Origin of the sequence: Streptomyces sp. NBC_00989 (assembly GCF_045162655.1) — a bacterium.
GTDB lineage: Bacteria > Actinomycetota > Actinomycetes > Streptomycetales > Streptomycetaceae > Streptomyces.
Map to the genome: position 1 here is coordinate 9,323,493 of NZ_CP108728.1, position 46,508 is coordinate 9,370,000.

General features: G+C 71.8%; 37 protein-coding genes and 1 pseudogene (1 of these 38 only partly in view). 18 read left to right on the forward strand and 20 right to left on the reverse strand.

Features of this window, described 5'->3' with window-relative positions; all coding sequences use genetic code 11:
* The 3 genes in view from OG714_RS41940 to OG714_RS41950 are tightly spaced (at most 40 nt apart) and all read right to left on the reverse strand, a layout consistent with a single transcriptional unit that may run on beyond the window.
* On the reverse strand, window positions 1-91 hold the start of the coding sequence (locus OG714_RS41940) for an MFS transporter (protein WP_406128997.1). It extends 1,259 nt beyond the left edge of the window; the window shows 91 of its 1,350 coding nt (coding positions 1-91); its start codon is at window positions 89-91; the stop codon falls past the left edge of the window.
* Window positions 92-131: 40 nt separating this feature from the next.
* Entirely contained in the window at window positions 132-899 is a 768-nt protein-coding gene (locus OG714_RS41945) for a glycerophosphodiester phosphodiesterase (protein WP_019059661.1), read from the reverse strand.
* Complete coding sequence (locus OG714_RS41950) at window positions 896-1,585, reverse strand: YitT family protein (RefSeq protein WP_406128999.1); 690 nt, start codon at window positions 1,583-1,585, stop codon at window positions 896-898. The genes OG714_RS41945 and OG714_RS41950 overlap by 4 nt, the downstream gene beginning before the upstream one ends.
* 64 nt (window positions 1,586-1,649) lie before the next feature.
* Between OG714_RS41950 and OG714_RS41955 the strand changes: the two genes are divergently transcribed.
* Window positions 1,650-3,152, forward strand: coding sequence for a PLP-dependent aminotransferase family protein (locus tag OG714_RS41955; RefSeq protein WP_406129001.1), 1,503 nt, complete (start codon window positions 1,650-1,652; stop codon window positions 3,150-3,152).
* Window positions 3,153-3,221: 69 nt separating this feature from the next.
* Here OG714_RS41955 and OG714_RS41960 read toward each other — a convergent pair whose 3' ends face one another.
* Window positions 3,222-4,799, reverse strand: a complete 1,578-nt coding sequence (locus tag OG714_RS41960; RefSeq protein ID WP_406129003.1) for a hypothetical protein — start codon at window positions 4,797-4,799, stop codon at window positions 3,222-3,224.
* 34 nt (window positions 4,800-4,833) lie between these two features.
* Entirely contained in the window at window positions 4,834-5,028 is a 195-nt protein-coding gene (locus tag OG714_RS41965; RefSeq protein WP_019059657.1) for a hypothetical protein, read from the reverse strand.
* A gap of 256 nt (window positions 5,029-5,284) precedes the next feature.
* Between OG714_RS41965 and OG714_RS41970 the strand changes: the two genes are divergently transcribed.
* The 5 genes from OG714_RS41970 (at window position 5,285) to OG714_RS41990 (ending at window position 10,716) form a co-directional block, all read left to right on the forward strand.
* Complete coding sequence (locus tag OG714_RS41970) at window positions 5,285-5,677, forward strand: ankyrin repeat domain-containing protein (protein ID WP_406129004.1); 393 nt, start codon at window positions 5,285-5,287, stop codon at window positions 5,675-5,677.
* 336 nt (window positions 5,678-6,013) lie between these two features.
* Window positions 6,014-7,432, forward strand: a complete 1,419-nt coding sequence (locus OG714_RS41975; RefSeq protein ID WP_406129006.1) for a HEAT repeat domain-containing protein — start codon at window positions 6,014-6,016, stop codon at window positions 7,430-7,432.
* A gap of 139 nt (window positions 7,433-7,571) precedes the next feature.
* Complete coding sequence (locus tag OG714_RS41980; RefSeq protein WP_406129008.1) at window positions 7,572-8,699, forward strand: glycosyltransferase family 4 protein; 1,128 nt, start codon at window positions 7,572-7,574, stop codon at window positions 8,697-8,699.
* Window positions 8,696-9,859 carry a glycosyltransferase gene (locus OG714_RS41985; protein ID WP_406129010.1) on the forward strand — a complete coding sequence of 388 codons (1,164 nt, stop codon included), beginning with the start codon at window positions 8,696-8,698 and terminating at the stop codon, window positions 9,857-9,859. Before OG714_RS41980 ends, OG714_RS41985 begins: the two co-directional genes overlap by 4 nt.
* Window positions 9,856-10,716 carry an SGNH/GDSL hydrolase family protein gene (locus OG714_RS41990; protein WP_406129011.1) on the forward strand — a complete coding sequence of 287 codons (861 nt, stop codon included), beginning with the start codon at window positions 9,856-9,858 and terminating at the stop codon, window positions 10,714-10,716. Before OG714_RS41985 ends, OG714_RS41990 begins: the two co-directional genes overlap by 4 nt.
* 13 nt (window positions 10,717-10,729) lie before the next feature.
* Here OG714_RS41990 and OG714_RS41995 read toward each other — a convergent pair whose 3' ends face one another.
* Genes OG714_RS41995 through OG714_RS42015 form a run of 5 tightly spaced genes read right to left on the reverse strand, consistent with a single transcriptional unit; the run spans window position 10,730 to window position 15,112 of the window.
* A complete protein-coding gene (locus OG714_RS41995; RefSeq protein WP_406129012.1) occupies window positions 10,730-11,599 on the reverse strand; it encodes a biotin-dependent carboxyltransferase family protein in 870 nt (289 codons plus the stop codon).
* Window positions 11,596-12,213 carry an allophanate hydrolase subunit 1 gene (locus OG714_RS42000; protein WP_406129014.1) on the reverse strand — a complete coding sequence of 206 codons (618 nt, stop codon included), beginning with the start codon at window positions 12,211-12,213 and terminating at the stop codon, window positions 11,596-11,598. Before OG714_RS42000 ends, OG714_RS41995 begins: the two co-directional genes overlap by 4 nt.
* On the reverse strand, window positions 12,210-12,962 hold the full coding sequence (locus OG714_RS42005) for a LamB/YcsF family protein (protein WP_406129015.1): 753 nt from the start codon (window positions 12,960-12,962) through the stop codon (window positions 12,210-12,212). Before OG714_RS42005 ends, OG714_RS42000 begins: the two co-directional genes overlap by 4 nt.
* A 12-nt stretch (window positions 12,963-12,974) precedes the next feature.
* Window positions 12,975-13,796, reverse strand: a complete 822-nt coding sequence (locus OG714_RS42010) for a putative hydro-lyase (RefSeq protein WP_406129017.1) — start codon at window positions 13,794-13,796, stop codon at window positions 12,975-12,977.
* Complete coding sequence (locus OG714_RS42015; RefSeq protein WP_406129019.1) at window positions 13,793-15,112, reverse strand: MFS transporter; 1,320 nt, start codon at window positions 15,110-15,112, stop codon at window positions 13,793-13,795. Before OG714_RS42015 ends, OG714_RS42010 begins: the two co-directional genes overlap by 4 nt.
* Before the next feature lie 169 nt (window positions 15,113-15,281).
* On the opposite strand from OG714_RS42015, the gene OG714_RS42020 reads away from it, so the two are divergent.
* The 4 genes from OG714_RS42020 to OG714_RS42035 all read left to right on the forward strand — a co-directional run bounded on the left by OG714_RS42020 (window position 15,282) and on the right by OG714_RS42035 (window position 23,575).
* Window positions 15,282-15,989 carry a GntR family transcriptional regulator gene (locus OG714_RS42020; protein WP_406129021.1) on the forward strand — a complete coding sequence of 236 codons (708 nt, stop codon included), beginning with the start codon at window positions 15,282-15,284 and terminating at the stop codon, window positions 15,987-15,989.
* A 99-nt stretch (window positions 15,990-16,088) separates the two neighbouring features.
* Complete coding sequence (locus OG714_RS42025; protein WP_406129022.1) at window positions 16,089-17,615, forward strand: hypothetical protein; 1,527 nt, start codon at window positions 16,089-16,091, stop codon at window positions 17,613-17,615.
* A gap of 136 nt (window positions 17,616-17,751) precedes the next feature.
* Entirely contained in the window at window positions 17,752-18,630 is an 879-nt protein-coding gene (locus OG714_RS42030; RefSeq protein WP_406129024.1) for a hypothetical protein, read from the forward strand.
* 49 nt (window positions 18,631-18,679) lie between these two features.
* Entirely contained in the window at window positions 18,680-23,575 is a 4,896-nt protein-coding gene (locus OG714_RS42035; RefSeq protein ID WP_406129025.1) for a hypothetical protein, read from the forward strand.
* A 41-nt stretch (window positions 23,576-23,616) separates the two neighbouring features.
* Here OG714_RS42035 and OG714_RS42040 read toward each other — a convergent pair whose 3' ends face one another.
* A complete protein-coding gene (locus OG714_RS42040; RefSeq protein ID WP_406129027.1) occupies window positions 23,617-24,219 on the reverse strand; it encodes a hypothetical protein in 603 nt (200 codons plus the stop codon).
* A gap of 416 nt (window positions 24,220-24,635) precedes the next feature.
* Between OG714_RS42040 and OG714_RS42045 the strand changes: the two genes are divergently transcribed.
* From OG714_RS42045 to OG714_RS42060, 4 genes are read left to right on the forward strand one after another with little or no spacing between them, the layout of a single operon-like run.
* On the forward strand, window positions 24,636-27,458 hold the full coding sequence (locus tag OG714_RS42045; RefSeq protein WP_406129029.1) for a nitrate- and nitrite sensing domain-containing protein: 2,823 nt from the start codon (window positions 24,636-24,638) through the stop codon (window positions 27,456-27,458).
* Window positions 27,455-27,886 (forward strand): roadblock/LC7 domain-containing protein, encoded by a 432-nt coding sequence (locus OG714_RS42050; protein WP_406129030.1) that lies wholly within the window; start codon window positions 27,455-27,457, stop codon window positions 27,884-27,886. The genes OG714_RS42045 and OG714_RS42050 overlap by 4 nt, the downstream gene beginning before the upstream one ends.
* Window positions 27,887-27,895: 9 nt before the next feature.
* Entirely contained in the window at window positions 27,896-28,291 is a 396-nt protein-coding gene (locus OG714_RS42055; RefSeq protein ID WP_406129032.1) for a DUF742 domain-containing protein, read from the forward strand.
* A 51-nt stretch (window positions 28,292-28,342) separates the two neighbouring features.
* Window positions 28,343-28,948 (forward strand): GTP-binding protein, encoded by a 606-nt coding sequence (locus tag OG714_RS42060; RefSeq protein ID WP_406129034.1) that lies wholly within the window; start codon window positions 28,343-28,345, stop codon window positions 28,946-28,948.
* A 104-nt stretch (window positions 28,949-29,052) separates the two neighbouring features.
* On the opposite strand, the gene glpK is transcribed toward OG714_RS42060, so the two are convergent.
* The 5 genes and pseudogenes from glpK to OG714_RS42085 all read right to left on the reverse strand — a co-directional run bounded on the left by glpK (window position 29,053) and on the right by OG714_RS42085 (window position 35,080).
* The gene (gene glpK / locus OG714_RS42065) at window positions 29,053-30,564 is read right to left on the reverse strand and encodes a glycerol kinase GlpK (RefSeq protein ID WP_406129035.1); all 1,512 of its coding nucleotides are present in this window, start codon (window positions 30,562-30,564) and stop codon (window positions 29,053-29,055) included.
* 91 nt (window positions 30,565-30,655) lie between these two features.
* Window positions 30,656-31,381, reverse strand: a complete 726-nt coding sequence (locus OG714_RS42070) for an MIP/aquaporin family protein (protein ID WP_363096632.1) — start codon at window positions 31,379-31,381, stop codon at window positions 30,656-30,658.
* Window positions 31,382-31,715: 334 nt separating this feature from the next.
* A pseudogene (locus tag OG714_RS42075) lies at window positions 31,716-33,368 on the reverse strand (EAL domain-containing protein).
* Between the two features lie 99 nt (window positions 33,369-33,467).
* A complete protein-coding gene (locus OG714_RS42080; protein ID WP_406129038.1) occupies window positions 33,468-34,658 on the reverse strand; it encodes a lipid-transfer protein in 1,191 nt (396 codons plus the stop codon).
* Window positions 34,655-35,080 carry a Zn-ribbon domain-containing OB-fold protein gene (locus OG714_RS42085; RefSeq protein ID WP_406132133.1) on the reverse strand — a complete coding sequence of 142 codons (426 nt, stop codon included), beginning with the start codon at window positions 35,078-35,080 and terminating at the stop codon, window positions 34,655-34,657. The genes OG714_RS42080 and OG714_RS42085 overlap by 4 nt, the downstream gene beginning before the upstream one ends.
* 235 nt (window positions 35,081-35,315) lie before the next feature.
* On the opposite strand from OG714_RS42085, the gene OG714_RS42090 reads away from it, so the two are divergent.
* Window positions 35,316-35,852 (forward strand): NUDIX domain-containing protein, encoded by a 537-nt coding sequence (locus OG714_RS42090; protein ID WP_266869980.1) that lies wholly within the window; start codon window positions 35,316-35,318, stop codon window positions 35,850-35,852.
* Between the two features lie 2 nt (window positions 35,853-35,854).
* Here the strand turns inward: OG714_RS42090 and OG714_RS42095 are convergent, their stop codons facing one another.
* A complete protein-coding gene (locus OG714_RS42095) occupies window positions 35,855-38,221 on the reverse strand; it encodes a TIM-barrel domain-containing protein (protein ID WP_406129041.1) in 2,367 nt (788 codons plus the stop codon).
* 214 nt (window positions 38,222-38,435) lie between these two features.
* Here OG714_RS42095 and OG714_RS42100 point away from each other — a divergent pair, with 214 nt between their 5' ends.
* The gene (locus tag OG714_RS42100; RefSeq protein ID WP_406129043.1) at window positions 38,436-40,403 is read left to right on the forward strand and encodes an acetoacetate--CoA ligase; all 1,968 of its coding nucleotides are present in this window, start codon (window positions 38,436-38,438) and stop codon (window positions 40,401-40,403) included.
* Between the two features lie 33 nt (window positions 40,404-40,436).
* On the opposite strand, the gene OG714_RS42105 is transcribed toward OG714_RS42100, so the two are convergent.
* Window positions 40,437-41,762 (reverse strand): aminotransferase class I/II-fold pyridoxal phosphate-dependent enzyme, encoded by a 1,326-nt coding sequence (locus tag OG714_RS42105; RefSeq protein ID WP_406129045.1) that lies wholly within the window; start codon window positions 41,760-41,762, stop codon window positions 40,437-40,439.
* 45 nt (window positions 41,763-41,807) lie between these two features.
* Here OG714_RS42105 and OG714_RS42110 point away from each other — a divergent pair, with 45 nt between their 5' ends.
* A complete protein-coding gene (locus OG714_RS42110; RefSeq protein ID WP_406129047.1) occupies window positions 41,808-43,082 on the forward strand; it encodes an MFS transporter in 1,275 nt (424 codons plus the stop codon).
* A 22-nt stretch (window positions 43,083-43,104) separates the two neighbouring features.
* A complete protein-coding gene (locus OG714_RS42115; RefSeq protein WP_406129048.1) occupies window positions 43,105-44,001 on the forward strand; it encodes a hypothetical protein in 897 nt (298 codons plus the stop codon).
* Between the two features lie 96 nt (window positions 44,002-44,097).
* Here OG714_RS42115 and ptsP read toward each other — a convergent pair whose 3' ends face one another.
* The gene (ptsP, locus tag OG714_RS42120; RefSeq protein ID WP_406129050.1) at window positions 44,098-45,768 is read right to left on the reverse strand and encodes a phosphoenolpyruvate--protein phosphotransferase; all 1,671 of its coding nucleotides are present in this window, start codon (window positions 45,766-45,768) and stop codon (window positions 44,098-44,100) included.
* Window positions 45,769-45,846: 78 nt separating this feature from the next.
* Complete coding sequence (locus tag OG714_RS42125) at window positions 45,847-46,296, reverse strand: PTS glucose transporter subunit IIA (protein WP_406129052.1); 450 nt, start codon at window positions 46,294-46,296, stop codon at window positions 45,847-45,849.
* Window positions 46,297-46,508: the final 212 nt, after the last annotated feature.

A 46,508-nucleotide genomic window follows, 5' to 3' on the forward strand; every position in this document is an offset into this window, starting at 1 on the left:
AGGCCCAGTCGTAGAAGTACCAGCCGCGCTGCTCGCGCCGCCGCTCGGCGGCCTCGTCGGCCGGCTGTGACCGCAGGGTGTCGGTACCCACCCGTGCCCTCGCTTCCCCGTGAACGCGTCGCCCCGGGGGCTCAGGCCCAGACGCCCCGCTCCACCATGACCTCGCGCAGTGTGTCGATGTGATCGGTCATGATGCCATCCACTCCCAGGTCAAGGAGCCGGTGCATGCGATCGGCCTCGTTGATGGTCCACACGTGGACCTGCACCCCGCGCGCGTGGGCGGCGCTTACGAATCGCCGGTCAACCACAGGGACGCCCGACTGCTCCTCGGGCACCTGTGCGGCGACCGCCGAGCGGCGTACCGGCAGAGGCGCGCCCCAGGAGCGCAGCCGCAGGTTCAGCACCCCGCGCGTGCCGAACGACGTGGCCAGGCGCGGCCCGGCCAGGTGCTGGGCGCGGACCACACGCTTCTCGGAGAAGGAGCCGACGAGGACGCGGTTCCAGGAGTCGGTGCGCTCCAGGAGGTCCAGGAGGGGGCGGAGTGCCGGCTCCGCCTTGATGTCGACGTTCCAGCGCACCTCGGGGAACGTCTCCAGCAGCTCCTCGAAGAGGGGCACCGGTTCCTTGCCCGCCACGCGCGCGTGGCTCACGTCCGACCAGAAGAGGTCCGCGATCCGGCCGGCGCCGTCGGTCACCCGGTCCAGGGTCTCGTCGTGGAAGGCGACGAGCTTCCCGTCCGCCGTGGCGTGGACGTCGGTCTCGATGTACCGGTAGCCCAGCTCCACCGCGCGGCGGAACTGGAACACGGTGTTCTCCAGGCCGTCCGCCGCCCCGCCCCGGTGGGCGAAGGGGATGGGTCCGGGGTGGTCGAGGTACGGATGACGTATGAGCGTGGTCACCGGGGCAGTATCGCCCGTTCTGGTGACCCGGTGGCTACGACCGTGCTGCCGCCGGATGCCGGCGGGGCGGCGAACACGCGCAGGAACAGCTGGGCGAGCGGGCCGATCGCCAGGGCGTACAGCAGGGTGCCGATGCCGACGGTGCCGCCGAGCGCGAAACCGGCGGCCACGACCGCGACCTCGATCACCGTCCGTATGAGGCGGATCGAGCGGCCCGTGCGCCGGTGCAGCCCGGTCATCAGCCCGTCGCGCGGGCCCGGACCGAAGCTCGCGGAGATGTACAGCCCGGTGGCGACCCCGTTGAGCAGGATGCCCGCCAGGAGGACCGGAATCCGTACGGCCAGGCCGTGCGCCTCGGGCACCAGCGCGAGGGTGCCGTCCATGGCCAGGCCGACCACGAACACGTTGGAGACCGTGCCCAGCCCCGGGCGCTGGCGCAGCGGGATCCACAGGAGCAGCACCGCCGCGCCCACGATGATCGAGACGCCGCCGATCGTCAGGCCGGTGAGTTCGGCGAGGCCCTGGTGCAGCACGTTCCAGGGCTCCAGGCCCAGGCCCGACACCACCAGGAGCGCCGAGCTGGCGCCGTAGAGGGCGAGTCCGACGTACAGCTGGACCAACCGTCGTCCGAGGCGGCTCTGCGTGGACAAAGGGGGCTCCTTGGTGGTGGTAGTGGCCTGACACATGGCACTCTGTGGCTTGAGAACGAATGCCATCCATGGCCAATTCCGGGAAGGTGGACTGGTTTCCATGGCGCAGTGGACCTCGGCGATGGGCGCCGCGCAGCTCGCCCGGCTGCTCAACTCCCAGCAGGACCGGCCGGCCGGACCCGGCACCCGCCGACCGCCCGCCTACCGCGCGCTCGCGGACGGCATCCGGCTGCTCGTGCTGGAGGGGCGCGTCCCGGTGGCCGCCCGGCTGCCCGCCGAGCGGGAGTTGGCGCTCGCGCTGTCCGTCAGCCGCACCACGGTCGCCGCCGCCTACGAGGCGTTGCGCGCCGAGGGGTTCCTGGAGTCCCGGCGCGGGGCGGGCAGCTGGACCTCCGTACCCGCCGGAAACCCGCTCCCCGCGCGCGGGCTGGAGCCGTTGCCCCCGGAGGCCCTCGGTTCGGTGATCGACCTGGGCTGCGCCGCCCTGCCCGCGCCCGAGCCGTGGCTCACCCGGGCCGTGCACGGCGCCCTGGAGGAGCTGCCGCCGTACGCCCACACGCACGGCGACTATCCGGCCGGGCTGCCCGCGCTGCGCGCGATGATCGCCGAGCGGTACACCCTGCGCGGGATTCCGACCATGCCCGAGCAGATCATGGTGACGACCGGCGCGATGGGCGCCATCGACGCCATCTGCCACCTCTTCGCGGGGCGCGGCGAGCGGGTCGCCGTCGAGTCGCCCTCGTACGCCAACATCCTTCAGCTGATGCGGGAGGCGGGCGCCCGGCTGGTGCCCGTGGCGATGGCCGAGGGACTCTCCGGCTGGGACATGGACCGCTGGCGGCAGGTGCTGCGGGACGCGGCGCCCCGGATCGCGTACGTCGTCGCCGACTTCCACAACCCGACCGGCGCCCTCGCCGACGACGACCAGCGGCGTCAACTCGTGGACGCGGCCCGCTCGGCCGGCACCGTGCTCGTCGCCGACGAGACGATGACCGAGCTGTGGCTGGACGACGACGTCGACATGCCGCGTCCCGTCTGCGGCTTCGACCCGGCCGGCTCGACGGTGATCACCGTCGGCTCCGCCAGCAAGGCCTTCTGGGCGGGCATGCGCATCGGCTGGGTCCGCGCGGCCCCCGACGTGATCCGCAGCCTGGTCTCCGCCCGCGCCTACGCCGACCTCGGCACACCGGTGTTGGAGCAACTCGCCGTCAACTGGCTTTTCAGCACGGGCGGTTGGGAACAGGCGGTTGAGATCCGTCGTGGTCAGGCCCGCGAGAACCGGGACGCGCTGGTCGCGGCGGTACGGCGGGAGTTGCCAGACTGGGAGTTCGAGGTGCCCAAGGGCGGGCTCACGCTCTGGGTGCGCACAGGCGGGCTGTCGGGGTCCCGGCTCGCCGAGATGGGGGAGCGCGTGGGGGTCCGGGTGCCGTCCGGGCCGCGCTTCGGCGTCGACGGCGCCTTCGAGGGCTATGTGCGGCTGCCGTTCACCGTGGGCGGCGCGGTGGCCGAGGAGGCGGCGGTACGACTGGCCGCGGCGGCCCGGCTGGTGGAGAACGGGGTCAGCGGGGGCGGGGGCGAATCGCCGCGCACGTTCGTGGCGTAGACGAGTCTCCAGGAGTCTGGTTCGGGTGCGGGCGGGCGGCTCCCGGCCGCCCGCACCCGAACCGGGCCCTTACGAAGTCTCCGCTACGGCGGCCTCCACCACCGCTTCGGTCACTACCGTCTCCTCCGCGTCCGCCGGTGTCGTGCGCGGCGGAAGCAGGGCAAGGACCGCCTGGCGGTGCGCGTCGTTCGTCGCGTCGTCGTACGGGTCCGGGGTCGCCGGGACCTGGAGCCGGTGGACCGGGCCGGTGCCCAGCCGGGCGTAGCCGCGGCCCGGAGGGACCTGGGCGATCGGCGTGGTGTGCGGGGGAGCGCCCAGGACCGCCTCCAACTGGGCGGCGGTGGCGGGGCCGAGGACGACACGCGCGCGTGTGTGCTGTCGTACGGCGTCGCTCAGGGTGTCCGCGCTGTCGAACTGGTCGGCCACCACCACCGTCACATTGGCCGCGCGGCCGTGCCGGAGGGGGACCTGGAGCAGGGACTGGGGGTCCTTGTAGCCGTCGGCCGCCGCCACGTGGGCGAAGGCGCTCGGGCGGTCCAGGATGATCCACAGGGGGCGCCTGGTGTCGTCCGGCGTCGGGTGGCCAGACTGGCGTGCTCGGTTGGCCGCGATCAGCCGGCGTTCCGTCTCGTGGGCGGCCCACTCCAGACTGGCCAGCGCGCCGGACAGGCCACACTCCACAGCGAGGACTCCGTCCCGGCCGGTGAGGCACGCGTACTCGCCGGTACCGCCGCCCTCGACGATCAGGACGTCGCCGTACTGGAGGGCCTGCAGGGCGATGGAGCGCAGCAGGGTGGAGGTGCCGCTGCCCGGCTGGCCCATGACCAGCAGGTTCGGCTCGGTGGAGCGGATGCCGGTGCGCCAGACGACCGGCGGGACGTCACGCTGTTCCTCACCGTGGGTGAGGGGGAGCGTGCGGTGGACCTGGGTCGGGTCGGTGAAGCCCAGGACGGTCTCACCGGGGGCGGTGACGAAGCGTTGGGCGGCGATGTCGGTGGGGAGCGGGGCGAGGACGCCGATCGTGAGCTGGTTGCCCTCCTCGTCCCACGCGAAGTGGTACTCCCGGCCGCGGCCGGACTTCGCGGTGAGCAGCTGCTCGATCCGCGCGCGGGAGTCGGCCTCGCCGTCGGTGAAGTACGCCGGATAGCGGACGACCAGATGGGAGATCCGGCCCGCGCCGTCGAACTCGTAGGCGGGGAAGGCCTTCTCCCAGTCGCCGCCGTGGGCGAACAGGGGCGCCGGGTCCTCGGCGGTCGAGAAGTAGGGCACCAGCGCTTCGTAGAGGGACTGGAGGCGCTGGGTCTGGGACTCGTCGGGCCCTTCGGGCGCCGGCGGGGTGCGGTCCCTGCCGTGCCATGCCGCCGCCGCCATCAGGGTGATGGCGGCGAGCAGCGGGCCGTACGGGACCAGGGCCACGACCAGGATCACCGAGGCCACCAGGAAAAGCAGCGGCCCGCGCTTGTCCTTGGGGGTGTCGGTCCATCTGCGCCGGCCGGCGGATGCCAGCCGACGCAGACCCTTGGTGATCGTGATCAGCGGATGGAGGACATCGGTGGCGCTGTCGGCCGCCGTCCGGGCCAGCTCCCGGCTCCGGGCGATCTGGGCGGTGCCGTTGCTCAGGATGCGGGGGAGGGGGCGCCGGGCCACTGCTGTCTCCTGAAGGTCCGTACGGGTGGGGACGTCAGAACTTGATTCCGCCGAGGAGGCTCGCCAGGCTCTCGCCGCCGGCCTTGATGCTCGGCGCGATGGCCGTGCTGGCCATGTAGAAGCCGAAGAGTGCGGCCACCAGGGCGTGGGAGGCCTTGAGTCCGTCTTTCTTGAAGAAGAGGAAGACGATGATGCCGAGAAGGACGACGCCTGACATGGACAGGATCATTTGAGCTCTCCTGGTTCGTGGGGACAGTCACCATGAGTTGTTCCAGGATCACAGGATGTATCCATACGATAAAAGGTGCAAGTGGGTGAATTTCGGCGAATTTCCCTCGAATGGTGGAGCGCATTCGGGCCCTCTGAGCAGGGGTTTCACCTGTGTCGGGCCCAGTGGTGATCTTTGCCGCGGAGGGGGCCGGTCATGTGTCTGTGGAGCCAGTACGCTGGCGATTCACCCGTACTAGTGAGAGGCGGTCAGGCCGATGAGTGAAGCCCCCGACCCCGAGGTCGTGGAGTTCGCGACCAAGATCTTCGACCTGGCCCGCCAGGGCGGGACCGAGGCGCTGGTCGCGTACGTGGACGCGGGCGTCCCGGCCAATCTCACCAATGACCGCGGTGACTCCCTGGTGATGCTCGCCGCGTACCACGGGCACGCCGACGCCGTACGGGCCCTGCTGGCGCGGGGCGCGGAGGCCGACCGGATCAACGACCGGGGCCAGACGCCGCTCGCCGGAGCCGTCTTCAAGGGCGAGCAACAGGTGATCGAGGTCCTGCTGGAGGCCGGCGCCGATCCGGCCGCGGGCACCCCGTCGGCGGTCGACACGGCCCGGATGTTCGCCAAGGCCGAGCTGCTGGAGCTGTTCGGCGCGCACTGAGGCGCGGCCCGTCGCCAGTCGGGACGAGCCTTCTGACCAGGTACGACAAGGAAAACGGGGGAAAACGGGGGAAGGCAGCACGGCGCCGCCCGAAATTTCGGTCGCGGCATCGAGAACTGCCGGGTCATCATGACGTCGTGATTTACGGACGCGATGGCTGGGCAGGTGTTGCCGCACCGCGCGGGCCGTAGTTGCGGCCCGCATGGGCCACCTACGAGAGGCAGAGGAAAATGGTCTACAGCAAGCAGGAAACGGCGGGCGCCCCGACGTGTTGTCACGCGGCCAGGTAGTGCACGTCCCCCGGTTGCGTCGACGCTTGATGTGAGGCTGTTTCCCATGTTCGATCCGGTCATAGCGCCCAGCGGTACGCTGCTCGGCCTGCTTCAGCGGGGCCGCGGCGACGGCACACTGCACGCGCTCACCGCACCCCGTGCCGAGGCACTCGCGGCACTGAACCACTGTGTGCTGCGCGACCCCCGCCACGACTGGCAGGTGGAGAACCGCTCCCTGTACTACGCCCGCCTGTACCTCGACCTGAACGGCGACCTGGACGCCGTCGAGGCCCACCTCTTCGACACCGAGGACGTCCTCGACACCGAGGAGTCACGTACGGGCCTCGCGCTCGCCGTCCTCGGGCACCTCGCCTCCTACGGCAGGCTGGACGCCCTCGCCCTGCTGCGCAGGTACGCGGCCTCCGGGACCAATTGGGCCTGGGCGCTCGACGAGCTGGCGCTCAGGGACGACGACGCGGGCCTGCGCGCCCTCGCCGCTCCCGTGCTGGCGCGGTTCCCGGCCGACCCCGAGGGCGAGGCCGAACTGGCGACCGCCGTGCGCGACGCCTTCGAACCCCGGCCCTGGCGGCTGTGGGCCGAGGATCCGCGCGAATCGATCGCCACGCGCGTGCGTGCCGCCCAGGAGGCCGGCTGCTTCGACCTCTGGCAACGCCAGATGCGACCAACCGGGCCCCGTCCGGGGTGGAGCGTGCAGGCGGTGTTCGAGTGGGCCCAACAGGGCCTCGAACGCGGAGCCGCGCTGCACGTCCCCGCCGCCCGCTGTCTCACCGCGGTGGCGGGCCCCGAGGACCGGCCCGAGATCGTCGAGGCCGCCAAGGACGGCGGCGAGGGCGCCCGCTGCACCGCCCTGCGCTATCTCGCCGACAGCAACGATCCCGAGGCCCTCCAGCTGATCGAGCGCGCGGTGGCCACCGGCCCGGCGCCCGTCGTGGAAGCCGCCGTGGACGCCTTCGAACGGATGCGGTCCATCGCCGCCGTCGACCGGGCCCGCGGCTGGGCCCGCCGCCCCGACCCGCTCGGCGCCGCCGCAGGACGCATGCTCGCCTGCCGGGGCGGAGCCCAGGACAGCGACCTCGTCCTCGGCGCCCTCAGGGAGGCCGTCATGGGCGAAGGACCCGACGCCCCCACCCTCTGGACCCTCGTCGACGGCGCAGGCCGCCTCGGCATCGTCTGCGCCGCCCCCGTCCTGCGCCATGTGTACCGGGAGACGGCCTCGTCCCATCTGCGCGGCCGGGCCGCCCGGGCCCTGGCCGCCACCGACCCCTCCTACCCCACCGGCTTCGCCGTCGAGTGCCTCTGGGACTGCGAGGAGACCACCCGCGAGATCGCCGCCCGGCACGCCGAGACCGCCGACGCCCGGGTCGTGGAGCAGCTCCGCAGGCTCGCCGCCGACCCGGCCGAGGAAGCGGAAGTCCAGACAGCCGTACGGAGCCGGATCGGGCCCGACGCCCCCGCAGTGTGAACGTGGGATGACCCGCGGGTCAGACGCGCATGGACGCCGTCTGACCTGCTCGGGTGTGCAGCGCAACGCTCATGGGACGTTCATCGTTCGCATAGATCCACGTTGACGCGGCCACGTCCAGTCCGGCGACAACACGGGTATGCGTGTCGTCATCGTGACCGAATCCTTTCCCCCCGATGTGAACGGCGTGGCCCACTGCGCGCTCCAGACCGCCCGGCACCTCGTGGATCGCGGTCATCATCCGCTCGTCGTCGCGCCGGCCACCTCGGCCGGCAGCGGGCCCGACGCCCAGTCGCCGTGCCCCGTCATCCGTGTCCCCTCCCTACCGCTCCCGGGCTACCCCCAGGTCCGCGTCGCCCTCCCCAGCCGACGCGTCGCCGCGGCCATCACCGAACACCGCGCCGACATCGTGCACCTGGCCAGCCCCTTCATCCTCGGCGTCCGCGGCATGGCCGCAGCCGCCCGGCTCGGCATTCCCGCCGTCGCCGTCTACCAGACCGACCTCGCCGGATACGCCCGTACGTACGTCGGTGCCGGCGAGGCCACCGCCTGGCGGCGCATCCGCTCCGTCCACGCCGCCGCCGACCGCACCCTCGCGCCCTCCAGCGCGGCCCTGGGCGACCTGGAGGCGCACGGCGTGCCCCGGGTCAGGCTCTGGCCGCGGGGCGTGGACACCGAGCGTTTCCGCCCCGAGTACCGGGACGACGCGCTGCGCCGCGAACTCGCACCGAACGGCGAACTGATCGTCGGCTACGTCGGCCGGCTCGCCCCCGAGAAGCAGATCGAACTCCTCGCCGGAGCCTGCGGCATCGAGGGCGTCCGTGTCGTGGTCGTCGGCGACGGGCCCAGCAGGCCGCACCTCGACGAGGCGCTGCCGGGCGCGGTCTTCCTCGGTCGGCGTACCGGCGACGAGCTCGCCCGTATCTTCGCCTCGTTGGACATATTCGTGCACACCGGACCTTTTGAGACCTTCTGTCAGACCGTCCAGGAAGCCATGGCCAGCGGCGTCCCCGTCGTCGCGCCCGCCGCCGGCGGCCCGCTCGACCTGGTCGCCCACGGCCGCACCGGGTTCCTCTTCCCGCCCCGCGACGAGGCCGCCGTGACGGACGCTGTACGGACCCTGGCCGCCGATCCCGCACTGCGCGCCGAGTACGGCACCGCCGCGCGGGCCATGGTCGAGGGCCGCACCTGGGCGGCCGTCGGCGACCAGCTGATCGCGCACTACGGGGATGTCCTCGCCGGGCGCAGGACGGTGGTGGCGGCATGAACACCGCATCGCTGCGGATCGTCCGCCTTGCCAACTTCGTGGCCCCCTCCTCCGGGGGCCTGCGCACCGCTCTGCGCGAGCTGGGCAAGGGCTTCAAGGAGGCCGGGCACGAGCCGGTCCTCATCGTGCCCGGCGAACGCCACACCGACCGCGAGACCGAGCAGGGCCGGGTCATCACCCTGCCCGGACCGCTGATCCCCGGCACCGGCGGCTACCGCGTCCTCGCCGACAAGCGGCGCGTGGCCAGCCTCCTGGAACACCTAGCCCCCGACCGCCTGGAGGTCTCCGACCGTACGACCCTGCGCTGGACCGGCAAATGGGCCAGGCGGGCCCGCGTCCCCGCCGTGATGGTGTCCCACGAGACTGCCGACGGCGTCCTGCGTACCTGGGGCCTGTCGGAGAACATGTCCCGGCGCACCGCCGACGCCCTCAACGTCCGTACGGCGCACACCTACGCGCGCGTGGTGTGCACCACCGAGTTCGCCGAGCGGGAGTTCGTCCGCATCGGCGCCCGCAACGTCGTACGGGCACCGCTGGGCGTCGACCTGGTGGGGCGCAGTCCGGAGCTGCGGGACCCGGTGGTGCGCGCGGAGTACGCGCGCGTGGACCAGGTTCTGCTGGTGACCTGCACCAGGCTCTCCGTGGAGAAGAAGCCCGGTACGGCGCTCGACGCCCTGGAGGCGCTGGTACGGCGCGGGCGGCGGGCGGTCCTCGTGGTCGCCGGGGACGGGCCGCTGCGGGCCCGGCTCGAACAGCGGGCGCGGGAGCGGGGGTTGCCGGTCACCTTCCTCGGGCACGTCTCCGACCGGCGGCTGCTCGGCGCGCTCCAGGCCTCCGCCGACGTGTGCCTGGCGCCCGGGCCCGCCGAGACCTTCGGGCTCGCCGCGCTGGAGGCCATGGCCTGCGGCACCCCCGTGGTGGCCAGCGCCTCGTCGGCGCTGCCCGAGGTCATCGGCTCCGCCGGGGCCACGGCCGCGGACAACGGGAGGGCCTTCGCCGACGCCGTGGACATGCTCCTCGAACGCCCCGAGGCGGAGCGCCGGGAGACCGCACGCGCGCGTGCCGAGTGTTTCGGCTGGCACACGGCGGTCGACGCGTTCCTCGCGGCCCACGACGCGGATGTTCCGGTACGGCGTTTCGTGCCCGGAGGCGTGGCATGAGAACGGTCCGTTTCGTCGCCCTCGGTGACTCGCTCACCGAGGGCGTGGGCGATCCCGTCGGCGAGGCGTGGCGCGGTTGGGCCGCGCTGCTCGCCGACGGGCTGGCCGAACAGCCCGACGAATCCGTGGAGTTCACGAACCTGGCGGTCAGCGGGGCGCAGTCCCGGGACGTGCTGGAACGGCAGACCCCGGCCGGGCTCGCCCTGAACCCGGACGTCGTGTCCGTCGTCATAGGCGTCAACGACACCCTCCGCTGCACCTTCGACATCCAGGCCGTGGCCGCCCGCCTCGACGAGGTCTACGCGGCCTTCACGGCACAGGGCGCGGTCCTGCTCACGGCCTGTCTGCCCGACCCGGGCGCGATGCTCGGCCTCCCGGGCGCGCTGGCCCGTCCGCTGGCCCGACGCCAGCGGGCGGTGAACGCCGTGGTGCACGCGCTCTCCGAGCGGTACGGGGCCGTGCATCTGCACGCGGCCGAGGGTGCGTGGATCATGGACCGCGCGATCTGGAGCGCGGACCGGCTGCACCCCGGGGAGCGCGGACACCGCCAACTGGCGCTGCGCTTCCACGCGTTGCTCACCGAGGAGGGTGTGGCCTCGGGGGTCGCGCCGTCGCCCGAGCCCGAGTTCCCGGCGCCCACCAGGTCGGCCAGTCTGCTGTGGCTGGCGACCGCGGGCACGGGGTGGGTGGTCCGCCGCTGCACCGACCTGCTGCCGCAGCTCCTGAGGCTGGCCGCCGACGAGATGCGCCACCGCGCGCGGGGCACGAGCGCGCGCCTCGACCTGAGCGCGTCCCACGCCGTGTCGATGGCGCTTGCGTCCCTGTCCGTGAAACAGGAGCAGCCGGACGCCGCATAGGGCGTCCGGGGCTTCAGCGGCGCCGTACGGCCACGAAACGGACCGGGGTTCCGGGCACCGCCTGCGCGGCCGCCGGGAGGTCCGTGGGGCGGACGACAGCGATCACCGGATAGCCGCCGGTGGTCGGATGGTCGGCGAGGAACACCACCGGGCGGCCGTCCGGCGGGACCTGGACGGCACCGAGGACCATGCCCTCGCTGGGGAGTTCACCGGTAAGGGCCCGCTCCAGGGCGGGCCCCTCGGTGCGCAGCCCGATGCGGTTGCTCGCCGAGGACACCTGGTAGGCGCGTGACGTGAACGTGCGGACCGCCTCCGGTGTGAACCAGTCGTCGCGGGGCCCCAGGGTCACCCGCAGGACGAGTTCGACCGGGGGGCGCGGCTGCGGGGCGACATCCACGCGCGCGTGGAGGCTCATCGGGGAACCCAGCGGCAGTATGGCGCCGTTCGTGAGCGGCGCCGGACCGAGCCCCGACAGCAGGTCCGTGGAACGGCTGCCGAGCACCGGCTCGACGCCGACCCCACCGGCGAAGGCGACGTAGCTCCGTACTCCGGAGACGGCCGTCCCGATGTCCAGGAGCGCCCCGGCTGGCACGTGCACAGGCGCGCCCCAGGCGACCGGCCGTCCGTCCACCGTGACCGGGCAGGGCGCGCCCCCGATCGCCACGAGGATCGTTGAACGAGGCCGTACGGCACAGCCGTTGAGGGTCGTCTCCAGGACGGCCGCTTCGGGCGGGTTGCCGACCAGCCGGTTGACGAGCGCCGCCGCGGGTCCGTCGAGCGCCCCGGAACGCGGCACCCCCAGGTGCGCGTGTCCGGGCCGTCCCAGGTCCTGCACGGTGGTCAGGGCCCCGGCCCGTACGACGGCGAAGGCTCGGTCCGTCATACGTCCGCCACCGGGACGAAGCGCACGCGCGTGCCGGGCGACAGCAGCGCGGCGGGCTCGCGCGTGTGGTCCCACAGGACCGCGGTCGTGGTTCCGATCAGCTGCCAGCCGCCGGGCGAGGCGCGCGGGTACACGCCGGTGTACGGGCCCGCCAGGCCCACGGCACCGGCGTGCACGGCCGTGCGCGGGGTGGCCCGGCGGGGCACGTCGTAGCGGGCCGGGAGGCCGGTGAGGTAGCCGAAGCCGGGAGCGAACCCGCAGAAGGCGACGCGGAACTCGGTGGCCGCGTGGATACGGGCCACCTCACGCTCGGGGACGCCCCACAGCGCGGCGACGTCGGCGAGGTCCGGGCCGTCGTAGCGCACCGGGAGTTCGATCACCTCACGCGCGCGTGGGGGAGCGGGGGGTACGTCGGAGGTGGTGAGTTCGGATGCCAGCCGGGCCGGGTCGGTGAGGCCGTCGAGGAGGACCGTGCGGGCGGCGGGGACGATCTCGCGGACGGTGAGCAGGCCCTCCGCGCGGCGTCGCAGCAGCTCCGCGTGGACGGCCTGGGCCTCCTCCCCGGAGGCGACCTCGACGAGCAGCGCGCTGTCGCCGACGGGCAGCGCCCTCATACGAAGGCCTCCACCTGGACACCGGACTCCAGGAGCCGCTCGCGGACCCTGCGGGCCAGGTCGACCGCGCCGGGCGTGTCCCCGTGCAGGCACAGGGAGCGGGCCCGTACCTCGATGCGCGCCCCGGAGAGCGCGTCGACGGTCCCGGAGCGGGCCAGGCTCAGCGAGCGCTCCACGACGGCCTCGGGGTCGGTGACCACCGCGCCGTCACGGCCGCGCGGCACGAGCGTGCCCTCGTCGGTGTACGCGCGGTCCGCGAACGCCTCCGTGACGGCCGGCAGCCCGGCCTTCTCGGCCAGGTCGAGCACGACCGAGCCGGGCAGCCCGAGCACGGGCAGCGAGGCGTCGGCCAGGAGCACGCCCTCGATCACCGCGGCGGCCTGCTCCGGGTCGTGCACGACCCTGTTGTAGAGCGCCCCGTGCGGCTTGACGTACGACACGCGCGTGCCCGCCGCCCGGGCGAACACCTCCAAGGCGCCGATCTGGTACGCCACTTCGGCCGCCAGCTCGGCGGACGGCACGTCCATCGCGCGCCGCCCGAACCCCGCCAGATCCCGGTAGGACACCTGGGCGCCGACCCGTACCCCGCGCTCGGCCGCCAGCTCGCACACCCGCCGCATGGTGACCGGGTCCCCGGCGTGGAAACCACAGGCCACGTTGGCGCTGGTGACGACGGACAACAGCTCTTCGTCGTCGGTGAGATGCCAGCGGCCGAAGCCCTCGCCGAGGTCGGCGTTCAGATCGATCATCATCTCTCCTGGTCAGGCGACGCGGTACTGCTCGTCGCGGGCGTCGGTGACGAACATCTGGCCCGGCGCGTGGGTGATCGCGAACGGCGGGCGGGACGCCATCACCGCGGCCTGCGGGGTCACTCCGCAGGCCCAGAACACCGGGATGTCGTCCGGCGCGGCGTCCACCGGATCACCGAAGTCCGGACGGGCGAGGTCGGCGATGCCGAGTCCCGAGGGATCGCCGCAGTGTACGGGGCTGCCGTGCACCGCCGGGAGCAGCGCGGTCTCCCGGATCGCCGTCGCCAGATGCTCCGGCGGCACCGGGCGCATCGACACCACCATCGGGCCGTGCAGCCGCCCCGCCGGGCGGCAGGGGCGGCCGGTCACGTACATCGGGACGTTGCGGCCCTGTTCGAGGTGGCGGATCGGGACGCCCGCCTCGCTCAGCGACCACTCGAAGGTGAAGCTGCAGCCGATCAGGAACGACACCAGGTCGTCGCGCCAGTACCCGCGCACGTCCGTCGGCTCGTCCACCAACTCGCCGTCCCGCCACACCCGGTAGCGCGGCAGATCGGTGCGCAGGTCCGCGCCGTCCGCGAGAACCGTCGCCCAGGAGCCGGCGTCCGTGACGTCGAGCACCGGACAGGGCTTCGGGTTGCGCTGGCAGAACAGCAGCATGTCGTAGGCCCAGTCGGCGGGCACCGAGATCAGGTTGACCTGGGTGTGGCCCGCCGCGACGCCGGCCGTGGGACCGGACAGTCCGGCCCGGAAGCGGGCCCGGGCGGAACGCGGGCTCCACGCGTACGCGTGCTCGTCGACGAGCGTCAGGGGACGGTCCTCCGTGCGGTTCACGCCAGTTCCTTTCCGCGGGTCTCGGGCAGTCCGAAGAGCGCCAGCGCCGCGATGCCGTAACCGATGGCCCCGAAGACGAGCGCTCCGCCCACACCCCAACTGTCGGCCAGGAAGCCCACCAGGGTCGGGAAGACGGCGCCCACCGCGCGGCCGGTGTTGTACGTGAAGCCCTGCCCGGTGCCGCGTACCGCCGTCGGGTACAGCTCGCTCAGGTACGAGCCGAAGCCGCTGAAGATCGCCGACATGCAGAACCCGAGCGGGAAACCGAGCACCAGGAGGAGGGTGTTGGCGCCGCTGGGAATGTGCGTGTACGCCAGGATGCAGATCGCCGAGAGCAGCGCGAAGAGCCAGATGTTGCGCTTGCGGCCCAGCACGTCGGTGAGGTAGCCGCCGGTCAGGTACCCCAGGAAGGCGCCGGAGATCAGGAAGGTCAGATAGCCGCCGGTGCCGACGACCGACAGGCCGCGCTCCGTCTTGAGGTATGTCGGTACCCAGGTGGCGAGGGTGTAGTAGCCGCCCTGGACGCCGGTGGAGAGCAGACCCGCGAAGACCGTCGTGCGCAGCAGGCCCGGTGCGTCGGCCGTGCCCGGCTTGAAGATCGCCGCGAACGAACCCTTCTGGACGTTCTGTTCGCGTACGGCCGTCGCCTCCGGGGCGTCGTGCACCCGGCGCCGTACCCAGATCACCAGCAGCGCGGGCAGCGCGCCGGTCCAGAACATCACCCGCCAGGCCAGGTCGTCGCCGAGGAACGAGAAGACCAGCGTGTAGACGACCGCCGCCAGCGCCCAGCCCACCGCCCAGGAGCTCTGGACCGCGCCGAGCGTACGGCCGCGGTGCTTGGGGCTCGCGTACTCGGCGACCAGGATCGCGCCGACCGCCCACTCGCCGCCGAAACCGAGGCCCTGGAGGGCGCGGAACACCAGCAGGGTCTCGTAGTTGGGCGCGAAGCCGCAGGCCACGGTGAAGACGGCGTAGGTGACCACCGTGATCATCAGGGCCTTGACGCGGCCGACCCGGTCGGCGAAGACGCCCGCGATGGCGCCCCCGACCGCGGAGACGACCAGCGTGACCGTGGTGAACAGGCCGGTCTGGCCACTGTTCAGGCCGAAGTACGCGGCAAGCGCGACCATGCTCAGCGGCAGCGTGAAGTAGTCGTAGGAGTCCAGGCCGTAGCCGCCGAACGCGCCGGCGAAGGCGCGGCGGCCGTTCGGACCGAGCGCGCGCAGCCAGGCCAACGCACCGTCGTCGGCGGTCAGTTCATCCCCGTCGGGCTGTGTTCCGGGGGTCAGGGCCTGAGGTGGAGGGGTCGTGCTCATGGGCACCTCGCAGAAGGAGGACGGAGGGTGCTGGGAGTGAGCAGGGCTGTGCGGAAGCCGTCGGCGCCGGGGTGAGCGGTGGCGCCTTGCCGAGAAAGGTAGAGGATCGTTGAACGATCCTTCAATACCCATGTTGTTTCGTTCTTGTATCTGCGGTTGAATTCCGGGCATGGCAGAGCAGATGGCGGGACTGGCCGACGACCGCGCCCTCCTGGGCCGTACGAGCACCGCGGAACGCGTCTCGGACATCCTCAGGAGCCGTATCGCGGAGGGCTATTTCCCGCCGGGCGCGCGGCTCTCGGAGGACAGCATCGGCGGGGCGCTCGGTGTGTCGCGCAACACACTCCGCGAGGCGTTCCGGCTGCTCACCCATGAGCGCCTGCTCGTCCACGAGTTGAACCGGGGCGTCTTCGTCCGGGTCCTGTCCGTCGAGGACGTGGGGGACATCTACCGCACCCGCCGCCTCGTCGAATGCGCCGTCGTACGCGGACTGGGCGAACCGCCGTACGCCCTCGAACAGCTCGCCGGGGCCGTGACGGAGGGGCAGGTGGCATCCGTCGAAGATGACTGGAAAGGAGTGGGTACGGCCAACATCCACTTCCACCGGGAACTCGTCGCCCTCGCCGGCAGCGCCCGCACCGACGAGCTGATGCGCAGCGTCTTCGCCGAACTCCGGCTCGCCTTCCACCTCGTGGACGACCCGAAGGCGCTCCACGAGCCGTACCTCCAGCGCAACCGCCTGATCCTCCAGGCGCTCCAGGCGGGCGACCGCGCCGAGGCCGAGAAACTGCTCGCGGTCTACCTCGACGACTCGCTCGAACGGGTCGTCGACGCGTACCGGCAACGGGTCGGCGAGGACGGCACGGCCGCCGACTGAAGACGGCACGCGCCCGACTGACCCGCACACACGGCTGAGGCGGTAGTCGCTTCTGCGTCGTTTGGGTCGTTGTCAGACCGAGGACCTAGTCTGTGCAGCGTGACTTCGCCTGCATCGACGGACAGCGTTCCGCCCCAGTTCAGCGCGGGGCCGCGCCCCGCCCCGGGCCCGGCCGCCGACGAGGGACTGGCGCGGCGACTGCGCGCGCTCGCCTGCACCGCGCCGCTGCACGACCTCGACGCACGCAAGGCCAACCTCGCGGGCGAGTACTCGGTCTACGGCATGGCGGAAGTGGCCCTCGCCGCCATCGACCTGGTCACCCTCAACATGGACTTCGACACCGGCGCGGACCACGACCAGATAGTGGCCAGGCTCATCCCGCGCATCGCCGCCCAGGCCCCGCAGCGCCCCGTCGTCGAGCACGAGCGCGTGGCCCGCTGGGTCCTGGAGAACCTGATCAACGTCGGCAGCGTCGACCGCGGCTTCCGCACGGTCTACGGCACGTTCGCCCAGGACGGCACGTATGTGCGCCGCGACTACGACTTCAAGCTGATCGAGGAGGTCCCCGGCTACGGCGGCAGCGTCTACCTCCGGACGACCGACGAGGCCGTCAACGTCCTGGTGGGCGCCCTCGACACCGACGTCACCAGTGCGCAGATCGCCGCCGAGGTGAAGCTTGAGGTGCTGATCAGCCGGGGCCGGCTCGCCGACGCGCAGCTCGCCGCGGAGCAGGCCCGGTACCGGACCGTGCAGTACTCGGAGACACTCCGGCGCGCGTTGGACGCCACGCGGCGCAACGTCCGCGCGGTGGACTGGCTCAACGCCGTGCCGGACATGATCGCCGAGGCCCTCGACCACGTCGCCGATCGGTACCGGCACGAGAACGCGATCCTGACCAACATCCGCAAGGCCCGTGACGAGTCCGAGGACGCCGAACAGAAGCGGCGCGCGGCCGAGTTGGTCGACATCGTCAAGGACTGCATCCGGCGGCACACGCAGCTTCAGTCGCGTCTCCTGGAGGCCGGGCCCCTGTTCCGTGCCGAGCAGGACCGGCAGGCCTTCGCCACGCCGATGACGACGTCGGGGATAGACCTCTACGGGCATCTCGTCTCGCCCGTTCTGCCCCTTCCTCTGGAGCAGGCGATCCGGGTCACGGACGCGTTCTTCGCTCGCGGGACCGGGTTGCGTACGCCGGTGTCCGTCCGGGTGGGGGATCTTGTCGACGTACTGCTGACGCCGCCGGCCGAGCGGGAGCATCTCGGTGCGGAGATGCCCGAGCCGGATCTCATCGCCACGCCGGACGACAGTCGGTTCAGCGAGGAGCAGTTGGCGGCGGCCATGGTGTTGCTCGATCTGCCTGCGGACGCGCCCCGGCGGTTGTCGGGGTTGCTGGCTGATGCGCGGCGTCAGGATGCGGAACTTCCTTATCTGGTTGCCCTGTTGGCCGTGCATGCGGCCAGTCCGCCCGTTGGTACGGCTTATCGGCAGGGGGAGCCGAAGTTGTTGTTCGCCGTGGATGACGGGGTTGAGCTGGACGATCCGGAGTTCGGTGGGGCCGATCTGATTGTGGGGATGGCCCTCTTGGACACGGTGGGGATGGCTGCGGGGCGGAGTGAGGCGGCGTGATGGGTCTGTTGTTTTTCGGGTGCGGGTCCGTTGTGGCTGGTCGCACCCACGCGGCGGAGCCGCAAATGTCACAGCCCCGCGTCCCTGGAGGGGCGCTTGACCTCGCCCTCGTTTTCAAGTTCAAGGAGTTGCAGTCGTGAGTGAGCAGGGCGAATGGAGTGAGCCGGAGGCTGCCGCCCCGGCGGTGAGTGCTGCGGTCACGCCCGCCGATGCCGCCGACGCGGCTCGCCTCGTCGCGTTCGGGTTGCAGCCGAAGTTGCAGCCCGCGCGGGATCAGGAGTACGCGGAGTTGCTCCGCCGATACCGCGAGGATTCGCCGTTCGCTCGGCTTGCCGACGCTGTGGCTGCTGGGCTTGGGCTGGTTGTGCTGGAGGTTTCCCCGCGCGCGGGGATGGCCGTAACCGCCGCCGAGGACTCGGTGTTCGCCGTGCGGATGGGGGACTACGCGCGTCGTACGGCCGCCGACTCCGGGGACCGGTTCCTGCACGGGCTGGCCCATCTCGCCGTCGCCGCCATGGCGTTTCCGCGGCCCGAGGATCTCGCCGACGACGGGTACATCGGGCGCGTCACGGTCAACGGGGTCGACGCCTTCGTACGGCAGGCCTGTCGGCGGCTGGAGGAGCGGGCCGACGAGCAGGGCATGAACACCGACCCGGCCACCGACGCGCCCGGCCTGGAGGCCGCCTGGCGGATCTGGGTCAGACGCAGCGCGACCGGAGCCACCAAAGACGCCCGGAGACTGGCCGGTTCGACCACCGGCATCGTCGGCAAGGCCGCCGTCTTCCTCACCGACTCCGGGTTCCTGCAACGCACTGGCGACGACAACGGCGGTACGTATCGCACGACCGCCCGTTATCAGCTCCAGGTGCGTGACATGGCCGGAAGCGCCGCCATGGCCGAGCTGTTGGAGCTGGGCGTCGTCCCCGTCACCGACGGCACCGCGAGCCTGATGCCCGCCGAGGACACCGAGGACCTGGAGCTGGTGGCCGACGCCGGACTGCCGTTCCACTCCTGAGATTCCTCAACTCCCCCCACCTGCCGAAGACTTACGACGAGAGTCCGCCATGTACGAGCTGTCCCGGGTCCGCCTCTACTCCATCGGGCCCGCCGGTGCGCGCTACGCCGACACCGTGCTTGACCTGCGAGGCGTGGGCAAGCCCGTGCCCGATCCCGCGCCCACCCAGGCGGAGTTCTTCGAGGACGAGCCCGTCGGGCCGCCGCGCCGCCCCGCGCCCGCCGGTGTGCTCTTCCTGGAGAACGGCGGCGGCAAGTCCGTCCTGCTCAAGCTGATCTTCTCCGTGATGCTGCCCGGTCACCGCAACACGCTCGGCGGCGCCAGCTCCGGTGTGCTGCGCAAGTTCCTCCTCGCGGACGACTGCGGCCATGTCGCCCTGGAGTGGCAGCACACGCTGACCGGCGAGTGCGTGGTGGTCGGCAAGGTCAGCGAGTGGCGGGGGCGTCAAGTCTCCAACGACCCGCGGAAGTTCGCCGAGGCCTGGTACTCGTTCCGGCCCGGGCCGGGGCTGAGCCTGGACAACCTCCCCGTCGCCGAGGCCACTTCCGTACGGCCGCCCGTCGAGGGCGCGTCCGGCGCGCAGGGCCGGCGGCGCACCATGAAGGGCTTCCGGGACGCCATCACCGAGGCGGGCAAGGCGTATCCGCACCTCGAAGTGCATTGGGAGGAGATCCACGACCGCTGGATCGAGCACCTCGGCGACCTCGGCCTCGACCCCGAACTCTTCCGCTACCAGCGGGAGATGAACGCCGACGAGGGCGAGGCCGCCGGTCTCTTCGCCGTCAAGAAGGACTCCGACTTCACCGACCTGCTGCTGCGCGCGGTCACCGACACCCGGGACACCGACGGGCTCGCCGACCTGGTCGGCGGCTTCGGCAACAAGCTGGGGCGGCGGGCCGAACTGATCGCCGAGCGGGACTTCACGGCCGGTTCCGTGGACCTGCTCGGCCGCATCGTCGAGGCCGCCGAGGCGCGGGCACGCGCGCGTGACATCCACGCCGGCGCCGAGCGCCGTACACGTACTTTGGCGCGCCGGCTGTCCGCGCGGGGCGCGCAGGAGCGGGTGCGGGCCGCCGACCTCGCCCAGCGGGTCACCGCCGCCGCGTACGCCGTCACGCACGCCGAGGGGGCGCGGGAGCGCAGCGCGCTGATCGCCGCCGAACTGGCTTACCGGCACGCCTCGTTGGCGCTCGCCACGATGGAGAAGTCCGCCGCCGCGCAGAAGCGCGAGCTGGCCGACGCCCGCACGCTGCACGCCGCCTGGCAGGCCGCCGAGGCGGTGCTACGGCACCGTGCCGCCGCCGACCGCTCCGCGCGCGTGGCCGTCGCCATCCGCGAGGCCGAGCGGGACGCCGCACCGGCGCTCGCCGCCCGCGCCAAGGCCGCCGTCGATCTCGTCAAGGCCCTGCACGAGGCCGCCGAGAGCGCCGAGAACCTCGCCAACGAGGGCGAGGAGCGCTCCGCCGCGCTCCAGGAGGTCGGCGAGACCTCGCACCGGGACGCGACCTCCGCCGCCACCGAGGCGCAGCGCGCCCGCAGCGAGGTCGGGCATCTGCGGCAGCGCCTGTCCGAGGTCGAGCAGGAGACCGCCGAGGCGGTGCGCGCCGGTTGGCTCGACGACAGCGCCCCCGACGCCGACCCGGCCCGTGCCGCCCTCGCCGCGAGCGACGCCGAGAAGACCGCCGTGGCCTCCTGGGACACCGCGCGCGAGGCGTCCCGCCGGGCCTCCGAGCACGCCCGCGAAGCGGCTTCCGCCGAGTCCCGCGCGGAGTTGACGGCGGCCCGCGCGTCCGACGCGGCCACCGCCGCCGAGCGGACCTACGACGCGGAGCGGCGCCTCGCGGAGGGACTGGCGGGGGAGGAGCGGCTCGCGGAGCTGCTCAGCTTGCCTGGTGCTGGTGCTGGTGCTGGTGCTGGTGCTGGTGCCGGTGGCGGTGGCGCTGCGGGCGGTAGCGGTGGTGTGCCGGTGCCGCGTGGTGCGGGCGGTGAGCGTGCGTCTGACGGGGCGGCGACGGGGCAGGGTGATGCCGGGGTCGCAGGCGGCGCGGGCTCGCGCTCGGGTGCCTCTGATGACGCTGATGGTGCCGAGTCGGACGCGCGGACCGGCGCCTCAGCCAACACCGCTTCAGCCAACAGCCTTGCCGCAAGCGGCCGTTCCGCCGCTAACGCCTCCTCGGTGGCCCACCTCGGTGCCGCCAAGCCCGCCCGCCCCCTCGCCGAAGGCCCCCTCACCCCCGAGGAACTCGACCGCTTCGCCGACGAGTTGCGCGAGCTGCTCGACGACGGGGTCTCCTCGTCCGAGCGACAGCTCTTCGACCTGCGCACCGCCGCCGCCGACGATGCCCGCATCCTCGGGGCACTCGGTGACGGCGGGCTGCTGCCGCCCGGCCCGGACGTGCTGGCCACCGTCGAGTACCTCGGCGAGCACGGCATCCCGGCCCTGCCCGGCTGGCGTTACCTCGCCCAGGCCGTCGACCCCACCGACCACGCGCGCGTGCTCGCCGCCCGGCCCGAACTGGTCGACGGCGTGATCATCACGGACCCGGACACGCACGCGCGTGCCCGTGAGGCACTGAACGACGCGGCCCTGCTGCCCCGGTCCGCCGTAGCGGTCGGTACGGCAGCCGCCCTGCTCGCCCCGACTCCGGCGCCCGACGCGCAGACCAGTGACGTCTTCCTCGTACCGCCGAACCCGGCCATGCACGACGAGCACGCCGCCGACGAGGAGCGGCAGGCGCTGCGCGCGCGGGCGGGGCAGCGGGACGAGGAGATCCGTACGCTCGCCGCACGGCTCGGCAAGGACCGGGAGCTGGCGGCTCGGCTCGCGTCCTGGCGCACCGGCTGCCCGAGCGGGCGCCTGGTCGAACTGGCGCAGGCAGCGCAGGACACGCGTGCGTTCGCCGAGGAGGCCGAGGCCGAGCTCGCCGAGGCGCGGACCGTGCGGGCCGAGGCCGACGAAGCCGCCGCCGAGGCCGCCCAGGTGCGCGACGAACGGCAGGAGGCCGCGCAGAAGGCCCGGCGGGCCGCCGACGCCCTCGCCGGACTCGCCTTCCGGCTGCGGGAACGCGCGGGCTGGCAGGTCAAACTGCGTGAACTCGCCGACGAGGCAGCCGAGTCGGAGGCCCGCGCCCAGTCCTGCCTGGAGCGCGCCCGCGCCGCCGACGAGGACCGCCGCGCCGCCCAGCGCGCCGCCGACGACGCCCGCCGCACGGCCCGTGCGCTGCGCGCCGAGCGCTCCGAGATCGCGGGCGCCCCCGACGACGTACCGGAAGACGACCCGGACGCACCCAAGCCCGCGCTGCCCGCCCTCCGTGAGGCCTACCGGGCCGCCTCGCAGCTCTACGAGAAGGTCGGCGTCGGCGCCGATCTGCGGGCCGAGCAGGCGCGGGCGGAGAGCGACGAGAGCGCGGCGATCGCCGAGTTGGACCGGGTCAGCAACAAGGTCCGCACGCGCGCGGCGCAGTTGCTCCAGTCACCCGACGGCTCCGACGGGCCCTCCCGGCAGGCCGCCGCGGCACGTGCCGAGGAACTGGTGCAGCTGCTGGAGACCCGGGTGTCGACCGCGAGCGAGCAGCTCGGGCGGCTGCGCGGCGAGGCCGAGCGGCACGCGCCCGAGGACGGCGAGGCGCACACCGAGCTGGCCGAGGAACTGGTCCCGCGCGACGCCGAGCACGCCCAGGCGCTGCTGCGCACGGCGACGGCCGAACTCGGCTCCCGCACCGACGCGTTGGGCCAGGCCCGCGAGGCGCACGCCGAACTCCTCGACGCCCACCGCGCCGCCGAGGACGGGGCCGGCGGCTTCGACGAGACCGCCGCGATGCTCCGGGACCTGATGCGCGAGCACTCGTCGGACGAGGAGCAGGAGGAGCCCGAGCCGTACCCGGGCAGCGTGGAGGAGGCCCGGCACTCAGCCGCCGAGGCCCGCCGCTCGCTGCGCGGCTGCGCCGCCGACCTGTCCGCCGCCGAGAGCGCCGTACGCGAGGCGAGCGATGTGCTCGTGCGGCACGCCAACTCCACGCGCTACGAGCAGGTACGCACCCCCGCGCGGCAGCAGATCCGTGAGCTGCCCGCGTCCGCGCTGCCTGAGCACGCGCAGAAGTGGGCCGATGCCTTCGCGCCCCGACTCCGGGTCCTTACCGACGAGTTGGCGCAATTGGAGCGCAACCGCGACTCGATCGTGGACCGGCTCCGCGGGCTCGTCGAGTCGGCGCTGGCGACCCTGCGCTCCGCGCAGCGGCTGTCCCGGCTGCCCGAGGGGCTCGGCGAGTGGTCCGGGCAGGAGTTCCTGCGCATCCGCTTCGAGGAGCCCGACCAGGCCACGCTCACCGAGCGGCTCGGTGTGGTCGTCGACGAGGCGACCCGGGCCGCCGTGAAGAAGAACTCCGACATGCGGCGCGACGGAATGTCCCTGCTGCTGAGGGGAGTTGGGGCAGCCCTTGAACCCAAGGGTGTCGCCGTCGAGATCCTCAAGCCGGACGCCGTCCTGCGTGCCGAGCGGGTGCCCGTCGGGCAGATGGGCGACGTGTTCTCCGGCGGTCAGCTGCTCACGGCGGCCATCGCCCTGTACTGCACGATGGCCGCGCTGCGCTCCAACGACCGGGGCCGCGACAAGCACCGGCACGCCGGCACGCTCTTCCTCGACAACCCCATCGGGCGGGCCAACGCGACGTACCTGCTGGAGTTGCAGCGTGCCGTGTCCGACGCGCTCGGTGTCCAACTCCTGTACACCACCGGCCTGTTCGACACGACGGCACTGGCCGAGTTCCCGCTGGTGATCCGGCTGCGCAACGACGCCGACCTGCGGGCGGGCCTGAAATACATCAGCGTGGAGGAGCACCTCCGGCCGGGCCTGCCGCAGCAGGCCCAAGCCGGAGAGGGAGAGTCGGTGCACAGCGAGATCACCGCGACCCGGATGTTCAAGCGTCCGGCGCCGACCGCTCCGTAGACGGACGTCATCCGCGGGCGAACGCCATCCGTGCGCGGATCTCAGGAGTGCGACAGCTGCCCGGCGCCGCTCTTGCGGGCTATCCGCTCCTGCGCCCGCTCACTGGACCGCGCCTGACGTTGGGCCCGACGCCGCTCGCGGCGGAGGGCCCTTGCCGTGCTGCTGGGCTCGGAGACCACGCCATTGCGCTGGTTCCACATCTGGCGCGTCACCCATACGTCGAGGGCGCCCCAGGTGGCCACCACCGTGCTGACCACGCTGCTGATCACCATCGGGAACGCCAGCCAGGACCCGGCCATCGTGCACAGGAAGGCCACCGTCGCCTGGATCAGCGTCACGGCGATGATGAGCACCGCCCGCACGGCCGCCGTACGCACCGGATCGGGCAGCCGGCGCCGACGCGCGGGCTCCTCGATCCACAACGGCCGGTAGTACTCCTGCTGTTGCCCCGTCGATCGAGCCGGGCGCGGCTCGTCGAAGTCCGCCGCGGCCGGCTCGCCCGAGGCCCTCGGAGCCTCGCCGCCACCCGTCGCCCTGCCACCGTCCGCCGGAATGTCGCGATCCGGTGCCTCACGGCGCCGCTGCACCGTCGACCGCGCCGCCACGCCGTCCTCAAGCGCCTCTTGCCGCTCCGCCGTGCCCATCAACGTGTCCTCCCCACCGCCGGTACACCACTCGCCCGGAGCCCGAAGACTCCGCTCCCCAGTGGGTGCCCGGCTTGCGCTGTTTTACGCCGCACGGTTGCGGATGCGGCTCGTGTGGCCGGTTCCGCCCCCACGTCCCGTAGAGAAAGACGAACAACTTGCCACGAAGATTCCCAACGGACGAAAAATTCCGGCCAACTGGCCAAGTGAACCGATCGGATGGGGTGTGGTGATCCGGGGGATATCGGGGCGGCAATCTCCCGCAATGCCCTGACAACTCCCCATGTCTCGTTGCTGTTGCGGACGTTCACGCCCCGGACAGCTCTTCGAGTTACCTCTGTGTCAGTAGTAGGCTCGCGCCGTTTGTTGACGTACATGTGTACCCCCGGTCGGCGGGGGTCCAGCTGGGGGAGGCCATGCGCTTTCGCGGGAAGTCCATCCGCCGGAAGATCGTGGCGCTCCTTCTCGTGCCGCTCGTGTCCCTGACCGCGATCTGGGCGTTCGCCACGTTCCTCACCGGCCGGGCGGCCGGAGACCTGTTCAACGTGTCGTCGGTCGTCGAGAAGATCGGCTATCCCACCGAGGACACGGTCCGCGTCATCCAGCAGGAACGCCGGCAGTCGCTCGTCTATCTCGCCGACCCGCGCGCCGCCGACGGGCTCACGGATCTCAAGCGCAGCCGCGCCGCGACCGACGCGGCCGTCGCCAAGATCCGCAAGAACGCACAGAACCCGGACGTGCGCGACGCGATGGGGCAGGCCACCGACAGCCGCGTCGCCGCGGTCCTCGACGCCTTCGACGGCCTCCAGTCCCTGCGGCGCAGCGTCGAGGACGGCACCGTCAACCGTGGCCAGGCCCTCGGCCTCTACAACCACCTGGTCGACCCGTGCTACGTGCTGCTGTCCAACCTCCACGTCGTCGACAACGTCGAGATGGACAAGCAGTACCGCGCCCTCGTCAACCTCGCCCGCGCCCGCGAGTTCCTCTCCCGTGAGGACGCTCTGCTCGGCTCATCCCTGATCGTCGGCAAGCTCACCCGGGACGAGACCCGCGACATCTCCGACCTGGTCGCCCAGCGCACCCTGATGTACGACGTCAACCTGCCGCTGCTGCCCTCCGCGGAGCGCGGCCACTTCGAACGCTTCTGGAAGAACGCGGCCAGCGCCCCGCTGCGCGTGGCCGAACAGGCCGCCTCCTCCACCACGTCCGGTACGCCCGCCAACGTCACCGCACAGACCTGGAACACCGCGGCCGGTGCCGTGCTGGCCAAGCTCGGCACCCTCGACGACCAGGCCAACGACCGCTACCAGGACCGCGTTCGCCCGGTCGCGATGAGCGTCATCCTCAAGGCGGCCGTAGCCGGTGTCCTCGGACTGATCGCCCTCCTGTTCTCGCTCTTCCTGTCGGTGCGCATCGGCCGCGGCCTCATCCGCGACCTGCGCCAACTGCGCCTGGACGCCCATGAGGCGTCCGGCGTCCGGCTGCCCAGCGTGATGCGCCGGCTGTCCGTCGGCGAAGTGGTCGACGTGGAGACCGAGGTCCCGCGCCTGGAGTACGACCGGAACGAGATCGGCGACGTCGGCCAGGCCCTCAACACCCTGCAGCGCGCCGCTGTCGAGGCCGCCGTCAAGCAGGCCGAACTGCGGTCGGGTGTCTCCGAGGTGTTCGTCAACCTCGCCCGGCGCAGCCAGGTCCTGCTGCACAAGCAGCTCACCCTGCTCGACACCATGGAGCGCAGGACCGAGGACACCGACGAACTCGCCGACCTGTTCCGCCTCGACCACCTGACGACCCGTATGCGCCGCCACGCCGAGGGCCTGGTGATCCTCTCCGGGGCCGCACCGTCGCGGCAGTGGCGCAAGCCGGTCCAGCTCATGGACATCGTCCGCGCGGCCGTCGCCGAGGTCGAGGACTACGAGCGCATCGAGGTCCGACGGCTGCCGCGCATCGCCGTCACCGGCCCCGCCGTGGCCGACCTCACCCACCTGGTGGCCGAACTCCTGGAGAACGCCACGGTGTTCTCCCCGCCGCACACCGCCGTCCAGGTCGTCGGGGAGCGGGTCGCGAACGGCTTCACCCTGGAGATCCACGACCGCGGCCTCGGCATGGCGGCCGACGCGCTCCTGGACGCCAACCTCCGGCTCGCCGAGACACCGGAGTTCGAACTCTCCGACACCGACCGCCTCGGCCTCTTCGTGGTCAGCCGGCTCGCCCAGCGGCAGAACGTCCGTGTCTCGCTCCAGCCCTCCCCGTACGGCGGCACCACCGCGGTCGTGTTCATCCCTGACGCCCTGCTGAGCGACGAGGTCCCGGACACCAACGGCATCGGCTTCCGCCTCGACCGGCCCCGGCCGACGAAGGAGGCCGAGCTGGAGGAGAGCCGCCGCTCCGCGCTCTCCCAGGTGCCCGTGAAACTCCCCGGCCTGCCGCCCGCTCTTCTGGACGGCCCGGTCGAACTGGAAGCCCCCGTCGACCTGGACGCCCTCGAAGGCTTCCCCGACGGACTCGACGAGGAGGACGGCGAGCGCGGCGGGATCTTCCGCCCCCGCCGCGCCTCCACCCACCGGGACGACCTCGCCCCCGTCCGCCCCGTGGAGCAGCATCAGCAGGTCGCCGAGGCCGATACGGACGGCCACCGCAGCGACCCGCTTCCGCTGCCCCGACGCCGTACGCCGAAGCTGGTCAGCTCGCACGGACGCCCGGTCGTCGAGCAGCGCTCCCGACGCGAGATCGGGGACTCCGTAGAGGCCGATTTCGGCGGTCCTTCCACGGCCCCGAGCCTGGGCGGACCGGAGGCGGACGGCCCCGCACCCCTTCCGGCCCGGCGACGCGGTGACACGCCGCTACGCCGCCGTACCGACGTGCCGGGCGGTCGCGCCGACTCCGCGCAGCCCCCCGCTTCCCCGGGACGCGGCCTCGGCGAGCCGCCCGAGACGCCCGCCCTCCCCAGGCGCACCAGGCGTGCCGAGATCGCGGCCGGTGCCCCGGACTCCGACACCCCGTCGAACACCGGAGCTTTGCCCAGACGCGTACGCCAGGCCAATCTGGCCCCGCAGCTGAAAAAGGACCCCGACCGGCGCGCCGCGAGCCCGGCGGAGGTCGCCGAACGCGACGCCGACGAGGTGCGCAGCCGTATGGCATCGCTCCAGCGCGGCTGGCAGCGCGGCCGCGAGGAGAACGCCGAGGGCGACGACGCCCAAGGCGGCACAGCACAAGGAACTAAGGGGGACGGTCGATGACCGCACCAGAGGCGACCGGCCACAGCACCGACCAACGCGGGCTGAACTGGCTGCTCGACGACCTCGTCGAGCGCGTCGCCAGCATCCGCAAGGCCATCGTGCTCTCCGGCGACGGCCTCGCCACCGGCGTGTCCCAGGACCTGACCCGCGAGGACAGCGAACACCTGGCCGCCGTGGCCTCCGGCTTCCACAGCCTCGCCAAGGGCGTCGGCCGCCACTTCGAGGCGGGCAGCGTCCGGCAGACGGTCGTCGAACTCGACGAGGCCTTCCTGTTCGTGACGGCCGCGGGCGACGGCAGCTGCCTCGCCGTCCTCGCGGACGCCGACTCGGACGTCGGACAGGTCGCCTACGAGATGACACTGCTCGTGAAGCGGGTCGGTGTGCATCTGGGGGCCGCTCCGCGCACCGACCTGTCCTCCGGCGGGTAGTGGAATGACATGAGCGGAGACGGTCAGGGAAGAAGCCACTGGTTCGACGACGAGGCCGGACCGGTCGTCCGCCCGTACGCGATGACGCGCGGCCGCACCACCAGCGCGGCCCAGCACCGCCTCGACCTCATCGCGGTGGTGATCGCCGAGTCCCAGGAGGACGACTCGGAAGCGGACCAGACGCTGTCCCCGGAGCACGTGGACATCGTCGGTCTCTGTCGTGACGCCCCGCAGTCGGTCGCCGAACTCGCCGCCGAACTCGACCTGCCCATCGGAGTGATACGGGTCCTCATCGGGGACCTCGTGGACGGAGAACTCGTCCATGTGTCGCGTCCCGTGCCCCCCGCCGAACTGGTGGACGAGAGTATTCTGCGCGACGTGATCTCCGGCCTCCGGGCCCTGTGAGCGGCACGAGCCGCCGCCCCCCCTAACCTCATCAAGCAGGAGAAAAGACCGATGATCTTCGGGCGTTCTGAGCGAGGCAAGCCTCCGGTCGAGCCCGTCACGCTCAAGATCCTGGTGGCCGGCGGTTTCGGCGTGGGCAAGACCACCCTCGTCGGCGCGGTCAGCGAGATCAGGCCGCTGCGCACGGAGGAACTGCTCACCGAGGCAGGGCGTCCGGTCGACGACACCAGCGGGGTGGAGGGCAAGCACACCACCACCGTGGCCATGGACTTCGGGCGCATCACCCTGCGCGAGGACCTGGTGCTGTACCTCTTCGGTACGCCGGGCCAGGAGCGGTTCTGGTTCATGTGGGACGAGTTGTCCGAGGGTTCCCTGGGCGCCGTCGTGCTCGCCGACACCCGCCGCCTGGAGGACTGCTTCGCAGCCCTCGACTACTTCGAGCGGCGCTCCATACCCTTCGTCGTCGGCGTCAACTGCTTCGAGGGCGCCGACCGTTACCCCGTGGACGCCGTGCGCCAGGCCCTCGACCTCGACGAGGACGTACCGCTCATGCTCTGTGACGCCCGCGACCGGTCGTCGGTCAAGGAGGTCCTCATCGAGGTCGTCCAGCATGCGATGGCCTACGGCGCGAAGCGCCGCCAGAGCGTCACCAGCTGAGGCGCGGGCGCGACCCGTACCCCCGCCGACCGGGGTACGGGCCGCAGCCGGTGCGATCCGACGGCACGCGCGTGCCGGGTGGAACAACGGCCACGCGTGCGTGCCTAGTTGTCGCCCTCCTCCTCCCAGCCGAAGCTCTTCTCCACCGCCTTGCGCCAGTTGTGGTACTCGCGGTCCCGCACCGAGGACTCCATGGACGGCGTCCACTCGACGTCCTTCTGCCAGTGCGACTTGAGCTCGTCCAGGTCGTTCCACACCCCGGTGGCGAGCCCGGCCGCATAGGCGGCTCCCAGGCAGGTCGTCTCGGAGACCTTGGGCCGGATCACCGGCACCCCGAGGACGTCCGCCTGGTGCTGCATCAGGAGGTTGTTCTTGGTCATGCCGCCGTCCACCTTCAGAGTGGTGATCTGCACCCCGGAGTCCTGGAACATGGCGTCCACGACCTCCCGCGTCTGCCAGCTCGTCGCCTCCAGCACCGCGCGCGCGAGGTGCGCCTTCGTGACGTAGCGGGTCAGCCCGGTGACGACTCCGCGCGCGTCCGAGCGCCAGTAGGGGGCGAACAGGCCGGAGAACGCGGGCACGATGTACGCGCCGCCGTTGTCGTCCACACTCGCGGCGAGGGTCTCGATCTCGTCGGCGTTGCGGATGATGCCGAGTTGGTCGCGGAACCACTGGACGAGCGCGCCCGTTATGGCGATCGACCCCTCCAGGCAGTAGACCGGCGCCTCACTGCCGATCTTGTAGCCCATCGTCGTGAGGAGCCCGTTCTTCGAAGGCACCGGCCGGTTCCCGGTGTTGAGCAGCAGGAAGCTGCCCGTGCCGTAGGTGTTCTTGGCCGTGCCCACGTCGTAGCAGGCCTGCCCGAACACGGCCGCCTGCTGGTCGCCCAGCGCCGACGCCACGGGCACGCCCGCGAGTTGGCCGACCGCGGTGCCGTAGACCTCGGCGGAGGACTTGATCTCGGGGAGGATCGCCTCGGGGACGTTCATCGCGGAGAGGATGGCCGGGTCCCACTGGAGGGTCTCCAGGTTCATCAGCATGGTGCGCCCGGCGTTCGTCACGTCGGTGACGTGTTTTCCGCCGTCGGTGCCGCCAGTGAGGTTCCAGATCAGCCAGGAGTCGATCGTGCCGAAGGCGATCTCGCCGCGCTCGGCACGGTCCCTGAGGCCCGGTACGTTGTCGAGCAGCCAGGCCGCCTTGGGGCCGGAGAAGTAGCTGGCGAGCGGCAGTCCGGTCTGTTCGCGGAAGCGGTCCGGCCCGTCCGAACCGCCCAGTTGCTTGCACAGGGCCGCGGTGCGGGTGTCCTGCCACACGATGGCGTTGTGCACGGGTTTGCCGGTGGCGCGGTCCCAGAGGACCGTCGTCTCCCGCTGGTTGGTGATGCCGAGCGCGCTCAACTGGTCGGCGCGCAGTCCCGCCTTGGCGATCGCCCCGGCGACCACCGCCTGCACCTTGGACCAGATCTCGGTGGCGTCGTGCTCCACCCAGCCCGGCTTGGGGAAGATCTGGCGGTGCTCACGCTGGTCGACGGCGACGATCGCGCCGTCCTGGTTGAAGACGATGCAGCGGCTGGAGGTGGTGCCCTGGTCGATTGCGGCGACGAACCTGTCCGTCATGACGACCCCTTTGTCGTGTCCCTCGGATCCTCCGGAGGACTGGTCCCGTCCTTCGGAGGGCTGCTCTCGGAAGACTGATCGAACACTGCTGTCAGAAGGCTGCGTTGAAGATGACTCCGGCGAGCGCCCCGCCGATCAGCGGTCCCACCACCGGGATCCACGCGTAACTCCAGTCCGAGGTGCCCTTGTTCGGGATCGGGAGCAGCGAGTGGACGATGCGCGGGCCCAGGTCGCGGGCCGGGTTGATGGCGTACCCGGTGGGACCGCCCAGCGACAGACCGATGCCGACCACCAGGAAGGAGACGACCAGCACCGCCGTGCCGGACGTACCGAGTCCCTTGGTGAGCCCGAAGGCCAGGATCGGCAGCACCAGTGCGATCGTCGCGATGATCTCCGTCATCAGGTTCGCCACGACATTGCGGATCGTGGGCGTGGTGGAGAAGATCCCGAGCGTCGGCTGGGCCATCTCCTCCTCGGCGTTGGCCTGGAACTGCGCGTAGTAGACCAGCCAGCACAGCACCGCGCCGAGCATGGCGCCGACCATCTGGCCCGCGATGTAGAGCGGGACCTTGTCCCACTTCCCGGTGTCGATGGCGATGCCGATCGTCACGGCCGGATTGAGCTGCCCGCCGGACAGCGGCGCTGCGGTGTACGCCCCGGCCATCACGCCGAAGCCCCATCCGAAGGCGATGACGATCCAGCCGGAGTTCTGTGCCTTGGAGTAGTTCAGTACGACGGCGGCGACCACGCCGGCGCCGAAGAGGATCAGTATCGCGGTGCCGATGACCTCACCGAGGAATATGTCTCCATTGCTCATGGCGGCTCCTAGGCCCTCGCCCGGGACGGTCGGCCCCGGTCCTCCGTGCAGGGTGCGGTTCCCTTGGCGACTTCAGCCGAAGGCAGGGAGGGTCCCGAGCCCCGCCCGGCGTCCGTGACGAGCGTGCCGTCGCAGCCGAATCGCCCGTGGGAGTGGGCCTGAGCGCAGGCGGAGCCCGCGCGGCGCAGTGCCTGGTACGCCGAGAATGTACGGCGATGTCGACCGACACCGGGAAGTGTTCACCGGTGCCTGAGGAGCGTCAAGGTCGCGGACGGCAACGGTGACACCCGCCCTGACGGCCCCTCAAGCCCCGTAGGACGCCTCCGGGCCGCGCTCAGCGCCCGGGGGACTCCGCCGCCGTGCGGCGGTCCTGTGCGGGCGGCACATGCGATCCGCGCAGGATCTCGTACTCGGCCGATTCCGCCCGGCCCAGCACCCAACTCGTGCCGTCCAGCGCCTTCGCCGCCTTCTTGAGCGGTGCCAGACACGCGGCCGCCTGCCGGTGGCCGGTCACGCTGCCCGGCACGCACAGGACGGTGGCCAAGGACAGCGTCACGGTCCTGCCGCCCGCCGCCCAGGGCACGTCGAGCACGGCGGCGGCCAGCGCACGCAGCCCCTCCGGATCGGTGAGCACCAGGAAGTCGTCCCCGCCGATGTGCCCCACGCGCGTGTGCCCGTTCGCCGCCGGCTGCAGCGCCCGCCCCACCGAGCGGATCAGCTCGTCGCCCGCCGCGAAACCGGCCCCGTCGTTGACCTGCTTGAAGTGGTCGACATCCAGCCAACTCAGCGCGAACGCCCGCCCGTCCGCGATCCGCCGGTCCACCTCACCGGTGATCGCGTCCGAACCGGGCAGTCTGGTCAGCGGGTTGAGGCCCGCGGCCTCCTCCACCCGGGTCTCGGCCAGCGTCCGCACCAGATCCGCGAGTCGTACGACGCCGACACACCGGCCTTACCGGTCGACCACCGCCACATCGTCCGACGTACGGTCCCGGTCGCCGACCGCGACCACGTCCAGGACCTCCCAGGCGGTCGCGTCGACGCCGACCGTCCGGGGCACGTCGCCGAGCCTGGCGGCGGGCCGGTCGGCGTACAGGGCGTGGCCGTAGCGCCCCGATATCGACAGCAGGAAGCGCGACCGGTGCACCGACCGGACCGGCACGCCGTCCCGGTCCACGAGCACCACCCCGGACACGTCAGGGGAGCCGGTCAGCAGCGCCCGCACCTGCCCGGCGGACGCCGTGTCGGGCAGCAGCGCGGCCGGCCGGACGAACTCCCGCACCCAGGGCCCCGACGGAGGTGTCGTCGCGAGACCGGGGGCGCGGGGTGGAACGTATACGTCCACCGCGGGAACCCGTGTCGCCGGCGCGAACAACTCGCCCTGCGCCAGCTGTACCCCGGCCGACCGCGCCGTCGCGCACTGCGCCTCGGTCTCGACGCCCTCCACGGACAGCAGGGCGCCCAGCTGCTCGCACAGGGTCCGCATCGCCCGCATCGCGGCCGGTCGCTCCAGCAGCGACGCGTCGAGTTTCACCAGGTCGGGCGCGAGGTCCGTGAGCAGCCGCAGGGGTACGTCACCGTCGCCGACGCCGTCGACGCAGATCCGGAACCCCTGGCCGCGCAGCTCGGACACCGCCTCCAGGAGCGCCCGTTGGGGCACGTGCGTGTACGGCGGGCCGATGTCGACCGTGACTTCCCACGGGAGCCGTCCCGCCTCGCGCACCGCGCTGTGCAGCGGGGTGAGCCCGCCGAGGTCGGCGAGGGTGCCGGCGAACACGTTGATGTGCAGCGGCAGCAGCGTCTCCTTGCGCGCGGCGGCGCGGACCGCCAACACGGCCAGCCTGCCGTCGAGTTCGGGGTCGCGGCGGGCCTCGGCCAGGATGTCCCCGGTCTCCGGGCGGACGAGGATCTCCAGCCCCGCGACCCCACCGGTGGTCAGATTGACCACCGGTTGGAATGCGAAGCTGAGAGTGTCCGTCGAGGAGCGCACGGCAGCATGATGACGCCACCGGCGTACCCCCAGGCCCAGTTCATAAGACGTTCACGCAGCCTCGCGGGCTGATCACACGCGTTCGTGACGCGCCGTCGGTCACCGCACGGCGAGCACCGCCGACCCGTGCCCGAACAGCCCCTGGTTCGCGGTGAGTCCCACCCGCGCGCCCGTGACCTGCCGGTCGCCCGCGTCGCCTCTCAACTGCCAGGTCAGCTCGCAGACCTGGGCGATCGCCTGCGCCGGAACCGCCTCCCCGAAGGAGGCCAGTCCGCCGCTCGCGTTCACCGGTATGCGCCCGCCCAGGGCCGTCGCGCCCTCGCGGAGCAGCTTGGCGCCCTCGCCCTCGCCGCACAGCCCCAGGTCCTCGTACCACTGCAACTCCAGGGCGGTGGACAGGTCGTACACCTCGGCCAGGGAGAGCTCCTCAGGGCCGACGCCCGCCTCCTCGTAGGCCGCGCGCGCGATCGACGCCCGGAAGGTCTCGTCGGGCGGTGCCACCGCCGCCGCGGAGTCCGTGGCGATGTCCGGGAGGTCCAGCACCGTGTTCGGATAGCGCGGCGTCACCGTGGACACGGCCCGGATCCGCACCGGGTCCGCCGCCCCGTGCCGGCGCGCGAACTCCATGCTGGACAGCACCAGGGCGGCCCCGCCGTCCGAGGTGGCGCAGATGTCCAGCAGCCGCAGCGGATCGGCGACCACCGCGGAGGCGGCGACCTCCTCGGCGGAGACCCGCTTGCGGTAACGCGCGTACGGATTCAGCGCACCCAGGGCGGCGTTCTTCACCTTGACCTGGGCGAAGTCCTCCGGGGTGTCTCCGTAGAGGGCCATCCGCCGGCGCGCGTACAGCCCGAAGTACGTCGGATTCGTCGCCCCGAGGACCCGGAAGCGCAGCCAGTCCGGATCGTCGTGCCGCTCCCCGCCGGCCGGCCGGAAGAACCCCTTGGGCGCGGCATCGGCGCCCACGACCAGCACCACGTCCGCGAGCCCCGAAAGGATCTGCGCCCGCGCCGCGTTGACGGCCTGCGCCCCGGACGCGCACGCCGCGTACACGCTCGCCACCCGGGCGCCCTGCCAGCCCAGCGCCTTCGCGAACGTCGCGCCGGCCACATACCCGGGGTATCCGCCACGCACCGTGTCCGCGCCGACGATCGAGCCGACGTCCCGCCACTCCAGCCCGGCGTCGGTGAGCGCCGCCCGCGCTGCCGCCGTCCCGTACTCGACGAAACCGCGCCCCCACTTCCCCCAGGGGTGCATGCCCGCGCCGAGCACTGCCACGTCCGCCGTCATGCCGTCACCCCCGTGGGCCGCCAGTGCCAGGTCGTCCAGGTCGTCTCCGCATCCTCGCTCAGCACACCGGGGACGACCTCCACCTCCATGCCCACCGTCAGATTGGCGACAGTGATCCCGGGAACCGCCTGTCCCAGCACCACGATCCGCTCGGACTCCAGCTCCACAGCGATCAACGCGTACGGCTCCCACGGAAGTTCCGGATCGCTCACATACGGTGACGGTGGCCGGTACCGGCTGTCCGTGTAAGACCAGATACGGCCGCGCCGCGACAGCGGGACCTCGGCCAGCTCGCCGCCCCGGCAGGCCGGATTGCGGCAGTGGCCGTCCTCACGGGGGAAGAAGACCGAGGCACACGCCGAGCAGCGCGTGCCGAGCAGCCGGAAGTCGTCCCCGTCCCCGGTGAACCAATCGGTGACCACAGGTGTGCGTGTCCGCGACAACGTCCCTCCACAGCACTGGATCTGACGGAACGTCAGAAGTGTGCCACGGGCAACGGAAAATGAGCAGGGCGTTTCGGTGAACCATCGAGCCACTTACGGCGTCGTGATACCGGGAGGGACGGCCGGGGCCCACGGGGGTGGTTCCGGCCGTTTCCCGTTCACGCGCGCAGCCCCCGGAAAGACGCCCTCCGCTTGATCGGATACAGTCCGCCGGGTGTCCGAAACTCAAGCCTCCGTCCCCAACTCCGGGCCGAACAGCCACTGTTCGAGCTGCGGATCGCCCTACGGAGAGGGCGTCTCCGGCTGGCCACGCACCTGCCCGGCCTGCGGCACCGTCGCGTACCGCAACCCGCTGCCCGTAGCCGTCGCACTCCAGCCCGTGTACGACACGAAGGGCACCGCCCTGGTCGTCATCACCCGAACCGTGTCCCCCGCGCGCGGAGGCGTCGCCCTGCCGGGCGGTTACGTCGACGACCGCGAGGACTGGCGACAGGCCCTCGTCCGCGAACTCAGGGAGGAGACGGGCATCGAGGCCGCGAGCCGCGACGTACGGCTCGTCGACGCCATCAGCTCGCCCGACGGGCATCTCCTGCTCTTCGGGGTCCTCCCCGAGCGCCCGGTCGAGGGGCTGCCCAAGTCCGTCGCCACCGACGAGACGGAGGGCTGGCACCTCCTGCGCAGGCCGGAGGAGCTCGCCTTCCCGCTGCACTCCGTGGCCGTCAAGGCATGGTTCGAAGGCCGGTACATCTGAGGTCAGCTCGCACCGAGCCCGCGCACCCGCACCGGGTAGGACGGCGCGCTCACGCCGTCGTCCAACTCCCGCTCCACGACCACCCGCCGGCCCTCCCAGCGGGCGACGTACCGCTCGATCTCCGGTTCGTCCCAGCCGTCGCCCGCGTCCGGCACCACCAGCCCGCCCCCGGTCCGCCCCCGGGCGGGCGCCCACACCTCCAGCTCCAGGCCGCCGTCCGCGCCCCGCACCGGCAGCACGGCACCCGCGCGCGCGAGAACCGGAATCCGCGACAACGGGGCATCGACGAGAATCTGGGCCGGCCCCTCGTAGGCGCGCTCCGTCGCCGTGTCGTACCAACGCCCCCTCGGCAACTGCACCGCACGCCGGTCCGACCCCGGATCGAGCACCGGCGCCACCAGGAGGCAGTCGCCCAGCAGGAAGGCGTCCTCGCAGTCCCGTAGCGCGCGATCCTCCGGAGCGCCCCACCACAGGGGCCGCACATACGGCGCTCCGGTCCGCCGCGCGAGATGCGCCAGCGTCATGAAGTACGGCAGCAGCCGCCGCCGTTCGACGAGCGCCACGCGCGCGTGCTCCAGCACGTCGGCACCGAACTCCCAGGGCTCCCGCCGCCCCGCCCGCAGGCTCGCGTGCGTACGGAACAACGGCAGGAACGCGCCGAGTTGGAACCAGCGCAGATACAGCTCGGGCGACGGACTCCCGTCGAAGCCGCCCACATTCGGACCCGAGTACGGAACCCCGCACAGCCCGAGCCCCATGACCAGCGACAGCGAGGCCCGCAGCCCCGGCCAGCCGGTGGCCACATCGCCGGACCAGGTACCCCCGTAGGACTGCATCCCGGCCCACCCGGAGCGCGAGAAGAGGAACGGCCGCTCCTGGGGGGCCAGTTCGCGCAACGCCTCGTAGGCGGCCCTGGCCATGCACAGGGCGTACACGTTGTGCGCCTCACGATGGTCCCCGCCCCGCCCCTCCAGGTCGTGCCGCGCCGAACGCGGCAGGGTCGACTCCCCGAAGGCGGCGAAGGACGTGGGCTCGTTCATGTCGTGCCAGAACCCCGTGAACCCCTGCGTGAGCCGCTCCTTGTAGAGCCCGCCCCACCACTTCCGCACACGCGCGTCCGTGAAGTCCGGGAAAACGGCCTCCCCGGGCCATACGACTCCCCGCACTAGCCGCCCCGAGGCGTCCCGCACGAAGGCGTCCTCGGCCGTCCCGCTGTCGTAGACGGCGTTTCCCGGCTCGGCCTTCACCGCGGGGTCCACTATCGACACCAGCCGGATGCCGTCCCGCCGCAACTCCTCGGCGAGCACCGGCAGCTTCGGGAAGCGCTCGCGGTCGACCGTGAACACCTGGTGCTCGTCGTAGTGGTCGATGTCCAGGTGGACGGCGTCCAGGGGCAGACCGCGCTCCTGGTAGCCCGCGACGATCCGACGCACCTCCTGCTCACCGCCGAAGCCCCACCGCGAGTGATGGTGCCCCAGCGCCCACGCCGGAGGCAGCGCGGGCGCACCGGTCAGCGAGGCCCAGGCGTGCAGCACGCGCGCGGGGGTGCCCACCACCACCCAGCAGCGCAGCGGGCCCCCGTCCATCCGCAGCTCGGACGCCCCGGCCCGGTCGTGCCCGGAACCGGCACCCTCCTCGCCCTCCCGCAGCGTCACCGTGCCGTCCCAGGAGGTGTCGTGGAACACCAGATGCGTGGCCGCGTCGGCGACCACCAACTGCATCGGCATGGTGACGTACAGCGGATCGTCACCCGGCGCGAAAGCGTGCCCCGGGTCGGTGTTCCACAGCCGGTACGTCCCGTCGCGCAGCCGGGGGCCCGACGCGCGCCCGCCGAGCCCGAAGAACCGGGCGTCCGCCGCCACCTCCGACCGCTGCATCCAGCGAGCCGTGCCCCCGCCCACCGGCTCCCACCAGCGCGGCGGCAGATCCCGGCGCAGCGTCACACCTCCGGGCGTACGCACCTCGACCGCGCCGTGTCGTGACACGGCGACCGTCACCCGCTCCGCCACGACCCGCCAGCCGCCGTCCTTGTCCGGCTCCAGGACCGCGCGGGGATCCGGCTCGGGGCAACGCCCGCCGAGCGCGTACGACGGCTCAGGACCCGCCCCGTCCCAGCCCCAGAAGACGGCCCCGTTCACGGCGACGGTGATGCAAAGCTCGGAACGGCTGAACCGGATGACCCCACCGCCGGGCCCCGGCTCCGCCTCCTGCACCGCTCCGGGTACCCGCGCCCGCTCGGCCCCGCGCGCGGGCAGCCCGGTGGCGTCGGCACGCCTTCTGCGCCACGCCGCCCGTACGGTACGCAGACCCTGCGCCGCCCCCGTCGAGCCGACCACCTTCACCGAACGCACCAGGTCACGACCGTCCATGCTGCTCACCCTGCCATTACAGGCCCCCGATAACCGTGTCGTTCAACTGCCGTTCACCCGTGGTGGGACCACATCTTCACGACACGGACTATGTGGAGCCTGCCCTGGTGCCGAAGTCGATCACATGGCATCGTCCGTGTCAGCCGCGTCACGCGCACACCCCCGCACGTGCGCGACCGACGCACACGACGCGCACAGTCCCGGGAGCCGCCCCATGTCGACCGCGAACCCCCTGCCGCTCTGGCAGCCAGATCCGGAACGCATCGCCCAGGCACAGGTCACCAAGTTCCAGTCCTGGGCGGCCGAACACCACGGAGCCCCCGCCGACGGCGGCTACTCGGCACTGCACCGCTGGTCCGTCGACGAACTGGACACGTTCTGGCAGGCCGTCACGGAGTGGTTCGACGTCCGGTTCTCGACGCCCTACGCGCGCGTGCTCGGCGACCGCTCGATGCCCGGTGCGCACTGGTTCCCCGGAGCGACCCTCAACTACGCCGAGCACGCCCTGCGCGCGGCGGCCACCCGCGCCCACGAACCGGCCCTCCTGTACGTCGACGAGACCCACGAGCCGAGCCCCGTCACCTGGGCCGAGCTGCGCAGCCAGGTCGGCTCCCTGGCAGCCGAACTGCGCACCCTCGGTGTACGCCCCGGAGACCGCGTCAGCGGCTACCTCCCGAACATCCCGCAGGCCGTCGTCGCTCTGCTCGCCACAGCGGCCGTGGGGGGCGTCTGGACGTCCTGTGCCCCCGACTTCGGCGCCCGCAGCGTCCTCGACCGCTTCCAACAGGTCGAACCGGTCGTCCTGTTCACCGTCGACGGCTACCGCTACGGCGGCAAGGAGCACGACCGCCGCGACACGGTCGCAGAACTCCGCCGCGAACTGCCCACCCTGCGCGCGGTGGTCCACATCCCCCTCCTGGGAACCGACGCCCCCGAAGGGGCCCTGGAGTGGTCGTCCCTGACGTCGGCCGACGTGGAGCCCGTCTTCGAAGAGGTCCCCTTCGAGCACCCCCTGTGGGTGCTCTACTCCTCGGGCACGACCGGCCTTCCGAAGGCCATCGTCCAGTCCCAGGGCGGCATCCTCGTAGAACACCTCAAACAACTCGGCCTGCACTGCGACCTGGGCCCCGAGGACCGCTTCTTCTGGTACACGTCCACCGGCTGGATGATGTGGAACTTCCTCGTCTCCGGCCTCCTGACGGGCACGACGATCGTCCTCTACGACGGCAGCCCCGGGTACCCCGACACGGCCACCCAGTGGCGCATCGCGGAACGCACCGGGGCGACCCTCTACGGCACCTCGGCCGCGTACGTCATGGCCTGCCGCAAGGCCGGTGTGCACCCGTCCCGGGACTTCGACCTCTCCAAAGTGAAGTGCGTCGCCACCACCGGATCACCCTTGCCGCCCGACGGGTTCCGTTGGCTGCACGACGAGGTCCGCGACGACCTGTGGATCGCCTCGGTCAGCGGCGGCACGGACGTCTGTTCCTGCTTCGCGGGAGCCGTACCGACCCTCCCCGTGTACATCGGCGAACTCCAGGCCCCCGGCCTGGGCACCGACCTCCAGTCCTGGGACCCGAACGGCGCCCCCCTGGTCGACGAGGTCGGCGAGTTGGTGGTCACCAACCCCATGCCGTCCATGCCGATCTACTTCTGGAACGACCCCGACGGCACCCGCTACCACGACAGCTACTTCGACACGTACCCCGGAGCGTGGCGTCACGGCGACTGGATCACCGTCACCTCCCGAGGCTCCGTCGTCATCCACGGCCGCTCCGACTCCACGCTCAACCGGCAGGGCGTGCGCATGGGTTCGGCCGACATCTACGAAGCGGTCGAACGGCTCCCGGAGATCAAGGAATCCCTCGTCATCGGCATCGAACAGCCCGACGGCGGCTACTGGATGCCCCTCTTCGTGCACCTCGCCCCCGGAGCCGTCCTCGACGACGCCCTCCTGGGCCGCATCAAGCAGACGATCCGCGAACAGCTCTCCCCACGCCACGTACCCGACGAGGTCATCGAGGTTCCGGGCGTCCCACACACCCTCACCGGGAAGCGCATCGAGGTACCGGTCAAACGGCTCCTCCAGGGCACCCCGTTGGAGAAGGCGGTCAACCCGGGCTCCATCGACAACCTCGGTCTGCTGAGCTTCTACGAGGAGCTCGCCCGCAAACGCGCCTGATCGACCTCCCGTAGAGGACGAACACCCTCACGATCACCCTCCATAGGTGGCCTCGGACTCGCCCTCGCCGAGCACAGCGGCGAAGTCCGAGGCCAGCCGCACCGCGTCGGCCGGTCCGAGCTCGGCGACGGAGATCCGTACGCCCGGCTCGGACGACAGCCGGAACCGCGCCCCCGCCGCGACCCACCAGCCGTACGACCGCAGCCCGTTGACCACGGCGGACTCGTCCCGCACGGGCACCCAGAGATTCATCCCGCTCGCCCCGTGCGCCTCGATGCCCCGCCCGCCCAGCTCATTGCACAGGGCTTCCCGGCGCAACGCGTACGCCTCCTGGGCGTTCATCACCAACGCACGCGTGCCGTCGTCCGTCATCAGCCCGTGGACGGTCTCCTGGAGGAGATGACTGACCCAGCCGGACGTCAGCAGCAACCGCCCGTCGTGCCGTGCCAACGTGATCGGATCAGAGGCCGCCGCGGCCCACCGCAGGTCGGTGCCAAGGAATTTGCTGACGGTCCGCACATGCACCCAACGCGACAGCCCACCCGAGCTCAGCGACCACAGGGGAGCGGCCGCTACGGCAGACGCGTGATCGTTCTCCACGACCAGCACCTCCGGCTCATCCTGGAGCACCTCGACGAGCGCGTCCCGGCGCGCGGCCGAGAAGCAACCCCCGTACGGATTCTGTGCCCGGGGACTGCACACCACGGCGCGCACACCCGCCCGCAGCGCCGCGCGCAGGGCATCGGGACGCATGCCCTCGTCGTCCACGGCGACAGGCACCATACGCAGCCCCAACGCCGTGACCAGATCCAGCAGATGGTGATATCCGGGGTCCTCCATGGCCACGGTGTCCCCGGGCCGCAACTCCACGGACAGCAGCCGCCCGATCAGATCCAGCGCCCCGTGCGCGAAGGTCACGTGCTCCACGGGCACACCGTCGGGCCGAAGCCAGTCCCGTACGGCCTCCTCCAACCGCGCCAGCCGGGGCGTCGACCGGTGGGACCGCGCACCGGGGGACAGACGAGAGGGCGGCACCAGAGCAGGCAGGAACGCGGGATCAGGGTGCCCGCCTGCCAAGTCCCGCAGACCTTCCGGGACTCGGGGCGGCCGCCGTGACGCCACCGCCGGAGCCTGCGCCACCACCGTCCCACCACGCCCGCGCGTGACGACGATGCCCCGCTGCCGCAGCTCCTTGTACGCCGTGGCGACGGTCCCCGGACTCACTCCGAGCTCGTCCGCGAGCCGCCGCACCGGAGGCAGCGCGGCACCCGGCCCCAACGCGCCCTCGGCCACCCGCCGTTCGACGGACGCGGCAATCCCCTTGGCCGTCGTACCACTGATCCCATATTGTATTGCCACGTAGATCACTATGTACCAATACATAATTCAACGCAAGGGGGAGCAGTGGCTACGACGCGCGGCGCAGCCGTACGGCCGAAACGCATACCCGGAGGGCGCGACGGCCGCCGAATGCTCGCGATCGCCCTCGTCGACCGCACCGGCAGCGGTCTGTGGGCCTCCGTCTCCGTCCTGTACTTCACCTACGTCTCGCATCTCTCCATCGCCCAGGTGGGCACCCTCGCCGCGATCGCCGGAGCCATCGGCATCGCCGGCGCACCCCTGGGCGGCCGCCTCGCCGACCGATTCCCGCTCACCCGCGTCCTCGTAGCCCTCCAACTCCTGCGCGCCCTGGCCTCGTTCGCCCTGCTCACCACGGACAACTACGCCCTGCTGATCGCCTTCTCGGCAGCCGGCGGCTTCGGAGACCGCGCCGCCAACGTGCTCACCAAGCTCTACGCCACCCGCGTCGCAGGCCCGGACCGCATCCGCTACCAGGCCATCAGCCGAACCGCGGCCAACGCGGGCTGGGCCCTGGGAGGCCTCACCGCCGCGGCCGCCCTCGCCGTCGGGACAACCGCCGCCTACCACTGGCTCCTCCTCGGCGACGCCCTCTCCTTCGTCGCGGTCGCGACGCTCACCGTGCGCTGCGGCGAACCCCCGTCGCCGCAGCGCACCGTAAGGACGGCAAAAGACTCGCCACCCGCGAGCAGGCCGCCGAACCCCTGGCGCGACCGCACCTACCTCGCGTACGTCGCGACCGAGACAGTCCTCTTCCTCGACGACGCCGTCTTCAAGGTCGGCCTGCCGCTGTGGATCGCCCACGCCAGCGACGCACCGCACGGCCTGGCACCCCTGCTGATGGTCCTCAACAACGTGATGGTGGTGGCGCTCATCGTCCCCCTGGCCCGCTTCGCCACCACGACGGCGGCCACCCGCAACCTGCTGATACCGCTCTCCGCCGCCTTCGCCCTGGGCGGCGCCACCCTGGCCCTCTCGGCCACCGGCGGTGCCATCACCGCCACGGTGCTCCTCACCGCCTCGGCGGCCGCCTTCACCATGGCGGAAATGCTGCACGCCACCATCTCGTGGGAACTCTCCGTCGCCCTCGCACCCGACACCGCGCAGGGCGCCTACCTCGGCGTGCACGGACTCGCCCAGTCCACCCAGCGCAGCATCGGCCCACTCGCCGTCACCGCGGCCATCGCCACCGGCGCCCTCGGCTGGACCGTCTTCGGCACCTTCATCGCTCTGACCTGCATGATTCAGCACCGCCTGGTCCGCGAGCCCCTCGCTCGGACGCCGTTGTCAGTGCCGCCGGTTACTGTGAGTGAGCATTGATCGACCGTGCACAGGGGGAAACATGGCGCACACCGACCACCAGACCATGCGACGCGTTCTGCGCCGCGAAATCGCGGGCACCATCGGCCTGTTGACCGACGAGCAGGACTTCAGCGCCATGCGGCGCTATCGCAGCTTCACCTTCGACGACCACACCGCCTACCTCCAGCAGGTGGAGACTCTCCTCAAGATCCGCGCCTCCCAGGGCAGCCACACCAGCGTGGCCCTCTTCGACCCGCAGGAATACGCCGAGTTCTGCGCCGACAGCGGCCTCGACCCCGACACCCCGTCGAGCCGCACCCGCTTCACCGCCGAACTCGCAGCCACCGGCCCCACCCTGCTCTACGAGGGCCAGCCGCTGGCCGACCTCCTGCCGGCCCTGGTCGACGAGGCCGTCCGCCAGGCGACCTGGGAGTACGCGACCACACTCCTGGCCCGTCTCGGCACCTGTGCCTCCTGCGGCGAGGACATCGGCCGCGCCGCCTTCACCCGGGCCTCCGGCCTCCTCGTCCGCATCCTCGACACAGCCCGACCCGGCAACCGACACCTCGTCTGCAGCGTTTCGGGAGCACCGGAAACCCTCATCTCCGTGCTCCACGCCGACCAGGACGATGACGGAACCACGCACCTGGACGACGCCGAGGCCCTCGAATTCACCACGATCCTCGCCCTCGGCCTCGCCACCCGAAGCCCCGGCGGCCTCGTCATGCGCACCACCAGCCCCGACACCACCGACTGCATCTACGGCTGGCGCCTGCGCGGCGACGGCCTGCAAGCCCTGACCGCCGGCGAGGTCTTCGACGCCTACTGCACCGACGTCGAATCCGGTGACCTCATCTCCCCGGAATCAGGCGTCGACTACTGCGTACCGCCCGACCTCGGAGACCTGGAGCAGCCCCCGGGAGGCCACAACCACTGAACACGCCAGGGGCGCCCCACCACTGGTGAGGCGCCCCTGAGACACAGCCGACGGAAGGCTTCCCGCCCGGACTGCCGGACTGTTCGTCCATTTCGTCTATTCGCCGGACAGCACCGCCTGAGCCGCCGCGCGCGCCTCCTCGGCACTGTCCGCAGCGCGCGCGGCCAGTGCGGCCCGCTCGCACTGAGCCAGCGTGTACTTCGCCAGCGTCGACCGCACATAAGGAATCGAAGCCGCCCCCATGGAAAGCGAGGTGACCCCCAGCCCGGTCAGCACACAAGCCAGCAGCGGGTCGGACGCGGCCTCACCACAGACGCCACAGCTCTTGCCCTCGGCCTTCGCCCCCTCGGCGGACATCGCGACCAGGTCGAGCAGCGCGGGCTGCCACGGATCCTGCAGACGGGACACCGCACCCACCTGACGGTCGGCGGCGAAGGTGTACTGCGCGAGGTCGTTGGTCCCCAGCGACAGGAACTCGACCTCCTGCAGAATCGAGCGCGCCCGCAGCGCGGCCGACGGAATCTCCACCATCGCACCGAACTTGGCCCGCAGCCCGGCCTCACGGCACGCGTCCGCGAACGCCTTCGCGTCCGCACGGTCCGCGACCATCGGAGCCATGACCTCGAGGTAGACCGGCAAGCCCTCGGCGGCCTTCGCGAGCGCCGTCAGCTGCGTGCGCAGCACGTCGGGGTGATCGAGAAGCGACCGCAGACCACGCACACCAAGAGCCGGATTCGGCTCGTCGGCGGGCGTCAGGAAGTCCAACGGCTTGTCCGCGCCCGCGTCCAGCACACGCACGACGACACGCCCCTCGGGGAACGCCTCGAGCACCTGCCGGTAGGCCTCGACCTGCTTCTCCTCGGACGGCGCGCTCTTGCTGTCGTCCAGAAAAAGGAACTCGGTACGGAAGAGCCCCACACCCTCGGCCCCCGCCTCCAGGGCGGCCGGCACATCAGCAGGACCGCCGACATTCGCCAGCAACGGCACCTTGTGCCCGTCGGAGGTGGCACCAGGACCTGTAGAAGCGGAGAGAGCGGCCTTGCGCGCGGCGGCCGCGGTCTCCAGCTGCTCCTTCTTCTCATTACTGGGGTTCACGAAGATCTCACCGGTGCTGCCGTCGACGGCGACCACCGTGCCCTCGGCCAACTCCCCGGCCCCCGGCAGCGCCACCACGGCCGGCACACCGAGCGCCCGCGCCAGGATCGCGCTGTGACTCGTAGGCCCGCCTTCCTCGGTGACGAAACCGAGCACCAGCGTCGGGTCCAACAGCGCCGTATCGGCAGGCGCGAGGTCACGAGCAATAAGGACGTACGGCTCGTCGCTGTCCGGAACACCCGGCATCGGCACCCCGAGCAACCGGGCGACGATACGGTTCCGCACGTCATCAAGGTCGGCCACCCGGCCGGCGAGGTACTCACCGGCACCGGCCAGCAGAGCACGGTAGGCGGCGAAGGCGTCGTACACCGCGCGCTCCGCGGTACTGCCGACCGCGATACGCCGTTCCACGTCCGCCATCAGCTCGGGGTCCTGGGCCATCATGGCCTGCGCCTCGAGCACTGCCTGAGCTTCGCCCCCCGCCAGATTGCCGCGCGCCATCAGGTCGGCCGCCACAGCGTCCACGGCTTGGCGGGCGCGCCCCTGTTCGCGCTCCGCGTCCTCCACCGGAATCTGCTTGGCAGGCGGTTCCAGAACCGCCGTCCCCATGTGCCGAACCTCGCCGATCGCCACACCGTGGCTCACACCGACGCCTCGCAGCGTTGTCTCCATCTCACCCGTCTCCGATAGTGCGGCGGGTCCCGCCGCCGCGGTGGTTGTCCTGCTCACCGTCCTACGACGGCCTTGACGTCACTCCCAGGTGAAGAGACTGTCGCCGGCCTTCACATCGCCGTCCTCGCGGAGACCGGAGAGGGCATCGGCCGTGGCTTCGAGAGCCACGATCGGGCACACCGGGGACTTGCCGGCGGCCTCGACGGCGGCCGGGTTCCAGCGCACGACGCCCTGGCCGCGGGTCACGTTGTCGCCCTTGTTGACGAGCAGCTCGAAGCCCTCGCCATTGAGCTGCACGGTGTCGATTCCGAGGTGAGTCAGCACGCCGTGTCCCTCACCGTCCACGACGACGAAGGCGTGCGGGTGGAGGGAGACGATGACTCCGTCCACGGGAGAGACGGCCTCGGAAGGCTCACGTACGGGGTCGATGGCCATGCCGGGGCCGACCATGGCTCCGGCGAAGACCGGATCCGGCACCTCCGTCAGTCCGATGGCACGTCCTGCAAGAGGGGACGTCACGCTGGTCATGGGAAGCCTCCCAGGGGTGGAAATGTGATGGGGCCGTCACTACCTGTCCCGGACGGCACACTGTGCAGCAGGGTATGTCATATTTAGTACCGGTTCCGCCTGAGAGGTCCGGATTAGTGGTCTAGACCACACCTCTAATCGATTTGCACCTGCTCTACGGCCGCATGTACAGTCGTACTCCTGCTTGAGGCCGAGTGACGCGACCAAGCGTC

Excerpts from the sequence above, each read along its gene's own strand:
- OG714_RS42080 (WP_406129038.1), bottom strand. The coding sequence starts at position 34,658 with ATGACGGCGGACGTGGCAGTGCTCGGCGCGGGCATGCACCCCTGGGGG.
- OG714_RS41965 (WP_019059657.1), bottom strand. The coding sequence starts at position 5,028 with ATGATCCTGTCCATGTCAGGCGTCGTCCTTCTCGGCATCATCGTCTTC.
- OG714_RS42050 (WP_406129030.1), top strand. The coding sequence starts at position 27,455 with ATGACCGCACCAGAGGCGACCGGCCACAGCACCGACCAACGCGGGCTG.
- OG714_RS42005 (WP_406129015.1), bottom strand. The coding sequence starts at position 12,962 with ATGATCGATCTGAACGCCGACCTCGGCGAGGGCTTCGGCCGCTGGCAT.
- OG714_RS42020 (WP_406129021.1), top strand. The coding sequence starts at position 15,282 with ATGGCAGAGCAGATGGCGGGACTGGCCGACGACCGCGCCCTCCTGGGC.
- OG714_RS42015 (WP_406129019.1), bottom strand. The coding sequence starts at position 15,112 with ATGAGCACGACCCCTCCACCTCAGGCCCTGACCCCCGGAACACAGCCC.
- OG714_RS41980 (WP_406129008.1), top strand. The coding sequence starts at position 7,572 with ATGCGTGTCGTCATCGTGACCGAATCCTTTCCCCCCGATGTGAACGGC.
- OG714_RS42045 (WP_406129029.1), top strand. The coding sequence starts at position 24,636 with ATGCGCTTTCGCGGGAAGTCCATCCGCCGGAAGATCGTGGCGCTCCTT.
- OG714_RS41985 (WP_406129010.1), top strand. The coding sequence starts at position 8,696 with ATGAACACCGCATCGCTGCGGATCGTCCGCCTTGCCAACTTCGTGGCC.
- OG714_RS42125 (WP_406129052.1), bottom strand. The coding sequence starts at position 46,296 with ATGACCAGCGTGACGTCCCCTCTTGCAGGACGTGCCATCGGACTGACG.
- OG714_RS41970 (WP_406129004.1), top strand. The coding sequence starts at position 5,285 with ATGAGTGAAGCCCCCGACCCCGAGGTCGTGGAGTTCGCGACCAAGATC.
- OG714_RS42115 (WP_406129048.1), top strand. The coding sequence starts at position 43,105 with ATGGCGCACACCGACCACCAGACCATGCGACGCGTTCTGCGCCGCGAA.
- OG714_RS41995 (WP_406129012.1), bottom strand. The coding sequence starts at position 11,599 with ATGACGGACCGAGCCTTCGCCGTCGTACGGGCCGGGGCCCTGACCACC.
- OG714_RS42040 (WP_406129027.1), bottom strand. The coding sequence starts at position 24,219 with ATGGGCACGGCGGAGCGGCAAGAGGCGCTTGAGGACGGCGTGGCGGCG.
- ptsP (WP_406129050.1), bottom strand. The coding sequence starts at position 45,768 with ATGGAGACAACGCTGCGAGGCGTCGGTGTGAGCCACGGTGTGGCGATC.
- glpK (WP_406129035.1), bottom strand. The coding sequence starts at position 30,564 with ATGACGGACAGGTTCGTCGCCGCAATCGACCAGGGCACCACCTCCAGC.
- OG714_RS41975 (WP_406129006.1), top strand. The coding sequence starts at position 6,014 with ATGTTCGATCCGGTCATAGCGCCCAGCGGTACGCTGCTCGGCCTGCTT.
- OG714_RS42095 (WP_406129041.1), bottom strand. The coding sequence starts at position 38,221 with ATGGACGGTCGTGACCTGGTGCGTTCGGTGAAGGTGGTCGGCTCGACG.
- OG714_RS41950 (WP_406128999.1), bottom strand. The coding sequence starts at position 1,585 with ATGTGTCAGGCCACTACCACCACCAAGGAGCCCCCTTTGTCCACGCAG.
- OG714_RS42035 (WP_406129025.1), top strand. The coding sequence starts at position 18,680 with ATGTACGAGCTGTCCCGGGTCCGCCTCTACTCCATCGGGCCCGCCGGT.
- OG714_RS41955 (WP_406129001.1), top strand. The coding sequence starts at position 1,650 with ATGGCGCAGTGGACCTCGGCGATGGGCGCCGCGCAGCTCGCCCGGCTG.
- OG714_RS41990 (WP_406129011.1), top strand. The coding sequence starts at position 9,856 with ATGAGAACGGTCCGTTTCGTCGCCCTCGGTGACTCGCTCACCGAGGGC.
- OG714_RS42060 (WP_406129034.1), top strand. The coding sequence starts at position 28,343 with ATGATCTTCGGGCGTTCTGAGCGAGGCAAGCCTCCGGTCGAGCCCGTC.
- OG714_RS42000 (WP_406129014.1), bottom strand. The coding sequence starts at position 12,213 with ATGAGGGCGCTGCCCGTCGGCGACAGCGCGCTGCTCGTCGAGGTCGCC.
- OG714_RS42070 (WP_363096632.1), bottom strand. The coding sequence starts at position 31,381 with ATGAGCAATGGAGACATATTCCTCGGTGAGGTCATCGGCACCGCGATA.
- OG714_RS42055 (WP_406129032.1), top strand. The coding sequence starts at position 27,896 with ATGAGCGGAGACGGTCAGGGAAGAAGCCACTGGTTCGACGACGAGGCC.
- OG714_RS42100 (WP_406129043.1), top strand. The coding sequence starts at position 38,436 with ATGTCGACCGCGAACCCCCTGCCGCTCTGGCAGCCAGATCCGGAACGC.